General features: G+C 62.4%; 42 protein-coding genes, 1 pseudogene and 1 CRISPR repeat array. Of the genes and pseudogenes, 28 read left to right on the top strand and 15 right to left on the bottom strand.

What is annotated here, in order from left to right; genetic code table 11:
• Positions 1–101: 101 nt before the first annotated feature.
• The 3 genes from EKD05_RS18890 to EKD05_RS18880 all read left to right on the top strand — a co-directional run bounded on the left by EKD05_RS18890 (position 102) and on the right by EKD05_RS18880 (position 1,578).
• Complete coding sequence (locus EKD05_RS18890) at positions 102–611, top strand: sensor histidine kinase (protein ID WP_205703981.1); 510 nt, start codon at positions 102–104, stop codon at positions 609–611.
• Positions 608–1,243, top strand: a complete 636-nt coding sequence (locus tag EKD05_RS18885; protein ID WP_129675842.1) for a response regulator transcription factor — start codon at positions 608–610, stop codon at positions 1,241–1,243. Before EKD05_RS18890 ends, EKD05_RS18885 begins: the two co-directional genes overlap by 4 nt.
• 62 nt (positions 1,244–1,305) lie before the next feature.
• A complete protein-coding gene (locus tag EKD05_RS18880) occupies positions 1,306–1,578 on the top strand; it encodes an ATP-binding protein (protein WP_129675839.1) in 273 nt (90 codons plus the stop codon).
• A 247-nt stretch (positions 1,579–1,825) separates the two neighbouring features.
• Here the strand turns inward: EKD05_RS18880 and EKD05_RS18870 are convergent, their stop codons facing one another.
• Positions 1,826–2,452: a class I SAM-dependent methyltransferase gene (locus tag EKD05_RS18870; RefSeq protein WP_129675833.1), complete on the bottom strand. Its 627-nt coding sequence runs from the start codon at positions 2,450–2,452 to the stop codon at positions 1,826–1,828.
• A 234-nt stretch (positions 2,453–2,686) separates the two neighbouring features.
• Between EKD05_RS18870 and EKD05_RS27260 the strand changes: the two are divergent.
• The 3 genes and pseudogenes from EKD05_RS27260 to EKD05_RS18855 all read left to right on the top strand — a co-directional run bounded on the left by EKD05_RS27260 (position 2,687) and on the right by EKD05_RS18855 (position 5,235).
• Positions 2,687–3,801: pseudogene (locus EKD05_RS27260) on the top strand (IS3 family transposase).
• Positions 3,802–4,027: 226 nt separating this feature from the next.
• A complete protein-coding gene (locus EKD05_RS18860; protein ID WP_129675830.1) occupies positions 4,028–4,435 on the top strand; it encodes a hypothetical protein in 408 nt (135 codons plus the stop codon).
• Between the two features lie 71 nt (positions 4,436–4,506).
• Complete coding sequence (locus EKD05_RS18855) at positions 4,507–5,235, top strand: class I SAM-dependent methyltransferase (RefSeq protein WP_129675827.1); 729 nt, start codon at positions 4,507–4,509, stop codon at positions 5,233–5,235.
• Between the two features lie 26 nt (positions 5,236–5,261).
• Here the strand turns inward: EKD05_RS18855 and EKD05_RS18850 are convergent, their stop codons facing one another.
• Genes EKD05_RS18850 through EKD05_RS18840 form a run of 3 tightly spaced genes read right to left on the bottom strand, consistent with a single transcriptional unit; the run spans position 5,262 to position 6,771 of the window.
• Positions 5,262–6,062 (bottom strand): bifunctional 2-polyprenyl-6-hydroxyphenol methylase/3-demethylubiquinol 3-O-methyltransferase UbiG, encoded by an 801-nt coding sequence (locus EKD05_RS18850; protein WP_129675825.1) that lies wholly within the window; start codon positions 6,060–6,062, stop codon positions 5,262–5,264.
• Complete coding sequence (locus EKD05_RS27255; RefSeq protein WP_129675822.1) at positions 6,050–6,550, bottom strand: recombinase family protein; 501 nt, start codon at positions 6,548–6,550, stop codon at positions 6,050–6,052. Before EKD05_RS27255 ends, EKD05_RS18850 begins: the two co-directional genes overlap by 13 nt.
• The gene (locus EKD05_RS18840; RefSeq protein ID WP_129675819.1) at positions 6,547–6,771 is read right to left on the bottom strand and encodes a hypothetical protein; all 225 of its coding nucleotides are present in this window, start codon (positions 6,769–6,771) and stop codon (positions 6,547–6,549) included. Before EKD05_RS18840 ends, EKD05_RS27255 begins: the two co-directional genes overlap by 4 nt.
• A 428-nt stretch (positions 6,772–7,199) precedes the next feature.
• Here EKD05_RS18840 and EKD05_RS18835 point away from each other — a divergent pair, with 428 nt between their 5' ends.
• On the top strand, positions 7,200–7,847 hold the full coding sequence (locus EKD05_RS18835) for a response regulator transcription factor (RefSeq protein ID WP_205703977.1): 648 nt from the start codon (positions 7,200–7,202) through the stop codon (positions 7,845–7,847).
• 199 nt (positions 7,848–8,046) lie between these two features.
• Here the strand turns inward: EKD05_RS18835 and EKD05_RS26800 are convergent, their stop codons facing one another.
• From EKD05_RS26800 to EKD05_RS18820, 3 genes are all read right to left on the bottom strand, one after another.
• A complete protein-coding gene (locus EKD05_RS26800; protein WP_240695851.1) occupies positions 8,047–12,201 on the bottom strand; it encodes an IPT/TIG domain-containing protein in 4,155 nt (1,384 codons plus the stop codon).
• 69 nt (positions 12,202–12,270) lie between these two features.
• Complete coding sequence (locus EKD05_RS18825; RefSeq protein ID WP_129675813.1) at positions 12,271–12,606, bottom strand: hypothetical protein; 336 nt, start codon at positions 12,604–12,606, stop codon at positions 12,271–12,273.
• 185 nt (positions 12,607–12,791) lie between these two features.
• Positions 12,792–13,493: a DNA alkylation repair protein gene (locus EKD05_RS18820; protein ID WP_129675810.1), complete on the bottom strand. Its 702-nt coding sequence runs from the start codon at positions 13,491–13,493 to the stop codon at positions 12,792–12,794.
• A 58-nt stretch (positions 13,494–13,551) separates the two neighbouring features.
• Between EKD05_RS18820 and EKD05_RS25865 the strand changes: the two genes are divergently transcribed.
• Genes EKD05_RS25865 through EKD05_RS25855 form a run of 3 tightly spaced genes read left to right on the top strand, consistent with a single transcriptional unit; the run spans position 13,552 to position 14,108 of the window.
• Entirely contained in the window at positions 13,552–13,704 is a 153-nt protein-coding gene (locus EKD05_RS25865; protein ID WP_165360811.1) for a hypothetical protein, read from the top strand.
• 46 nt (positions 13,705–13,750) lie between these two features.
• Positions 13,751–13,903, top strand: coding sequence for a hypothetical protein (locus tag EKD05_RS25860; RefSeq protein ID WP_165360810.1), 153 nt, complete (start codon positions 13,751–13,753; stop codon positions 13,901–13,903).
• Positions 13,904–13,943: 40 nt separating this feature from the next.
• A complete protein-coding gene (locus tag EKD05_RS25855; protein ID WP_165360809.1) occupies positions 13,944–14,108 on the top strand; it encodes a hypothetical protein in 165 nt (54 codons plus the stop codon).
• Between the two features lie 119 nt (positions 14,109–14,227).
• On the opposite strand, the gene EKD05_RS18815 is transcribed toward EKD05_RS25855, so the two are convergent.
• The 3 genes from EKD05_RS18815 to EKD05_RS25850 form a co-directional block, all read right to left on the bottom strand.
• Complete coding sequence (locus tag EKD05_RS18815) at positions 14,228–15,538, bottom strand: NYN domain-containing protein (protein ID WP_165360808.1); 1,311 nt, start codon at positions 15,536–15,538, stop codon at positions 14,228–14,230.
• Positions 15,539–15,643: 105 nt separating this feature from the next.
• Positions 15,644–15,778, bottom strand: a complete 135-nt coding sequence (locus EKD05_RS27015; RefSeq protein WP_255427248.1) for a hypothetical protein — start codon at positions 15,776–15,778, stop codon at positions 15,644–15,646.
• Between the two features lie 89 nt (positions 15,779–15,867).
• Positions 15,868–16,401 (bottom strand): DinB family protein, encoded by a 534-nt coding sequence (locus EKD05_RS25850; protein ID WP_165360807.1) that lies wholly within the window; start codon positions 16,399–16,401, stop codon positions 15,868–15,870.
• A 1,006-nt stretch (positions 16,402–17,407) separates the two neighbouring features.
• On the opposite strand from EKD05_RS25850, the gene EKD05_RS18805 reads away from it, so the two are divergent.
• The 6 genes from EKD05_RS18805 to EKD05_RS18780 are packed head-to-tail and all read left to right on the top strand — an operon-like array spanning position 17,408 to position 25,972.
• A complete protein-coding gene (locus tag EKD05_RS18805) occupies positions 17,408–19,165 on the top strand; it encodes a hypothetical protein (RefSeq protein ID WP_129675801.1) in 1,758 nt (585 codons plus the stop codon).
• Positions 19,162–19,857 (top strand): hypothetical protein, encoded by a 696-nt coding sequence (locus EKD05_RS18800; RefSeq protein ID WP_205703976.1) that lies wholly within the window; start codon positions 19,162–19,164, stop codon positions 19,855–19,857. Before EKD05_RS18805 ends, EKD05_RS18800 begins: the two co-directional genes overlap by 4 nt.
• A complete protein-coding gene (locus EKD05_RS18795) occupies positions 19,854–21,554 on the top strand; it encodes a hypothetical protein (RefSeq protein WP_129675799.1) in 1,701 nt (566 codons plus the stop codon). The genes EKD05_RS18800 and EKD05_RS18795 overlap by 4 nt, the downstream gene beginning before the upstream one ends.
• A complete protein-coding gene (locus EKD05_RS18790; RefSeq protein ID WP_129675796.1) occupies positions 21,547–23,214 on the top strand; it encodes an RAMP superfamily CRISPR-associated protein in 1,668 nt (555 codons plus the stop codon). The genes EKD05_RS18795 and EKD05_RS18790 overlap by 8 nt, the downstream gene beginning before the upstream one ends.
• Positions 23,215–23,217: 3 nt before the next feature.
• Entirely contained in the window at positions 23,218–23,928 is a 711-nt protein-coding gene (gene csx19, locus EKD05_RS18785; RefSeq protein ID WP_129675794.1) for a CRISPR-associated protein Csx19, read from the top strand.
• Between the two features lie 16 nt (positions 23,929–23,944).
• Entirely contained in the window at positions 23,945–25,972 is a 2,028-nt protein-coding gene (locus tag EKD05_RS18780) for a TIGR03986 family CRISPR-associated RAMP protein (RefSeq protein ID WP_129675791.1), read from the top strand.
• Positions 25,973–26,045: 73 nt separating this feature from the next.
• On the opposite strand, the gene EKD05_RS18775 is transcribed toward EKD05_RS18780, so the two are convergent.
• Positions 26,046–28,196: an SAVED domain-containing protein gene (locus tag EKD05_RS18775; protein WP_129675788.1), complete on the bottom strand. Its 2,151-nt coding sequence runs from the start codon at positions 28,194–28,196 to the stop codon at positions 26,046–26,048.
• Between the two features lie 303 nt (positions 28,197–28,499).
• Between EKD05_RS18775 and cas6 the strand changes: the two genes are divergently transcribed.
• Complete coding sequence (gene cas6, locus EKD05_RS18770) at positions 28,500–29,507, top strand: CRISPR system precrRNA processing endoribonuclease RAMP protein Cas6 (RefSeq protein WP_240695850.1); 1,008 nt, start codon at positions 28,500–28,502, stop codon at positions 29,505–29,507.
• A gap of 126 nt (positions 29,508–29,633) precedes the next feature.
• Positions 29,634–35,880: direct repeats of the CRISPR family, unit length 37 nt; unit sequence GTGACGACCAACGCCCCGCAAAGCAGGGGGTCGAGAC.
• Between the two features lie 355 nt (positions 35,881–36,235).
• On the opposite strand, the gene EKD05_RS18765 is transcribed toward cas6, so the two are convergent.
• Together EKD05_RS18765 and EKD05_RS18760 are read right to left on the bottom strand one after the other, a co-directional pair.
• Positions 36,236–37,633: a hypothetical protein gene (locus tag EKD05_RS18765; protein WP_129675782.1), complete on the bottom strand. Its 1,398-nt coding sequence runs from the start codon at positions 37,631–37,633 to the stop codon at positions 36,236–36,238.
• Positions 37,634–37,653: 20 nt separating this feature from the next.
• Positions 37,654–38,820 (bottom strand): caspase family protein, encoded by a 1,167-nt coding sequence (locus EKD05_RS18760; protein WP_129675779.1) that lies wholly within the window; start codon positions 38,818–38,820, stop codon positions 37,654–37,656.
• 137 nt (positions 38,821–38,957) lie between these two features.
• Between EKD05_RS18760 and EKD05_RS18755 the strand changes: the two genes are divergently transcribed.
• The 7 genes from EKD05_RS18755 (at position 38,958) to EKD05_RS18730 (ending at position 47,254) form a co-directional block, all read left to right on the top strand.
• The gene (locus EKD05_RS18755; RefSeq protein WP_129675776.1) at positions 38,958–40,658 is read left to right on the top strand and encodes a CHAT domain-containing protein; all 1,701 of its coding nucleotides are present in this window, start codon (positions 38,958–38,960) and stop codon (positions 40,656–40,658) included.
• 64 nt (positions 40,659–40,722) lie between these two features.
• Entirely contained in the window at positions 40,723–41,076 is a 354-nt protein-coding gene (locus EKD05_RS18750; RefSeq protein ID WP_129675773.1) for a DUF433 domain-containing protein, read from the top strand.
• Positions 41,073–41,237, top strand: a complete 165-nt coding sequence (locus tag EKD05_RS25845; RefSeq protein ID WP_165360806.1) for a hypothetical protein — start codon at positions 41,073–41,075, stop codon at positions 41,235–41,237. The genes EKD05_RS18750 and EKD05_RS25845 overlap by 4 nt, the downstream gene beginning before the upstream one ends.
• A gap of 162 nt (positions 41,238–41,399) precedes the next feature.
• A complete protein-coding gene (locus tag EKD05_RS18745) occupies positions 41,400–42,488 on the top strand; it encodes a hypothetical protein (RefSeq protein WP_129675770.1) in 1,089 nt (362 codons plus the stop codon).
• A gap of 15 nt (positions 42,489–42,503) precedes the next feature.
• The gene (locus tag EKD05_RS18740; protein WP_205703975.1) at positions 42,504–43,430 is read left to right on the top strand and encodes a MoxR family ATPase; all 927 of its coding nucleotides are present in this window, start codon (positions 42,504–42,506) and stop codon (positions 43,428–43,430) included.
• A complete protein-coding gene (locus EKD05_RS18735; RefSeq protein WP_129675767.1) occupies positions 43,427–44,518 on the top strand; it encodes a VWA domain-containing protein in 1,092 nt (363 codons plus the stop codon). The genes EKD05_RS18740 and EKD05_RS18735 overlap by 4 nt, the downstream gene beginning before the upstream one ends.
• A gap of 3 nt (positions 44,519–44,521) precedes the next feature.
• Positions 44,522–47,254 (top strand): SUMF1/EgtB/PvdO family nonheme iron enzyme, encoded by a 2,733-nt coding sequence (locus EKD05_RS18730; RefSeq protein WP_129675764.1) that lies wholly within the window; start codon positions 44,522–44,524, stop codon positions 47,252–47,254.
• Positions 47,255–47,307: 53 nt separating this feature from the next.
• Here EKD05_RS18730 and EKD05_RS26795 read toward each other — a convergent pair whose 3' ends face one another.
• Complete coding sequence (locus EKD05_RS26795) at positions 47,308–47,427, bottom strand: DUF2442 domain-containing protein (RefSeq protein WP_165360805.1); 120 nt, start codon at positions 47,425–47,427, stop codon at positions 47,308–47,310.
• 794 nt (positions 47,428–48,221) lie between these two features.
• On the opposite strand from EKD05_RS26795, the gene EKD05_RS18725 reads away from it, so the two are divergent.
• Positions 48,222–49,871: an SAVED domain-containing protein gene (locus tag EKD05_RS18725; RefSeq protein WP_129675761.1), complete on the top strand. Its 1,650-nt coding sequence runs from the start codon at positions 48,222–48,224 to the stop codon at positions 49,869–49,871.
• Between the two features lie 359 nt (positions 49,872–50,230).
• On the opposite strand, the gene EKD05_RS18720 is transcribed toward EKD05_RS18725, so the two are convergent.
• Entirely contained in the window at positions 50,231–51,358 is a 1,128-nt protein-coding gene (locus EKD05_RS18720; protein WP_129675758.1) for an RNA-guided endonuclease TnpB family protein, read from the bottom strand.
• 119 nt (positions 51,359–51,477) lie between these two features.
• On the opposite strand from EKD05_RS18720, the gene EKD05_RS18715 reads away from it, so the two are divergent.
• The 3 genes from EKD05_RS18715 to EKD05_RS18705 all read left to right on the top strand — a co-directional run bounded on the left by EKD05_RS18715 (position 51,478) and on the right by EKD05_RS18705 (position 53,181).
• Positions 51,478–52,257, top strand: coding sequence for a hypothetical protein (locus tag EKD05_RS18715; RefSeq protein WP_129675755.1), 780 nt, complete (start codon positions 51,478–51,480; stop codon positions 52,255–52,257).
• A 214-nt stretch (positions 52,258–52,471) separates the two neighbouring features.
• Positions 52,472–52,741, top strand: a complete 270-nt coding sequence (locus EKD05_RS18710; RefSeq protein WP_129675752.1) for a hypothetical protein — start codon at positions 52,472–52,474, stop codon at positions 52,739–52,741.
• A complete protein-coding gene (locus EKD05_RS18705) occupies positions 52,741–53,181 on the top strand; it encodes a type II toxin-antitoxin system VapC family toxin (protein ID WP_129675749.1) in 441 nt (146 codons plus the stop codon). Before EKD05_RS18710 ends, EKD05_RS18705 begins: the two co-directional genes overlap by 1 nt.
• Positions 53,182–53,285: the final 104 nt, after the last annotated feature.

Here is a 53,285-nt window from a genome sequence, read left to right as displayed (position 1 = left end):
CGGATGGCGTGACGCTGGTGGCACGTATGCACCGCATTTGACCAAGACTCGTGTCCAAAGGTGCTTGACACATTCCGCTGCTGGCCGAGCGACCTGCGCAGGTGGCCGAGCTGCTGGCGGCGATCAAGGCGCGCAACCAGTCCCTCGTCGCTGAGATCCGCCGGCTGGTCTACGAGCTGCGCCCACCGGCCCTCGACGAGCTCGGTCTGCTTGGGGCTCTGCGCGCTGCGGCCAGCAACCCCGGGGCCGCGCCGGCGATTCGGATCAGCGCCACGCCCGAGCCGCTGCCGGCGTTACCCGCCGCCGTGGAGGTCGCCGCCTACCGCATCGCCCTGGAGGCGCTTACCAACGCCGTGCGCCACGCCCGGGCACGCCGGTGCGAGCTACGGCTGGAGCTGGCGGTTGATGGCATACCGGGGCTGCGGATCACGGTCGCGGACGACGGACGGGGGATCGATCCCGATGCCATAGCAGGCGTCGGGCTGCGCTCGATGCGCGAACGGGCCGAAGAGCTGGGCGGCAGCCTGATGGTGACCCCCGCCGCCGAGGGCGGCACACTGGTGCGGGCCTGGCTGCCGATCGCAGCCCCAACCGAGGAGGAGCGCCGATGATCCGCGTGCTGATCGCCGATGACCACACCCTCTTCCGCGAGGGCGTAAGTGCCATGCTCCAGGCCACTTCCGACACCGAGTTGGTGGGCGAGGCGGGGACAGGGGCCGACGCTCTCGCGCAGGCTCTGGCGCTGCGGCCCGACATCGTGCTGATGGACATTATGATGCCTGAGCTGAATGGCATCCTTGCCACCGAGCGGCTCGTGGCCGCGCAGCCCGGCGTCGGCGTGATCATGCTGACGATGCTTGAGGACGACGACTCGCTGTTCGCCGCGATGTGCGCCGGGGCGCGGGGCTATATCCTTAAGGGCGCCGACAAGGCCGAGATGTTACAGACCATCCGGGCGGTGGCGAATGGCGAGGCTCGCTTCGGCCCGGCCATCGCCGGCCGGCTGATGGGGCTGTTCCGCCAGCAGCGCGCCGCCCGCGAGCGCCCCTTCCCCAACCTCTCCGAGCGCGAGTTCGAGGTCCTGGAGCTGGTCGCCCGCGGCCTGAGCAACGGGCAGATCGCCGACCGGCTGCTGATCAGCGGCAAGACGGTCAGCAACCACATCTCGAACATCTTCCTCAAGCTCCACGTCAGCGACCGCGCCCAGGCGATCGTGCGCGCCCACCAGGCCGGGCTTACATAGAGCACGGGCTCGCCGGCGCGCTGCGGAGCCTGTCCCGGCTAGTCGAGCCGCAGCCGCTATCTGTGGAGCTGCCCAAGCCGCTGTCGGCGCTCCCCGCCGCAGTCGAGGTGGCACTCTCCCGCATCGCCGGCGAGTCCTTGCACAACGTGGCCCGCCACGCCCGTGCGAGCGCCTGCGCGCTCGCGCTAGAGGTCGGCGCGACGGTCGTGGAGCTGCGCGTGAGCGATGATGGAACAGGCCTGCCGGCCGAACACCGCGACGGCGTGGGGCTCGCCGCGATGCGCGGCAAGCCCGCCTCGCGCAGCAGGCAGGCGCCCCTCCGGCTCAGATGGTAGCAGCGCCCGTCAGGGATGGCGATGGGCTGGAGGTATTGCTCGGCCAACCAGCGTGCGAGCCGTTTGGTGCGGGCCTGCTGGCTGACGGCCTCGGGCCAGACGAGGGCGCAGAGGTCGTTTTCGCTGAGCAGGATGCTGTCGTTGAGCCGCTGGAGCATCAGCCGGGTGCGTTCGCCGAGCTTTTCCCATGCGGAACGGTGTCCCGTTGAAAACGAGCGACGTCTTGTCGTCATCGCAGTACCCCTTGTTATGCAACGCGCTGGAAGAGGTATGCACTGGCGGAATACGTATAGTCAATACCGCGCTGCGTGCGCTCAAGATCGTCTCGCGTGACGGGACTCCCGCGACGTGGCATGAAATAGCGTTCGAGGTGACTCGTCTCCAAGCGATAGGTGTCATCTTGCTCAGTGAAGACACCGCGCAGGGCGTAGGACGGATCAAGGGCCGCCATACTCGCATCACCGTGACTGTCATTCGCCACCAGCAGACCACCGATGCGCAGATAGCGCCGACAGTGCTGTGACACGAACCCGGCAAACTGCGAAATCAGCACATCCACCCCTTGATCAGGCTCTGGGAGCGGATCCATGTACGAGACTGCGTGGAAGCGCACCGTTGGATCGTGCGCGTACTCCTTACGGATGCGGAGAAAGGCGATGAGATCGGGATCCGCGAAAAAGCGCCGGGCTTGCTTATCCGTATCCACGTACACCGTGGTTGGAAAGAAAAACGAGGGGACAATGTGCACAAAGCTTCCCGGGTAGAGCGCCGTGGCACTCGCGGTGTGTGCAGCGAGCACGCGGAAGAGGCTGCTGCGATCGTGTCGTGGATCGCCATAGTATTTCTGATAGACGGCGAGCGATTTGGCATTCATTGGCTTCCTTTCGCTTCAGGACAGCAGAAATAGGCAGGACTTCGATCTGATGCGTAGCATAGTATACGGTCATCCACAGAACATCCGGACCGTACCGTGCTGTCCATCCACGGTCAGCCGTTTGCCGTCCTGGAATGATGCGTTGCTCTCGGTGGGCCGGGCACGGCGGGCGGGGTGACGGTGTATAATGGACCCAAGAATTTAGACACTCATTCGGCCAAGCTTCCGTACATGATGCATATGAAAAAGACTTACACTGCTGCGTTCAAGGCACAGCTTGTGCTGGAGCTCTTGAAAGAAACCAAATCGATCAACCAGCTGGCTGCCGAGCACGGAGTCGCCCCGACGGTGCTGCGCGAATGGAAACAAGCCGCCCTCACAGGTATGCCGGATCTGTTTGAACGTCGGGATTCGGTGACCGAACTCCGGGCCACCCATGCCCGTGAGTTGGAGCAACTCTACGCAGAGATTGGCCGCTTGACAACGCATGTCAATTTTTTGAAAAAAAAGCTGCCGGATTGACCCGTGCTGAACGTATTGCCCTGGTCGAGCACGCTGATGAGGCGCTCCCGCTGGGTACCCAGGCCGCTCTCCTGGGCCTCAGTCGCCGAAGTCTGTACTACCAGCCGGTGCCGCCATCGCCGGAGGAGGTGGCCGTCAAGCACCGCCTTGATGCGTTGTATACCGCCCATCCGTTCTATGGTTCGCGGAAGATGACCGTCATCCTGAACGAGGAAGGGGTGTTGATCAACCGGAAACGGGTGCAACGATAGATGCGCGAGATGGGGCTTGCGGGTATCACCCCTGGCCCCAATCTGAGCAAGCGGGCCGCCCAGCATCGCATCTACCCGTACCTGCTCCGTGGAGTAACCGCCACCGTCCCAAACGCGATCTGGGGCTCTGATATCACGTATATCCGTCTGCGGAGCGGCTGGCTCTCCCTGGTTGCGATCCTCGACTGGTACTCGCGCTACGTGATCAGTTGGGCCTTCGATGAGACCCTGGAACTGCCCTTCGTGCTCGATGCCGTGGATCGTGCGTTGACGGTGGCAGCGCCCACGATCTGGAACAGCGACCAGGGGAGCCATTTCACCAGTCCGCAGCTCACGAGCAAGCTGGAGGCCGCAGGAGCCAGGATGAGCATGGATGGACGCGGACGCGCCCACGACAACATCTTTACCGAACGACTCTGGCGATCGGTGAAATATGAGGAGGTGTATCTCCACGAGGATGGAAGTCCACGTGAGGCACGTATGAGGATCGCACAATACATGCACGTTTATTATCACGAACGCCCGCATCAATCGCTGGACTATCGTCGTCCTGTTGAAGTGTATCGGGGAGAATGAGCCCACCGAGGGTATGATCGGCGATTTTTTCGGCTGGGGGTTGGTCGGGGCCAGGTCGCCCCGGCCAGGGCGATCTGGCCCCGACCAACCCCCAGCCATTGGCCCTGGCACGCTGTCTAGACTCTGGTGTCAAGGCTTTCAGCAGATGAAGGAAGGCATCTGCACGGAAAACTGGCCCAAAACGTGTGCTTGACATTGGGTCCACCTTAGGGGATGCGAGCTGAGCTTGCGCTTTCCGACCGTGAAGCTCCTTGACTTTGACCCTTTGGCACTGGAGGCGACACCCCATCCGTTTGCGGTCTTGACGCTGATGGACCGGGATGCCCAAGAGACCCGTGGGCAACCGGCAGAACGACTCCAGCGCAAGGTGGCTCGCTATCGTGCGCTTGTGCGGCAAGGGTATGCGGCGCAAGATAGACGCATCCTTCTTCATCTTATGGATCATGTGCTGCGGCTCGACGCGGAGCTCGCAGCCCGCGCATTCGATCAGATGCGTCAGGTAGAAAGCGAAGCGTTCTTCGACTTCACAAGCATCGACGACCTGACCGCCTGGCTTCGGGCAGCAGGCTCCTGCCCCAGCGGAGTGACGAGGTCGCGCATCAAGCCATCGGGTTGCAGCCATATGATCGCCTGAGCACACGGTGAGACTTTTGACTGAGCCGACAATCGGCGGTGAGTGGTATGATCACCCCAGGAGGTTTCCCTATGCATGACAATGACCCGCCGCTCGCTCGCGCTACCTATGACCAGCTCGCCGACGCGTTCGCCCGCCACGCTGAGGATGGCCCGTACAATGCCCACTACGACCGCCCCGCGCTGCTCGGCCTGCTGCCGCCGGTCGCCGGATTGCACGTGCTCGACGCCGGCTGTGGGCCAGGTCTCTATGCCGCATGGCTCGTCGCCCAGGGCGCGACGGTCGTTGGCCTCGATGTCAGCCCCCGAATGGTGGCGCTCGCCCAGACCCGACTGGGCGGACGTGCGACGATCCTGGAGGCGGACCTGGCGCAGCCCCTCACGATGCTTGCCGACGCGTCATTCGACCTGGTGATCAGCGCCCTGGCGCTCGACTACGTACCCGACTGGGCGCACCTCTTCCATGAACTGACACGCGTGCTGCGGCCGGGCGGGATCCTGGCCTTCTCGGTCGTCCACCCCGCCGACGACTTCTACCGGCTGCACCCCGAAGGCTGCTACTTCAACATCGAGCCGGTCACGGTGACCTTCACTTTCCCCGAGGATGGGGTGAAGGTCGCGGTGCCCCACTACCGCCGACCGCTTCAGGCCATGCTCACGCCGCTTCTGGCCGCCGGCTTTGTCCTTGACCAGTTGCTCGAACCCCGACCGACGGAAGCCTTCGCCGCCCGTGACCCGGCGAAATACGCCGTCCTGCTGCGTCGCCCCGCGTTCATCTGCGTCCGCGCCCGCCGAGGATAATGCACGCAAAGGGGAAGGGGGCGTCTTTACGGGATCGGTTTGTTCCCGAGATAGAGCAGATGATCGGCGGCCCCGATGAGAGCCGGATCGCGCCCTAGGCGCTCGTTGAGCTCTACCCAGGCGTCCCAGGCCGCACCAGTCACGGCATTGACGTGCTCCTCGTGCCCGGCGACAATCCCCTCGACCCCGATGAGTGCCTGCGTCGTGAGTCCAGCCGCCTCCATCAGGGGCACCACCTCCGTCGGGTGGGCAACGTAAGCCTGCGGGAACAGCTCGCCCCGGTCGTGAACACCGGTCCGGAGCACGTGCTCGGTGTACGCGGGGTCCTGGATGATCCAGAGCGGATCTTTCGCGGCAGCGTCACGGAAGGGCGCAAAGCGCGACACAAAGGTCGCCGCCAGGAGCCCGCCAGGGCGAAGCCGGGTACACGCTTCTGCCACGGCCTGCGCCCGCTCGGCGTGGGTCAGCAAGTGATACAGCGGCCCGAACAGCAGGACGGCATCATAGTGGCCGGAGATCGTCGCTGGGAGGGCCAGCGCATCGGCCTGGATGACCGCCTCCAGCATCACTGCCGAGCGCTCGGCATAGTCACGCGCCTGAGCGAGCTGGGTGGCCGACAGATCCACCAGCGTCACCTGGTACCCCTGGGCTGCCAGCGCGACACTGTACCGACCCGGCCCACCGCCGAGATCAAGCACCCGCGCCGGCGTCGGCGGGAGCGCCGCGTTCAGGACACGCATCGTGACCGCAAACTCCGTGCGGTGCCGCTCCAGCCGCAGCCACTCACGCTCGCCATACGCATCATAGAACGACGCTACGCGTGACATCGCTCTCCTCCTGGAAATGCTCCCAACCCGTTTTCGCTGTCTATCCACCGCCGTCCCTGGCGGTCAGCCGGAGTTTGGCTGTCAACTTGGCTGTCAACGGCAAAAAAGGAGCCTAGTGCCGAATTGACACTAGGCTTCCTAGAATGGTGAGCCGGGTGGGGATCCATCATACCTTGGCCACGTTGACCGGTGGTTCCCGTGGGGCTGCCGCCACCTTGACCTGAATCGCCACCATCGATCTGGTTGTTGCTGTCTCTACTATACCGTTTCTGCGCCGCTACGACAAGGGGAAAAGCGAGCGAAGTGGGGGTTATTGCGACAACTTCGTGCCGTTGAACCCAGATCGTGCTGAATACCACCACGATCCAGCCGCGGAGCTCGGCATACGCACGACACGCACGCAGTTGCGCCTCAAGACTGTAGCCCTCGACTTGTTCCTCACTACTCACGCGGATGTAGATCGCGACCGATAACGGGACATGGTTCATGCGGCCCTCTGGCGTTCTGACTCATCGACGGTGGTGCCTTCACGAGCGATTCGGGCCAAGAGCGTAGCGAGCGCCGCAAGCAACGCGGCACGATCACCAGGTACTTCCGGTGAATGGAGGGTGATCTGACTGTTCGCGTGCAAGGGGAACGGGATGGGACACGCTGGCGGGCGATCATCATCAGATCCCCCCACCAGGTGCAACCGCAGACGCGATGACATCGGGAGATTCTCCTGGGCTAGCTGCTGGATGCGGAAGGGGTGGTCGTCCCGTTCCGTGCAACAACCAGATAAGGGCACGGGTAGAACCTGTCGCACCGCTCTGGCGCATGGGAACGCACGATGGCCGCGGTGATGGGTCAGTGTATGCGCGGATCCATCAGGAAAACATGGGCCACCACCGCGCCGTCCTTCGCGGTGATCACCCCATGGCACCAGAAGTGTACCCGATCATGGCCTTCTGGCAAACCTGGCGTTCCTGATCCGTCAGAGCTTGATCGCCTGCGCAACAGGATACTGCCATGCTAGCGTTGTTGCACACTTGTGTCAATGAGTCAAAAAGAGTCAAAGATGAGGCAATATGGGGGAGTGGAGGGGGGCAAACTTATCGTTCACTGCGCGCCTCCCGCTCGCTCCACAGGATGCGCGTGATGGTTGAGCCGCTGCGCGTGCTGATCGTGGACGACCACTCCGTCTTTCGGCGCGGGTTGCGCGCACTCCTGGCGACTGTGCCCGAGGTGACGGTGGTCGGCGAGGCAGCAAGTGGACCCATAGCGCTGCGCCTGGCGGCCGAGCATCAGCCCGCCCTGGTGCTGATGGATCTGCAGATGCCGGACGGTGATGGCCTGACGGCGATCCGGCAACTCGCCACCGCACAGCCGTCGGTCCACATCCTGGTGGTGACCATGTTTGCCGACGACGACTCCGTGTTCGCCGCGCTCCGTGCGGGCGCGCGAGGCTATTTGCTCAAGGACACCGACAACACGGAGATGATCCGGGCGATTCTGGCGGTCGGGCACGGCGAGGCGATTTTCAGCCCAACCATCGCGACGCGCATCTTGCACTTCTTCGCGCGCCAGCCGGCTGTCGCGGCGACGCTCTTTCCCGACCTGAGCGAGAGTGAGCGTAACGTGCTGCAGCTGATGGCGCGCGGCATGTCGAACGAGGCGATCGCCGCGCAGCTTGCCCTGAGCCCGCGCACGGTGCGCAACTACGTGAGCAACATCTTCAGCAAGCTGCACGTCGCCGACCGGGCCGAGGCGATCGTCAAAGCGCGCGATGCCGGATTGGGTCGATGAGCGAGCTTCGGCGAATGCCCGGCGCGAACGTTGGCCAGCGGATCGACGGGGTGGAGCGCACCCGCGGCAGTCTACGGAACCGCTGTCGCGGTGCTGCTCACCCGGCTCGCCGCGCCGTGGAATGCGCGGCGAGAGCCCCAAACCGCCCATTCCGATCACGATAGGTCGTGCGTGGCGGGTTTGCCAACAGTATGCTTTCCTACCGGCGGATTATCGGGAGCACAGTAGTGTATCCCCCACGCTCTTCGGCCCGCTGCGGTGCTGGACCTACCACGAATGGCAACGTGCGCGAAACGCCCCCTCCTGGGGTCGCCACGCTCACGGCCGCCGTCCGCGCGCTGACGAGGTCGTCGGCACGTATCGTCGCCTGCAACTGCGTCTCGCTCAGCCGCGTGGTCGGGCGATCCTGCCCATCCCAACGAACGACGCTCCCCTCAACAAAGCCTGTGCCATCGATGGTGATGGTTACTCCGCTCGCGCCTGCGGTCGCTGCCGCCGGGCTGAGTGTAGCCACCTGTGCGACTGTGCCGAGCAGCGTGCGCGCCCAGCTGGATGGCTTGTGCCAGAGCGCTGAATACGGCCAGTACTGCACGCCATCGTTCGGCGGAAAGACGTGCTCCAGGTCGAGCCCGATGATCCGATTCCAGCCACCGAGTACGCTGGCGTCGATCCGCAGTTCAGCCTGCCACGCGTTGCCGCTACTGCTCGCCCGGGCGTCCAATCCGCCTGGCCCGTTGTTGTCCAGGCCGCCGCTGCCGTTGCCGCGGAAGGTGTCGGGCGTACCATCCTCACCCACTGAAAAGCCATAGTCGTCCGCCTGCGGCTGGTCATTACTGGCGTTGCGGCTGTCAATCCGAACCACGGCAAGTGAAGGTGCGGCGCTCGAGCTGGCGCGGGTCAGGTTGGTAAAACAGATCCAGAGGTGGTTTTCGCTGCGCAACAGACGCACTGCCGCCTGGATGCCGTTGGCATCCGGGGCAAGCTGCACGCGAGCTGCGCCACTGTAGCCCGCGTCACTACAGCTTCCGTCCAGGGTTGGGGCTGCCCCAAGCGGAACAACCAGCGGCTCGACGGTGAGGCTCTGCGTCACACTCTGCTCGTTCCCGGCTGTATCGCGGGCAGTCAAGGTGATGGTGTGTAGTCCCGGCGCAAGGTCGGCAATGCTCAACTCCGCCCCGCTCCCAACCGCAACGTCGTTGATCGCCCAGCGCAGTGCGTCGCCGCTCAGGCTGCCATCTTCGGCGTCGCTCGCCGTGCCATGCAGCACGATCTGGCTGCCCGCCGCAACACTCTGGCCAGCCCAGGGCGCAAGGATCGTCGGCTGCGGCTTGCGGTTCGGTACCGTAAACGGCTCAGAGGTCGCGATGGTGGTATGGTAGCCATCGCTGGCGAGCACCCGAATGCGGCCACCAGTGGTGCTCCCCGGCCAACCGCTCAGGCTTGCCAGCGGCACGCTGATCGTGTTACCTGTATCGGTCTGCGGGAAGTCGGTCAATACGGCACGCCAGCTCTGGCCGTTGTCGGGGCTATACTGCACGGTGAAGAGCAGCCGGTCGCTGGCGTCCGGATCGCTTGCCCGCCAGATGAGCGTCAGCTGTTGGTCGAGCGTCTCGCCTCCGGCTGGTGCAACGATGCTGAGCGTCGGTGCGCCCGCGCCAACTGTCCGGCTCGTCAGGAGCGTTGTGCCGTCAAGCAGTTCGATCCGCGCGACCTGACCAGGCGGTGCGGGGAAGCTGATCTGGAAGGGAACTGGCCCACCTTCGTCGGCGGCGTCTTCAAGGATCACGGCCCGGTCGGCCAGGGTTGTGCCGTTTGCATCGAGCAGCCGGAGCTGGTGGCTACCGGCCTGGAGCGTGTGCCCCAATCTGCCAAGATCGGGGGCGGCCAGGCGCTGCCACTTGCGCAGCGTGCGCTGGCTGATCGCCGCGTTGGGCAGCACCCAGGCGTGGTTGAGGATAGAGTTCGTTGGCGAACGCAGATCGATCGCGCCAGCGATCAGAACTACTCCGCTGCCGGCTTGCAGATCGACCCGCGCTGCCGCTTCTGCTGCCTGCGTCGTGGCACCATTTGGTATCTCGTTGAGCAGCCCACGCCAGGAAAAATCACTGATCCAGCGCGACTTTGTCGGCGAGATGCTGTGCGAGTACGAGAGCAAATCGCCGACGCTGGTTGGCGCAATCGCGGTAAAGTTAGACCTCCAGCGGTCGTAGGTGAAGCCGTAGTGGCGCTCGACTCCGTCGTCAACGTCGATCTGGCATGGCGGATAGGGGAATGCGCCGGGATCATCAGGGCTACCGCAGTCCACGTGCCGCCGCCCGTAGTTGTGCGCCAGTTCGTGCGCCAGCGTCACAGCCCGATCAGCCTGCCAATCGCGCATGAAATAGCTATCGGACGGCACACGGAACCAGAGCACGCTTCCGCCCAGGAAGGCGGTGCCATTTGCGCCACCGGCATCGGCGTGCGCTACACCAGCATAGTGGGTACGGGCGCGCGCGTCGTCACAGCGGTCGGGGTCATCGGAGAAGATATCCCGGGCTTGGAGCGAAGCCAGCACCTTCCAGCTGTCGTCGGCCAATTCGTAGGGGCCATAGCGCCACGGCGGAAGGCCAAAGCGTGCTTCAAGTTCGGCGACGTCTTCATCCTGATGGTAAACCCACACATCCGGCGATGGTAGCAGCCGCCTGGCCATGTCAATTGCACGATTGTGCGCATCGGAGAAGAGTTGGACCCGTGGGTTTGCCCGCACCGGCACAAAGACGACGCAGATTGGCGCTTTGTTGATAAATGTGAAGGACGCCCTGGGAAGGGTATCGTTTGAGCCGTCCGGGTCATTCCAGAACGTATTTGGATTGATCCGCGGCAGCAGCGAGATGCTGCCGGCGTGCGTCCATTCAGGTGGCAAGCGAAAGATCCAGCTCTCATCGACATTGCCGCGTTGGACGCCGCGGTTGTTGCTGCTAAAGTCGCGCACACCGTTGACCGGGCGCAGCGGCGAACCCGGCAGGATGACACCGTTGCTGGTGGTGCCGACCAGCTCCGCATCGACGCCACGCGCGTCCGGGCCGCTCAGCTTATCGCCGTACACCCGCACATAGGTTGGCTTCTCGGCCACCAGTGGTACGTCGTTGGCCAGCCCCTGCACCCCCTGCGTGACCTCCATGCGCAGCAGCGCCAGATCCCAGCTGATCGCTGGCGCATCGGCCCGGATGCGGCTGAGCCCATTCGACGTTCTGAAGAAGATCCAGCCAGCGCCAGCCCCGATCTGACTTCCGCTGTCGTCGATGCTGTACGTGCCATTACAGTTCTGGCAGGCGATCGGCTGTGGCGAGCGAAACGGTCTGGTGTCGCCAGGCTCAACCGTCAGGAGCCGTTTCATCAGTCGCCCGGTCGATTTCCAACTACAACCATCCATCTGATCTGGTTGTGGGTCACACTGGTTTTCGATCCAGAAAAGAAAGGTGCCGTCGCTCGCGAACTTGCCCAGATCGTACGGCAAGCCTGCAACAGTTGGTGCCGTATACAGGTTCGAGACGGTGCAGTTCGTGCCACTGCTGTTACAGTGCAAGCTTTGCAGCGTCGAACCGTTAGCCCACAGCGGGCTCTCGCTGGTAAACTGGGCCGTATTACTGAGCGTTGCCGGGTTGAGGTATTTGCCCGTCGCTGCCGCCTTCGGCGTCTTCACGCAGGTTCCGCCGCCGATGCCTAAACAGAGTGTCAGCAATTCGTTGAGTGTGCCGTTGGCGAAATAGTACATATTCGAGCCCGCAATGATCAGGCTCGTTGCGTTCGGCCCAAGCGGCTCCGGCCCAATTCCAAGCGGCTCGAAGTTTGATCTGCGGGCGCTACGGATCACGGTGTCCGTGCCGTCGATCGTACGCTCCAGCCAGTAGATCGCGCTGCCCGATGAGGCGGGATTCGCATCGAGCACGATCTCACCGACCGGTTGGCGAGACGTCGCAACCACCCGCGCCACCAGCGGATCGCTAGCTGCACGGTACATGATCGCGCCCGCAAGATTGTCGTGGTAGTACAGGCCGGCATCGTCGGCGCTCATCATAAGCGGGCAGGTGCCGCTCGCCGCCAGCGTGGCCGCCCGCCCGCCGCCGATTGGCCAGCGCCGCAGGTAACCGCCCCCACCCCCCGTGCAATTTGTCCAGTACAAATACCCGCCGCCAACCGTCCAGATCGTGGCGTCCTCGATCTGGCCGGTCAGGGATGGCAGGTCGCGCAGAAAACCTGGCACGCTCGTCGACTGAGCCTGCGCAACCGGCGTCTGCTCCGCCGCTGTCAGCGGCAGCAGGGCCGCAAGGAGCAACGCTACGAACATCCAACTCAACCATCGGCGCTTGATCATGTCGTTATTTCTTTCAGAAAGGCCGTTTTGTCCCCAGCTACCGTTGGAGCACAGGGGGCAGCAGGTCGATCATGGGGCCATCTCCGTACCGCTCGCTCGGCGGCGCTGCAGCAGTTCGTAGCTGACGATGGTCGGCGGGTAGACGCAAAGGTCGGCGACGAGCTTGCCGGCGACGGTCCCGACCAGGGGCATCGGCGCGAGTGCCATGCCGGCCGCGAGCATCGCCGGCCGGATCAGGAAGCTATCGAGCAGCTCGGCCGGGCCGAACTCCAGCAGCAGGTCACGGATCATGCGGAGGACGGCGGGGGGGGGAGGAAGTTGGCGGCCCCGCACCTCGCGCATGACGATGGTGCCGTAGTAGGCGGCGTTCTCCGCCCAGGTGCCGGCGACGGCGGCGCGGAACATACGATCCTCCTTGTGTCTGCTCGTATGCTAGCAGAGCAAGGACAGAAGCGCAAGTGAGAGACACCCCCAATCACTCAAGAGGAGTTTGTCAACAAAGTTTTCTGACCGGCATCTGCTGAGGTGGCTTCCAACTCCCCAGATGATAGATGTTTTAGGTGCTGTTGTCGAGATTCAGTCTGATATATCTATCGCTCGCGCCGGGCCACGCGCTGGGCGATCTTTGTGCTGGTCAGCTCGCGCAGGGCATCGCTGCCGACCCAGCGGGCCGTGCGCGAGTCGGACGCCTGCAGGCGTTGGGCAACGGCGATAGCCGTCTCATTCAATTCGGCGCTGCGCTGCCCGATCTCACGGATGGCCCAGTTTACCGCCTTCTTCACGAAGTTGCGCTCGTCATGTGCCTCACGCTCGGCGCGGGCGAGGTAGCGCTGGAATAGTTCGGCGGGGGCAGCTTTGTCCTTGCCGGCCACCTGCACCATGAGCACAAAGCCGGCCCGCTTGATGAACTCCTCATCCCGCTCGCTCCAGACTAGGGCCTGGTCGCGGGCGAACGCCGTGCGCACCCAGAGATTGGTGCAGCACTGGTCGCAGAGATCCCACGAGTCGAGGTCGGCCACCCACTGCTCCATCAGCGCGAGCGTGACGCGCTTCGGCTCGGCGACGATGCTAGCCAGGATGCGCGCCTCGTGCATGCCGGAGTCCCAGAGCGCCTCGGCCAGAGCGTGGTTGCGCCCAGTCTCGCGGGCAATGACACGCAGGGTCTTCACCGGCACGCCGAGGACACGGGCACCGCGGATGCCGAAGCGGGCCATGCCGTCCGCATCCTCCGGGCTCGCCAGCGCCTCCAGGCGGGCGATGATCAGTGTGGCATCGGGTGAAGCAGGGGCCATGATTACTCCTGAATGTGGCCGACAAGCCAGATCGCTGCCAGTGTAGCATAGCCAGCGTATGTTGGACGTGATCGAGTATGATGGCCACTCCAAGCATGCGTCTCGCGTGTCGCCGAACGATAAGGAAGAGAGTGACGTGATGAGCGACTCGGCCACGGTCATCCTGATCAACCACGTCGGTATGGGTGAGGCCGAACCGGCATCGAAGTGATGGACGGTCGATCCCGAGAGCCGTACTATTGATCAACCGCGTCGGTATGGGTGAGGCCGAACCGGCCCTCCAGCAGAAGTTGCTAGCCACGTACCTGCGCCTGCTCAATGAGAACAACAGCTTGCCCACCGTGATCTGCGTCTACGCCGAAGGGGTCAAACTCGTTGTGACTGGTTCACCCGGCAAGATCCAGAACTGATGCCCGTCGTACGGTCATAGGCCTTGACCAGCAGGATGTGATGGTCACGTACGATGGCGGCCTGGTACCGAATGTCGCGCTGTGGCATTGGGATCTCTTCGGTCTGTCAGGGTTGCCATCCTATCGTAGCATACATGCTGCGGCGGTACACCGCTTGCGCATTGGACGCGCAGCGCCTGGGCAAGCGGTGCGCTGGACATGCTGAGCGTCGTGCCGCAGGGTTCGCTGGATCACGAGCGATCGGTTGCCTTGCTGAGGATAACAGGGGTTGATCCTTGCTCACGTCTGGGCGAACTCAGTGTGCGAGCCTGGGGCACGGCGTGGTTATGGGCGCAGTCGCACCTCCCAATGCCCATTGCTCCGCTGGCGCAGCTCGAAGCGTTTCGCATGGGCCTTCAGCACGCCTTTGAGTTGAGCATGCCCATGGGCACGTGCTGAAAAGGTTGGCGCAAGCTTGCGGATGGCAAGGCCAAACGCGCTGAGATCGAGCCAACCATCCTGCTTAGGGGCTTGCTGCCAGGCGCGTTCAAGGAGCACGCCAAGCTCAGATGGGGCGGTACGAGGCGAAGCGGCTTGCGAGGGAACGTGGTGAGGCGTGGCTGGGGCCATCGCTGCATTCGGGCTTGCGCGTGGCGCAGTCTGATCGGCTCGCTCAACGATCACTTTCAGGCTCGAGCGCGCCGCAGCCTGATCGGTCAACGCAACGATGAAGTGCTCCGCATAGTTTGAATCTGGCCGGATGGTAAACAGGTCCTTGCGGTTGTGAATCAGGGTGGCAAACCGGTCATATCCATACGTTTGGGGCTTCTGATGGGGGAACCGAAGTTCGATCTCGACAATCAAATTCGATAAACTCACCGTACCACATGCCTGATGCACTGCCCACCAACTTGTAAGGAGCATCGCCGTTGGATCAACTGGCTCAGGACGTGGTGCGCTCGGAGCCGGTTTGGCCGCTGGCGTGGTTGCCGCACGAAGTTGGGGATCGGATTGGGGTAGAGCAATCAGCTGCACGGGTGGCTGCACCGGTGAGACTGCTGGCGCAGGCACCGTGGCATCGCGACGATCAAGCGTAATAAAGATGCTACACGCCTGCGTGAGCGCCGGAGGGGTTTGTCTCCCCCCGATCCCGACCACGATGCGACCTGCGGCACGCAGGCGTTTCACCAACGGGGTATAGTCACTATCGCTGGCGAGCAGGCAGAAACAGCCAATTGCTCCCTCGTGGAGCAGATCCATCGCCTCGACGACGAGGGCAATGTCCGTTGCATTCTTCCCGATCGCGGTGCGTTCGTGAGGGACTGCTTCGATCTGATGCTTGGTCAGCAGGGCTTGCCAGCGCTGCTGGCGCATAACGGTTGGGTTCGCATACAGCCGGCGGATCGCGACGGTACCATGCCGTGCGGCCTCAATCAGGGCGGGGGCAACGAGCTCAGGCGAACAGTTTTCGCCGTCAATGAGTAGGGCGGCCGTGACCGCTCCTTCGGGGCTACGCCTGGGATGCTCAGGCAGACGCACGAGGGTGCGGGGCAAGACAATCTGGGTGGTGGCGAGGGTTGCAGGATCGTCAGCAACCGGCGATGAGGCGGATAATCCTGGCCGACGAAGGATGTGGTGCGATGTAATGAACTTCATAGATACGCCTTCGTAACCATATACACTCTCAAAAGCACATGCACATGTGAGCCAGATCAGGCTTGATGAGAGGACGGTTCCTATCCCCATCCTATCACGATAAGTTTACCAGACCATCGGCACCAATGCATAGCATGCGTAGGCCAGTGAAAGAGCACCATGGTCACGCCACGTGGAGGCAAGCGGTGCCCCGCGATCCTGGCTGCTCCCCCGCAACAGCGCCTCAAGCTCCTTGCTCATGGCGCTTGTCGCTATGGGTGCATAGGCGCAGCAGATGGCATCGCCAATCCTTCACACGTCCGTCGGCGCGATCACCCGAACGTAGACGATCATACTTCGGTAGGCACGATCGCCCGAAAGTAGACGATCATGTCCAGGTCACCGGGGGAGTGACCGAGTGCGGTGAGCAGCGCGGCTGCTTCGCTGCGGTGCTGGGTGCTGTGGTTGGCCAGGTGTACCAGGATCTGCCAACGGGGGGTGGCAAAGGTCGTGCCGCTGGTGGTCTGGTAGTGAAGGGGCGCCGCCAGGGTGTGCTCATCAAGGTTGGCGAGCACCTCGCGCAAGGCCACGTCTTCGGCTGCCCAGCGGGCCTGGATCGCCGCCAGGTTCACTAGGTTGGACGGGTCGAGCAGCGCGGTTGGCGTCGCTTCGCTCAGGCGACTCCGCCAGACCCAGGTCGCGCTCACCATGTGAACCAGAACCTGACGGAGGCTGCCAAGCCCCTGGAGTGGGGTCGCGTCAAGGGCTGCCGGGGCAAGATGCGCAGCGGTCGCGAAGACGCGGCCCGAGGCCCACGCATCGTAGGCAAAGAGGGTGTGGAGGTAGACCAAACGCACCGGCGCGGGGTGCTCAACTTGGGACATACGGATATCCTTGCCATGGTCACCTGAGAAGCCAGCGCACCAGCAAGCGCACGGGGAGGCCATCGGATTTCTCCCCAACGAGTTGCGAGAGCAGACGTGCGAGGCGATACACCCCAAGGTGTCCGAGGCCTCGACACAATACCTTGCACATACGGCGGTTGTTTTGACGCAAAGGCGCAACGGTTTGAGCGGAGGTGGACTCTTCCTTGCCTTGCTCATAGGATAGCACAACGAGCGTCTGGCCGCGAGCACTGATGCGCAAGGGCGGGCTGAGCGTGTCTGTGCGCTTCGCCGCGCTTGCCCAGATCCCAGCGCAGCACTGCATCGCTCCCCGTGAATCACCGTATTGCGTGGGGCTGCGCACCCCTGGCTGCACGGGTTCGACCACTTCATCGCACTGAGGAGACGACCACTGCATAATATGACGCCCGTGATCCTGATCAACCGCGCCGGGATGGGTGAGACCATTTCAGCTTGCCGATGTTGGCTTGCCGATGGCCGCACATGGCGTTCCAATGCGCCCTGGCAGTCCTGCCGATGCGGCTTGCTCAATGCCACAATTGGGATCACGGCAACATCAACGCCTCCAGCGCACGCAGGGACACTGCCATAGCGATGCGCTGAGCAGCGGATCACCGTGATTGCGATGAACGGGCAATGAGTTCCAGGAAGAAGACCGTGGATACGCAACATACGCTCCTCTTTGTGTATGCTCGTATGCGAGCAGCGCAAGGGCCGAAGCGCAAAGGGCTACGGCTACGTCAACGTGATCGCCCATCGTGTATGCTTCTGAAGAAATCATCAAACGCTTCAGGAGGACACGCTATCAATACATTGTCATCTTGATGCACCTTCTCTGTGTGGATAAGCATGTTATACTATCCCTATCTTCGTCGCTACGCTTGAGCATCTTCGCGTCACTCCTTTCTTGGGCGGTATGTCGTGGCTCCCTGGCGCTTGTTGGGGTGGCTCCCCATGCGTTTGGGGGCAGGTAGGAAGGATCGGTATGCAGGCGGTTCTGACGATCCTTGATACAACCGGTATTCAGGATTATATTTTTGGGAGTAATCGCTTACGGGAAAATGTCGTTGCGTCGCATCTGGTGGAATTGGCGACCCATGACTGGGTTGCGGAGGTCTTGCCCCACCCGCATAACCTGGATGCGCTGCATGCGGTTCGTGCGGGGTGGCACCTCGAAGATGAGGCGTCGCGCCAGGCCGAGTTGATCTATCGCGGGGGCGGCAATGTGGTGCTGCTCTTTCGTTCGCTTGAGGTGGCTCAAGCGACGGTTGGCCGGCTGAGTTTGTTGCTGCTTGCGCGTGCGCCGGGGCTCCATCTGGTTGCGGCTCACGAGGAGTTTCTGTTTCGCGATGAGGCCACGGCAACGCTATCAGCGGACGCGTCGTTGCCGCAACGCGTGCAGGCGATTGGGGGCGACGAGGGAGTCTATGCGCGTCTGATGCAGCAACTGGCGCGTGCCAAGCAGCGCCAGCGCAGTTCGCTGGGTTTGCTTGCGCAGAGTGTGGTGCAGACGTGTCGCTCAACGGGCTTGCCTGCCGTTGCGAGCGATCCTGAAGAACCAACCCGTCCGGTCAGTGCCGCTGTTGCGGCGAAGGTCAATCGGGTGCGCCGTGATGAGGCTGACGATCGGCTGCGCACGTTGCTGCGTGAGGCGGCCGGTGATGATCCTGCTGTCTTGCAGGAGATTGAGGCGACCTATGCGTTGAGCCGTGATGTTGATGATCTTGGCCGCTCGCACGGCGATCTCAGCTATCTTGCGGTTGTCCACGCGGATGCGAATGGGATGGGCCTGCGCTTCAAGGCGCTTATGGATCAGTATGCCCAGCCGCACCAGAACCGCACATGCCTCAATCAGTTGCGTGCGCTGTCACAGTCGCTGAATGACGCCGGGGCGCGGGCCCTCCGGACGACGGTGCGGTTGATGCTGGAGGCGTTCCGGCAACCGCATTTCAAGGCGTTTTGCGAGGGGTTGACCACGACTCGGCAAGACGGCCAACGTACGTTTTATCTGCCGTTTCGTCCGCTGGTCTTTGGCGGCGATGATGTTACCTTTGTGTGCGATGGACGCCTCGGGTTGACGCTGGCGGCGACGTATCTGACGCAGTTTGCCCACGAGGCGCGGCACCTGGCTGATGGCAAGCCGGCCTTTGCCTGTGCGGGGGTCGCCATCGTCAAGACCCACTATCCCTTCGCGCGGGCGTATGAGCTCTGTGATGCGTTGTGCAAGCGTGCCAAACACCTGGTGCGCGAGACCTCTGCTTCAGGTGAGGGGACGGCGCTCGATTGGTATCTTGCGACGACGGGCATCATGGCGGATCTGGACGATCTGCGTGCGCGGTATTATCGGGTGCCGCAAGGTCACCTCGAGCTTCGTCCGGTGCGGTTGGACGGCACGGGCTGGCGTACCTGGGCGAATGTTGACCAGACGCTGCAGACGCTGCTCTACGATGAGCAGTGGCGCGACCGGCGGAATAAGGTGGTCGCGCTCCGTGAGGCGCTGCGCAAGGGGGCGCAGGCGACCGAGCGCTTCCGGGTGATGTATGGCCTTGGCCCGCTGCCGCCGCTCGAGGCGGTACCCCAGGATGGCTATCGGATGACCGGGTGGATTACAGACGATGGGGAGGCAACGGATCCTGCCTCGCCCCAGCCTGGGCACTGTGCCTATTTTGATGCGGTCGAGGCGCTCGATTGTTATCTCCCGCTGACGTTGCGCTCGTTGTCACCGACGGAGGCTGCTTCATGACGGTCTATTATCTGAGCATCGCGCTGGCGAGCGAGGCGACGTTTGGCCGGGGCGATGGGGTGCCCGGTCTGGTTGATCGTGAGATCGATCACGATGAGGCCGGCTGTCCGTTGCTTGGCGGGCGGGCGTTGAAAGGGTTGCTGCTTGAAGAGGCGGTCAACCTGCGGTTTGCGCTGGGTGAGGAGCGCTGGCAGCCGTGGACTGCCGCCTCGACCTGGTTGTTTGGGGTCAGTGGGGCGACGACGACAGGCACCGCCCAGGTGCATATTGGCCCCGCACTGCTGCCCCCTGCGTTGCGGGCAGCGCTGCACGCGCAGGTTCGCGCGGGCGAGATGCGTCGTGAGGATGTGCTTGATGCGCTGACGAGCCTGCGACGCCAGACGGCGGTCAATGCGGCGACGGGCGCACCTGAGCAGGGTTCGTTGCGCACGATGCGCGTGCTGCTGCGGGATACGCCGTTGATTGCGCGCCTCGACTGTGCGACGCCGCCCGATGCCGATGCGCTGGCCCTGCTGGCGGCCTGTGTGCTGGCGGTGCGGCGTGGCGGTACCGGGCGCAATCGCGGGCGCGGGCGGTTGCAGATGTTGCTGCACGCAGACCTTCCTGCGGCTTATACTGATGCGACGTTTACCAAAACGCAGGTGGCGCATTTTGCCCACAAGCTTGGGGTCGCACTGGAGGGGTACTCATGAACGCGCTGATCTACCATCTCTACCTGGAGCAGCCAGTGCTGGTGACCAGTCTGGTGGGCGATCCGAATAGCATGGTGACCTACGCCTATCTTCCTGGCAGTACGCTGCGGGGTCTGTTTGTGCAGCGCTATCTGCAACGTCAGCGGCAAGCCAGTGGTGCGGGTGATGCGACCTTTCAGCGCCTCTTTCTGAGTGGGGCGGTGCGCTATCTGCACGCCTATCCGATGACGCGCGCTGGTGTGCGGACACTCCCGACACCCCGTGCGCTGCAGCAGGCCAAAGATGAGACGGGGCCGCGCTTTGTCGTCACGCTTGCGAGCGCCCGGCCCACGGAAGCGACAGCCCCCGCAAAGCCTGGCGCGTCTGTGGCCCGCCGCGAAGGGCGCTGGATACCCGTGAAACGGCCATTCTGTGCCCTGGCAGCGGATGAACTCCTGCTGCTGGAACCCGAACGTACGCTGGCGATCCACGTGCAACGCGACCGGGTCAAAGGACGCGCCTGGATCGAGCGCAAGGAAATGGACGCGACCGAGACCCCCGCTGGCACCGTCTTTCGCTACGAAGCCCTGGAGGCGGGCCAGTGGTTCGCGGGGGTGGTGGTGTGCGATGCGGCGGCTGATGCACAGGCGATCGCGCAGTTGCTCGCCTCGTCCGACACGGCCTGGCTCGGGCGCTCGCGCAGTGCAACCTATGGCAAGGTGCGCCTTCAGGTGGAAGGCGTGAAGAACGACTGGTCCGAAACGCCCGCGCTGCCGCAGCCACCTGCGCGGCAGCAGACCCTGACCCTGCTGAGCGATACGCTGCTGCGTGATGCCGAGGGCAATCTGGTCGAGCTCCTTGATGATGCGACGCTTGCGGCCTATCTTGGTGCCGAGGTCCGCCTTGATCCCGCGCGTACGGTGCTGCACACCACGATGGTTGGCGGCTTTAATCGTACCTGGCAGTTGCCGGTGAACCAGGAGCGAGCGCTGGCCGCTGGCAGTGTGATTGGCTTTACCCTCGAGGCCGGGACGCTCGATCGGGCCGCCCTGGAATGGGCGGGGATTGGCGAGCGGCGCAGCGAGGGGTATGGGCGGCTTGTGTTTAACTGGTTGGATGCGCCGACCTATCAGGCCGTGGAAGTTGAGGGCAAGCGCAGCCCGGCGCAATCTGCCGCGCCTGAGACCGGGCAGGGCGCCACGCTCAACCTGCCCCCGACTGACCAGGCCCTGGCCGCAACGATGACCCGCCGCCTCTTTGAGCGCGAGGTTGACCAGGCCATCATTGCCTTTGTGCAGCGCCATGTCTGGCCGAGCATTGACGCCGAGACGGATGCACCCGGGCTGCTGCCCAGCAATAGCCAGTTGGCCCGCCTACGGGTGCTGGTGCGTCGGGCCCAGGCGACCGGTGATACCGCCATGGTCGCCCGTGAATTTGCGGGCTTCCGTCCCTTCGCCCGCACTGGCTATGAACGTGCGCACCTGGCGCACCGCACCGAGACGCTGGCCGCGTGGATTGAGCGTCTGTTGCAGGAGCCAGCACGAGTCTGGCCGGAGTTGGGTGCGGTGAAGCAGATCGCGGTTGCCGCCGTCTCGGTCGAACCGACCGAGGCCCAGGCGCGTGCCGCGACGCTGCGGCTCCTGGCGGCCGTGCTGGTCGCCCCAGTCCAGCGTCGCAAGACGCTGCGCACCACGCCTACGGAGGTGACACATGGCTGACGCATTCAGGTCACGAGCGATTGCGGCCCGCCTGGTTGTTGAGGGCGATCTGGTTTTGGTGACGCCAGCCCACCTCGGCAACGGCGACGCCGAGAGCATCACGGCCATGCCGTTGCTGCTTGACCCGGTTGATCAGCAGCCCCTGTTGACCGGCACGTCGCTTGCCGGGGCGTTGCGTGGCTACCTTGCCAGCTATGAGCGTGGTTATGGGCTTGCTGAACGCGATCCCACAACCCTGGCCGTGCAGCTCTTTGGCAGTCTCAAAGGCGATGATCAGGGCGAACAGAGCCCGTTGATCGTTGATGATGCCTACGGGTCGCTGCCATCCACTCGGCTCTTCGAGGTGCGGGACGGGGTGAAGATTGACGGTGCGACGCGCACGGCGGATGAGAAAAAGAAGTATGACCTCGAACTCTTGCCGGCTGGGACGTGCTTTCCGCTGCGCCTGGAATTACTCTTGCCGGCAGCCGAAGAACCAGCGCGTCGGTTGCGGCAGGCGCTCGCGCTGGCCTTGCAAGGCTTGATGGCTGATGCCCCACACGACGCCGGGGCGATCGCCCTCGGTGCCCGTCGTTCACGTGGCTTCGGACGGTGTCGGGTGGCGCAGTGGCGTTACACGTTCTACGACCTGCACGATCCATCGGGCCTGGTGGCCTGGGTCACGGCGAACGCCTACGACCTGCGCGATCCACCGGGCCAGGTGGCCTCGGGAACCGCCAGCCATGCACCTTGGGGCGTGCCGCCAACTGCCCGTTGGCACGGCGGTGCCAATGCGATCTTTGGCCCCGAGGCCGCGCTGCCATCGGCCCCGCTGCCCGACGCACGCCGCCGTTTCCAGATCCACGCGACCTTCGATCTCGCCAGCCCGATCCTGATTCGCACGACTGATCCCTTGGCCCTGACAGGCGAGCAGCCCGATGCCGAGCAGCCCGATGTGGCGCACCTGCGCTCGTATCGTCCTGATGATCCGCGCCCGCAGCACGAGGCTCCGGTCATCCCTGGCACCAGCCTGGCCGGGGTGCTGCGCGCCCGCGCCACGCGCATCGTCCATACCCTGCACTGGCCGCCGTCTGCGCAGGCAAACGCCTTGCTCGACGCTATGTTTGGCAACGACATGCACCGCGAGCGCCCCAAAGGGGTCACCGAGCCACCCCAACCCACGGCGAGTCGCCTGATCGTCGAAGAGACGCCGATCACCAAGGGGGCGTTCCTGGTGCAAAACCGGGTTGCCATTGACCGCTTCACCGGTGGCGCCTATGATACGGCGCTCTTTGCCGAGGCACCCCACGTTGGTGGGGATATCGCCCTGCGGTTGACGCTCCGCCTGGATGCGTTGCAGGGGAGTGCGGCCAGGCAACAGGCCCAGCACCAGGCGCAGCACGCCCAGATCGGGCTGCTGCTCTTGTTGCTCAAAGACCTCTGGACCAGCGACCTTCCGCTGGGAGGCACCAGCAGCATCGGGCGCGGGCGGCTCGCTGGACGCGCTGCGACGCTCACTGCCGACGATGGGCGCATCTGGGAACTCACCGCGATCGGGGCCGAGCCTGCGGCACGACTAACCGGGCTGAAGCTCGAACAGGTTGCAGGCCATGGCAAAAAGAAGGCACACGAGGGTCTCGAAACCTATGTCAACGCGTTGCGCACCTATCTGGAGGCATAAAAAATGACCCAGGTCGCACCAACCCAACCAGCCTACCACCGCCCGCTCGGTCAAATCCGCCGTCTGCCCACCACCTACCCGGTGGTGCCAGCGCATAACCTGACCCCATGGCTCGTTCAACAGGCGATCACGCACAACCTACGCTGGCTGCTGGCCCACGATGATGATGGCGTCATCTGGGGTGAAGTACGGCAACCCACCCCTGCTGCGGCACCAGGCTTGTTGAAGAGACTCTTTGCGCCCAGGCAAGCGCCCGCACCCCAGTTGCATCTCGCATGCCCGGCACGCGCCCAGGCCGCGTTGCGGCTTGACCCGACCAGCCTGCAGCAGTGTCGGCTCTTCAGCGAACATGGCGAACTCTTCCTCTGGCGTGGCCCGGGCAAGCCAGGCACCACCATTACCAGTCAATGCGGTTTGCAGGCCCGCCTCTGGCTTGATGCCCCGGTGACGGACGCGACCGACGCGACCGACGCGCAGACGTGGTGCCTCGACGAAAGGCACTGGCTCTGGGGGTGGGGCAGCGACACCCATGATGGCTTCATCACCCTCGTCGAAGGCACGCAGGGCATCGTGCATGCCCCGCCGCTGACGCGGGCACCAACCGAAACAGCGCGCGCCAAGCTGTGGGTACGGCACTATCTTGGGCAAGACAACGACACCGGCATGTACCAGATCAGCGCCAGTCGGCTGGCAGCAGTGGTCGAGGCCGACTAGGAAGAAGGAAACCCCGATGACAAAATCCCCATGGCCGCCACAGGCAGCGGAGATCGCACCCCCGCGCACCGCCATTGCACCCTACAACTTCGTGCCCCTGCCGGCAAAGATTGTGCCTGCCGAAGCCCCCGAGCGGCACGATGTCTATCACACTGAGCGCCATACGGGCACGATCACGTGTACGCTGACCACGGAGTCGCCGCTCTATGTGCGGTGTGGTTTTACCCCCGACGCCTATGCTGAACTGGCAAAAAAAGGCTTTGAGCAGTTGTCGCCGGAAGAACGGCAGCAGCGTGCGGCCTTTTTCAACCTCGGGCAGGCCGAGCAGCCGGTGATTCCTGGCAGTAGCCTGCGGGGGATGTTGCGGAGCCTGGTCGAAATCGCGGGCTATGGCAAGATGGAACGGGTGACGGATAAGCCTCGCTACTTCTTTCGTGCGGTCGCCGCACCAGGTGATGATCCGCTTGGCTCAAAGTACGATGCGATCATGGGCAAGCTTGGCAAGAAGGTACGGGCAGGCTATGTCGAACGAGACGGCTCGCAGTGGTACATCCGTCCCGTGCAACCACTCAACGGCAGATCGTTCATCAAAATCAAAGAATATCATTTACAGACGGGCGAGGCCCTTATTCCGAACCTGCCTGGCTTCAAACGGTTTGATGATCCTGGCTTCCAACCGCAATATATTCCGTGTAGCTTTACGATCAAACCAGGCGAAAATGGGATCATGATCGTTCAGCTTGGTTCGCGAGGGAGCATGCGTGGCGGACAGGATGGGGTGCTAGTCTCAGGCGGCAATATGCTTGAAACAGCCGACGACGCGGGCAGAACATCAGCCTCGCCCCGCAAAGCTCATGTGATTGTGCCGGTGGCGACGACCAACAAGCGCCTCGAGATCGACCCACAGGCCATTGCTGACTATCGCACGGGTCTCACCACCTTTCAAAAAGATCCACCGTTCGATCCGGAATGGGGCGCACTGATCGTCGAACGGCCCATCTTTTATTGTGAGCCACCTGGAGGGAGTCGGGTCATCTATTTTGGTCACAATCCCAACTTTCGCCTCCCGTACCGCCCGCCGGGTTTTGACCGTGCGGCGACTCCACGTGATTTTGTGCCAGCCGCGCTGCGACGTGCCGAGGATTGCGATCTGGCCGAGGCGATCTTTGGGTTTGTGCGTGAAACCAAGCGCCAGGATGAGGTGCAGGTGCGCGCCGGACGGATCTTTGTGCGTGATGCCCTGCTGGAACCCGGCCAGCACGATGTGTTTGCCGAGGCCGCTATGCCCCATGTGCTGGCGAGTCCCAAGCCGACCACCTTCCAGCATTATCTGGTGCAACCCGATGCCCGCAAGCAGGCGTTGCGCCATTATGCCAGTGCGCCGGGCGAAGAGACCGTCGTGCGAGGGCATAAGCTCTATTGGCACAAGGGCCAGCAACCTGCCTGGCAGATGTCTGCGGCGGAAGACGAGGCAACGTCAGATACCCAGAAAACCCTCATCCGCCCGGTCAAGCCAGGAACCCGCTTTACCTTCACGATCCATATCGAGAATCTGACGGATGTCGAACTCGGGGCCGTGCTCTGGGTTTTGCACCTCGCGCACGAAAAGGGCTTTCACGGCAAGCAGTACCGGCTCAAGCTGGGCATGGGCAAACCGCTGGGGCTAGGGGCGATCAGCCTGGCCTCTGTGCTGCAACTACATGAACCCACCGATCGCTATCAGCACCTCTTTGCGCATGAAGCAACGGGGCTGGCGTGGGAGACGGGTGTCAAAGCTGAGCGCGTGATCACCAGGCTTCAGGAGCGGTGCCTCACGGCCTTTAATGACTATGTGCTCAGCCAGAGCGGTGAGCAACGTCCAGCCAGTGGCCTGCTCAAAGATACGTTGCGCATGCAGTGCTTGCTCGCCCTGCTCGCCTGGCCTGGCCCACAGGACGTCGCGCGCCAGACGCGCTATATGGAAATCGAGCGCACAGAGACGCCCCGTCTTGGCGATGACGAGAACGAATACAAAGAACGACGGGTGCTGCCCCGTCCGTGCTAAATGCTTCCAAGGAGAAGGTGTGGTACGTCGTGGTTCCGGGCGGGCTTGCCCGCCCGGAACCACGACGTACGACTCACCCCGTCAGCAGACATGCCTTGCGATAGCCTACGCCTCGCTCGAGTTCGTAGCATTGCACCGGCTCGCGGGCATTCAGGTGCCAACCAATCAGCGCGGCCAGGCCAGCCGGCATCGCCCCGAAAAGATGGGTCGTGCCATTGACCGGGCGGTACTGGTGGATCGCGGCGCGTACCTGGCAGGCGATTGCGTGGGCCGCGTCGCTGTCGAGTTGGGTGCCCGGCGGGAGCTTGAGGCTGACACGGCAGGCAAGGGGCAGCGGCGCTTGTTTCAGGTAGGCGCTCACATCGTTGGTGACATCGGCATTGACCGAAACCTCGATGGTGAGATCGCGCCCTGCGGGATCACCGGCCTGCGTGGTGATGAGCGCCGGGCCATGCTGGGTGGTGTAGGTCTGGGTTGGCCACCACTCATCATGCTGATTGATCCAGAGCTTGATCTTCGTCGGCTCGCGGAAGATGTAGCCAAACGCGACCATTGCCGAAAGCCGGGCCTGCGGATAGCATTTGATGGCCCGGATCCCTGCCTCGCCCAGACACTCACGGAGATCGTTGAGGGCGGGCAGCAATTGATCGCGCCACGCTGCTTCGGAAGGAAACGGCTGAAAAGCGGCTTGCCAGTTGAGTTGCAAGGGTGCGTGCCGACCAGTGCCGCTTGCGGGAAAGGTAAACAGACTGAGCTCAATGGTCTCTTGGTGCGCAAACCGCTCTGGGTAGGCCTGCATCGCCGCCTTGAGGATCTTCTGCGGCAGCGTAGGGCCGGTCTCCGATGGATATGGCTGCATAAACTGGCAATAATCATGCAGACGTAGCCCGGTCTTTCTGACGGCGGCCTGATTGATGCCATCAAGCACGACGCCAATGGGAAAGACGGCATCGTGCGTGTGGCGTTCACGCAGCCGCGCACCTTCGTCAGCAAGCGCCTCATCGTCCAGGCGGGCCTGATCCAGATGCAGCAACGCAGCGACGCTGGCCGCCAGGTGTGCTCGGTGCGCGGTCGCGTTGAGGATCGTGCCCTGTTCGTCGGGCCAGACCATCACACCACGGAGGGCCAGGTGATGCCTGAGCGTCTGGAGGTGCGGACTCTGCGGGGCCTCGCTGCTCAGATAGACCTGGACGGGGACGGCGAGCGGTGTTGGCGGCGGGGTCGCTTGGGGTGAAGGGGCCTCATGCATCGTCAGATAAAACTTGATCAGATCGCGCCCCGCGATATCCCCAACGGTCACCTCACCATACTGATTGTCACGACCAAAGTTCAGGGAGGCCTCGGCAGTGGCGAGCGTTTTGCCTGCTAACAACTGGATAACTTCGGCCAGGTCAGGCGAAATGCCCAGGTACGAGGGGGGCTCGGGGTGGGCCTTCCGGCTGATCTCAGCCAGGAGCAACCGGGTCAGGTGCGCCAACTGATCATGCGTGTCTGGCGGAGTGAGGTCACGCGCTTGCTGTTCGAGGGCGTGGGCAGCCTGGGCGAGTCGTTCGCTTGAGCGAGCTTCAGCATGGGGCGACCCGAGCTCATCACCACGCAACGCAAGCGGTGGCTGCTGCCAGAGCAGCGCGGGAGCGTCGCTCCAGACATGGCGAAGCTCATCAAGCTTGATCGCCAGAGCCTGACCCGTATCGTGCGCCTGGATCACCATACCGATCACATACCCACGGGCTGCATCAATGACCGGAGCACCCACAAGGCTTGAGGTGAATGGTGCCTGGTCAAGCTGGACACGCCACACGCGCACCCGGTCGTGATCATGCAGCGCCTCCAGCGTCGCCTCATCGTGCAACCGGGCCGCAAGCTTGCTGCGCAGACACGTTGATGGATTGAGCACGGCATAGCCAGGAATCTCAACCGCAAGCCCGTGCGCAGCCACCAACGGATCTGGGGCCAGCGGCAAGATCGCCTGCGTGGCTGGAAGCTTCAGGCGCAGAACGGCAAGATCGCGCACACTGCGTGAAGACAGCGCGATCACCTCGGGGTGCTGATCGCCAATCCGCAACGCATCTGGGCCACCCAGCGTAGCTACGATCTGAGCCGAGGTGAGCAGATAGAGGCCGTCAGCATCAGCATAGCACCCAAATGCAGTGCCAAAATGGTGCGAGCCATAGGTATGACTAGCAAGACGATAGACCGCATCAAACGCATGTGTTCTGGTCATGGCAGACCTCCGCAGATACCCAGCACCGGGGAGCGCTTCGCCTGTTAGTGCGTGCCGTCAGCGCATCAGCACGTCTATATACGCCCAGACCGTCGGTGTCAGCGCCTCGGCGATGATGGGCCAAGCCGGACTGCGCCCGCTTGCTCAGGCCACGCAGATAGCCGTTGCTTCCCAGCAACCGAGCCGTTGACGGCCGAAGATAGAAGCGCTCTCATAGACATACGATAGCGCCTGCGCAAACGAACGTCAAGTGTGTATAATATCAAAAACATTTGCGAAGCGGCAGAACGGATGGAGCCAAGAGTGATCCTCCCGCAACTTGAGATGGTGCGTCTACGGTTGACCATGCGCCTGCTGGGGGATGCGCGCCTCCCTGCCTTCAAAGGCAGCCTCTTGCGTGGCGGATTTGGCTACGCCTTTCAGCGGGCGACGTGTCCGGCGGCCTGTTGGGGCAACGCGCACGCGTGCGAGGCCCCGATCATTTGCCCGTACCGATGGGTCTTTGCGACCCCGCACCCACCAGAAGTGGCGGAACTCCACGACTTGCAGGATGTGCCGCGCCCGTTTGTCGTACGGCTAGGAACCGATGAACGAACCACCTATCGAGCCGGGGAAGCCCTGGAATTTCAGGTTACCCTGCTGGGGCGCGGGATTGACTATCTCCCCTTTTTTCTCTTCGGGTTTGCCCATCTGGGTGAGCGCGGGCTTGGTGCGGCCCGGACCCCGGCGCGTCTCGAACGGGTCGAAGCGTTGGAACCGTGGCGTCCAACCGGCCCGGTCATCTATCAAGACGGGCGTCTGATCACACCATCAACCATGCCGTCCATCGACGGGCCAGCGATCAGCGCACGGGCCAGTGAACTACCAGACACGCTGCAATTGACCATCGCGAGTCCCTTGCGCATCAAGAGTCGCGGGCACCTGATGGAACGCATCGACCTCCCCGCTATCATACGTGCCACCGCGTGGCGGCTCGACACGCTCGCCCTCTTTCATGGCGGGGGCGCGTGGGGCGTGAACCATCACGAACTCGCCGAGGCTGCCCGGGTGATCAAGCTTGAGCGCGAACACGTTCGTTGGGAAGATCGTGAGCGTCAATCGGATGGGCGACACGGGCGGCAGCGCATGCACCTGGGGGGCTTGGTAGGCAGCGTCATCTTGCACGACGTACCACGTGACCTCCGCACCCTGCTGGTCGCAGCGAGCATCATCCAGATAGGCAAAGCCTGCGTCTTTGGCAACGGGGTCATCGACATCAGCGCAATCAGCGACTTGCCCTTGCACAACCACCAACCACCAGCTAAAATGTAGTCAAGCGCAGGGTAAACCACAGAATCAACCCATTTGGCACATTGACAACAGAAAGGTAAGCTGTTGGTCAACCCCGGTAAAATCCACTCCAACGCCATAAACGCCAGATGGCCGGGATGCGACCCAGTGACGACCAACGCCCCGCAAAGCAGGGGGTCGAGACATAGACTGGAGCAGTTCCGAGGCCTCCATTGGTAGGTGACGACCAACGCCCCGCAAAGCAGGGGGTCGAGACTGGGCGCCGACGATTGCTGGACGACCGAGACCTCGAGTGACGACCAACGCCCCGCAAAGCAGGGGGTCGAGACGAGGTCGGCGAGCTGACGTACAGGGGGATGTCCACGTGACGACCAACGCCCCGCAAAGCAGGGGGTCGAGACTTCGGGGTCATAGAACATGTCCGTGCGGCCCCAGTGTGACGACCAACGCCCCGCAAAGCAGGGGGTCGAGACCCGTGGGCTGTTGTCCCGCAGGCGCGGCGGCGTGCGGGGGTGACGACCAACGCCCCGCAAAGCAGGGGGTCGAGACACGAGCGGTTTGCGGTTCATGAGGTAACTCCTTAGTGACGACCAACGCCCCGCAAAGCAGGGGGTCGAGACGGATGAACCGATATGAGGTTCTCTGGGGTGCAGGTCAAGGTGACGACCAACGCCCCGCAAAGCAGGGGGTCGAGACGAAGTCTCTCACCGCTGGATGCGGATGTTGATTACAGTGACGACCAACGCCCCGCAAAGCAGGGGGTCGAGACTTGTGGAAGGTCGATTTCGATGTAGCTCAGCACGCGGGTGACGACCAACGCCCCGCAAAGCAGGGGGTCGAGACTTTGAACCATTCCAAACCTCCTGATACGCCTTGCTCAGGTGACGACCAACGCCCCGCAAAGCAGGGGGTCGAGACACATGCAGCGACTCCCAGCGCACATGTGGGACGTGCTGGTGACGACCAACGCCCCGCAAAGCAGGGGGTCGAGACAAGGTGGACTGGGTGCTGGCGCTTGCACAGATGATGTGACGACCAACGCCCCGCAAAGCAGGGGGTCGAGACGCGCTGCGCTACGGCTTTGTTGATGGCACGCCCTGGGTGACGACCAACGCCCCGCAAAGCAGGGGGTCGAGACCTAGCGCGGGCCATGCGCCAGGGGAACCGCGAGGCGTGACGACCAACGCCCCGCAAAGCAGGGGGTCGAGACTCAACCTGCGAGGGCACCTCCAGCCGATTCAGCACGCGTGACGACCAACGCCCCGCAAAGCAGGGGGTCGAGACACGGAAAGCATAGCGATACTGAGTGGAGCCATCTTTTGTGACGACCAACGCCCCGCAAAGCAGGGGGTCGAGACTAGAGCACCGGCTGGTTTCCGCTGACAACAAGGCGTGACGACCAACGCCCCGCAAAGCAGGGGGTCGAGACCAGGCGAAAGCCAGGCGGAATCCGGATATGATGGTGTGACGACCAACGCCCCGCAAAGCAGGGGGTCGAGACCCGTTCCACCGCAGGTCGCCGGTGAAGCCGTCGATCAGTGACGACCAACGCCCCGCAAAGCAGGGGGTCGAGACAGCAGCTCTGCCTGGCTCCACTGCGTGTTCACAATGGTGTGACGACCAACGCCCCGCAAAGCAGGGGGTCGAGACAAGGTAATCCGTGGCTATTCTCTTTCGTGGGTTGCTTGTGACGACCAACGCCCCGCAAAGCAGGGGGTCGAGACCACGTCAGCGGGATGGGGAGGGCGATATTACGGTGTGTGACGACCAACGCCCCGCAAAGCAGGGGGTCGAGACGGGGACGTGGAGGACGCTGGCGAGCAGGGTCGCCAGGTGACGACCAACGCCCCGCAAAGCAGGGGGTCGAGACGTCTATGTAACCCTCCACCCACCACGTCGTTGGGGGTGACGACCAACGCCCCGCAAAGCAGGGGGTCGAGACACGTCTTCGTGACGGGCTGCTCGGTGGTGCTGAACGGTGACGACCAACGCCCCGCAAAGCAGGGGGTCGAGACACCTTGGCGTGGTCCGTCGACGTCGGCCAGCACGGTTGTGACGACCAACGCCCCGCAAAGCAGGGGGTCGAGACCAACAGGCGGCTCGGGCGTGCTCGTCACAGCGGGCGGGTGACGACCAACGCCCCGCAAAGCAGGGGGTCGAGACATAACGGCACATCATGATGCCATCACCAGTGACTGGTGACGACCAACGCCCCGCAAAGCAGGGGGTCGAGACGACCCTCTGTCTGGTAGGTAAATCCACTTTGCCATTCCGTGACGACCAACGCCCCGCAAAGCAGGGGGTCGAGACTGGCCGTCGGCGAGGCCGTCGGCGAGGCCGTCGGCGGTGACGACCAACGCCCCGCAAAGCAGGGGGTCGAGACATGAACGAGAGGTTGGTTGTGGTGAAGTTGGTGATGGTGACGACCAACGCCCCGCAAAGCAGGGGGTCGAGACTCGAGCGGCTGCCCGTTCTCATTGGTGGGGATCCGTGACGACCAACGCCCCGCAAAGCAGGGGGTCGAGACCCGTCGGTTCGGGCGTTGCCGTCGGTGGTGGGGGAGGGTGACGACCAACGCCCCGCAAAGCAGGGGGTCGAGACACGACTACCTGGCCGCAGGCCACAGCATTGACGAGCGTGACGACCAACGCCCCGCAAAGCAGGGGGTCGAGACCAAGAGGCCTTGACGCACCACGGGGAACTCTCGTGTGTGACGACCAACGCCCCGCAAAGCAGGGGGTCGAGACTCAAGACGGGTCATCGAGATGACGAACTGGACGAGGGTGACGACCAACGCCCCGCAAAGCAGGGGGTCGAGACCCTGGGCCGCGTACCTTGACCAACGCGCCGCCGATCTTGTGACGACCAACGCCCCGCAAAGCAGGGGGTCGAGACTGTTTTTATACATCATGGCGGCGTGCCTAGCTGCTCCAGTGACGACCAACGCCCCGCAAAGCAGGGGGTCGAGACCTTCTTGACGGGGCAAACACGCTTCCAAGCGTCAAGGTGACGACCAACGCCCCGCAAAGCAGGGGGTCGAGACACGATCTCCGCCGTCGGTGGGACGGCGGTGGTCTCGTGACGACCAACGCCCCGCAAAGCAGGGGGTCGAGACCAACCAACTGATCATGACGTAGAACAAGGGTCCTAGGTGACGACCAACGCCCCGCAAAGCAGGGGGTCGAGACCTTGACCTGCTTCTGCGTCTCCAAGGCAGTGTCCTTGTGACGACCAACGCCCCGCAAAGCAGGGGGTCGAGACTCGGTTCCCGTCCAACAGAACTCCCCGGTTCCGCTGGAGTGACGACCAACGCCCCGCAAAGCAGGGGGTCGAGACACCGTCTTGACCTGTTTCGTCTCGCTCACAGTTGCAGTGACGACCAACGCCCCGCAAAGCAGGGGGTCGAGACAGACCACGGCCTTCCAGCCGTAGTAGACTGCAAAAGTGACGACCAACGCCCCGCAAAGCAGGGGGTCGAGACACCGATTCATGTGGGTTCTACCTTTCGATACTGGGGGAGTGACGACCAACGCCCCGCAAAGCAGGGGGTCGAGACAGAACGAACAGGGCCATGAAAAACGCGAACATGCGAGTGACGACCAACGCCCCGCAAAGCAGGGGGTCGAGACACCCGGCGCTCGAGGTAGCGATGATATGTGTTGACGGTGACGACCAACGCCCCGCAAAGCAGGGGGTCGAGACAATTTATCTCCTCCGGACAGTTTGCGTCCATCTCAGTGACGACCAACGCCCCGCAAAGCAGGGGGTCGAGACTCTTCTGGAGAATAGCGCCGTCCTTCTTGATGATGTGTGACGACCAACGCCCCGCAAAGCAGGGGGTCGAGACAGGAAGTAGACCGCCCCCTGCCGCCACGGCTCCCCCGTGACGACCAACGCCCCGCAAAGCAGGGGGTCGAGACTAGTGTATGAGGCCCAACGGGCGAAGTTGCCGCTCGTGACGACCAACGCCCCGCAAAGCAGGGGGTCGAGACACCAAGAAAGGCGCTCCTGCGGATGCAGGTGCGCCTTGTGACGACCAACGCCCCGCAAAGCAGGGGGTCGAGACACGAGCGGCGGCGGCGGGCGGGATAGAATCGACTGCGTGACGACCAACGCCCCGCAAAGCAGGGGGTCGAGACTTGCGACGGATGTACGCTTGCGCGTTGCCGTCGGTGTGACGACCAACGCCCCGCAAAGCAGGGGGTCGAGACTTGAAGGTGTCGGTGTCGGCGGCGGTGTCGGCGTCGGTGACGACCAACGCCCCGCAAAGCAGGGGGTCGAGACACGGCAGAATCACGCCCTGGGTGTTGGTGGTCTTAGGTGACGACCAACGCCCCGCAAAGCAGGGGGTCGAGACGCAGGGCGCGGCCGTTGTTCACGAGGTCGAGGCCCACGTGACGACCAACGCCCCGCAAAGCAGGGGGTCGAGACCAGTGGTGGGCCAAGGATGGCACGGTCGGCGGTGTAGTGACGACCAACGCCCCGCAAAGCAGGGGGTCGAGACCCTGGAGCGAGGTTGCGTTAACGGGGGTGAGCGGCGAGTGACGACCAACGCCCCGCAAAGCAGGGGGTCGAGACCACCACCCCGACCTTGCTGACGACGCTCAGCGGGAGCGTGACGACCAACGCCCCGCAAAGCAGGGGGTCGAGACAAAACGCGGGCGGGTCATGGGCATCCAGGTAATTTTGTGACGACCAACGCCCCGCAAAGCAGGGGGTCGAGACCCTGGACGGGCATCACGCCGCCGCAAGCAGGATGGTCGTGACGACCAACGCCCCGCAAAGCAGGGGGTCGAGACACGCAGCCATTCGACCAGACGGGCACGCTGATCATGTGACGACCAACGCCCCGCAAAGCAGGGGGTCGAGACTAACTTTCGATAGCTCGCCGAGATTCCGGATAGGGTGACGACCAACGCCCCGCAAAGCAGGGGGTCGAGACGGGGAGACTTTCTGGAACAGCTTCAAATAGTCCTGGGTGACGACCAACGCCCCGCAAAGCAGGGGGTCGAGACACCGACGGCAGCTGGGAATGCGGGCGACCATTTAACTGTGACGACCAACGCCCCGCAAAGCAGGGGGTCGAGACTCGGCGTCCTGGAAGATGGGAAGAGGCTCTCCTCCTGTGACGACCAACGCCCCGCAAAGCAGGGGGTCGAGACAACATGATAAAGAAACAAAGACGGTATAGGCGAGTGACGACCAACGCCCCGCAAAGCAGGGGGTCGAGACGCAGTACCCCCTGGTGGAGGTGACTGCGGGGGCGGTTGTGACGACCAACGCCCCGCAAAGCAGGGGGTCGAGACTTATCCCATCCTTCGCGAGAAACGCGTACGTTCCGGTGACGACCAACGCCCCGCAAAGCAGGGGGTCGAGACTCAACGCTCTGCCCTCCACCAGGAGACTGACGCGTGTGACGACCAACGCCCCGCAAAGCAGGGGGTCGAGACAATCATGCCACTTCCCACAGTCTTCGCAGAACATCGTGACGACCAACGCCCCGCAAAGCAGGGGGTCGAGACCAAACGCCTCCCTCTGCGAGTTCGGCCAGCGCTACGAGTGACGACCAACGCCCCGCAAAGCAGGGGGTCGAGACCATAAGAATGAATAGGACTACTTTCTTGTATAGGTGGTGACGACCAACGCCCCGCAAAGCAGGGGGTCGAGACGTGAGAAGATTGTCGCGATACTCACAGCCAGCGAAGGTGACGACCAACGCCCCGCAAAGCAGGGGGTCGAGACAAAGTGGTTGATACCATAGCCCATGTGGTTCATCTGGTGACGACCAACGCCCCGCAAAGCAGGGGGTCGAGACTCGACGGGGCGGTGCCGCTCTGGGCGTGCTAGCTAGTGACGACCAACGCCCCGCAAAGCAGGGGGTCGAGACACGGGTGGTAATAATCTCACCGGACGGTGAGGCGAGTGACGACCAACGCCCCGCAAAGCAGGGGGTCGAGACTTTTCCAATTCACCACCAACCCGTCGGCGACGCTTAGTGACGACCAACGCCCCGCAAAGCAGGGGGTCGAGACAATGGTAATCTACCGTACGCATCAGCAGATATACGTGACGACCAACGCCCCGCAAAGCAGGGGGTCGAGACCTCAGTCCCCTCAGGTTCTGCTCCCGGGGGAGGTTGGTGACGACCAACGCCCCGCAAAGCAGGGGGTCGAGACAAGGAGAATGGTTACTCCACTCGCCCCAGAAGCCGAGTGACGACCAACGCCCCGCAAAGCAGGGGGTCGAGACATGGTCTGTAGATTGGTGTCGTTGCTGACAGCGAAGGTGACGACCAACGCCCCGCAAAGCAGGGGGTCGAGACCGCCGTCGGCCAGGATGGGCAGCAGCGCGAAGAGCGTGACGCCCAACGCCCCGCAACGCCGGCGGGCGCGACGGGCGGTAGGGGCACCCCTTGCGGGTGCCCCTACCGTGCGGGCACCCGCAAGGGGTGCCCCTACCGTGCGTGCGGGGGTTCCGGTGATGGCGGTCGTTGTTTCGTGCGCGATGAAGGTGCCCCTACGTGCGTGCGGGGGTTCCTCTGGCGGTGACGCCCAACGCCCCGCACGCAGGGGGGCATTGGGTGGCAAAGGCCTGTGGGCGTAGCAGCAATCCCGTGGGACATTCGTCTAATGGATCAGCTAGGCTGCTGCGCCCCTACATCTATGATTACGCCAGATGCGCCCGCAGGTGGGGGGTGGAGCAATCCAGGGGCGCATAGTGTCACCAGCGAAGTTGCCTCGCCAGCAATGCTACTTCCCGCCCAACCCCGTAATCGCCGAGCGGCTTGCTTCGATGCCAAAGCCCCAGGCGAGCAGGGTGGCGTAGTCGGTCCAGAGGTTGGCCCCAAAGGTGGCGTTGTTGCCGTAGAGTTGCCCGAGCCCTACCAGCGCAAGGAGGACGAGCAGAAAGCCTGAGCTGAGCCAGAGTTCCCCTATGCGGCGTCCGCTTGCGTGCTGAACCTGGGCTTCTGAGGTGGTGACCGGGACAACCGAGGGCATCGTTGGCATGGTGAAGATACCAGGTTGTACGCCTCGTCCGCCGCCAAGGACAAAGGGTGCCTCCGTGGCGTCGGGTTCGGGTGCTGGTGGAATAACCTCGGTCGCCAGGTTTGCGAGCTCGGTTTGCAGCAAGCTGCGATTGGCGGCATCGCTCGGGTCAAGATTGAAGAGACGGGTTTCTAGGGCGCGGAGACGTTGCTGGAGCGAGGGATCATGGCGGCTCTGGGTCAGCAAGCTGTCGATCTGTTCAAACATGGCTTGATAGTCAGCGACAGCTTCCTGCTGCTCCTTCAGCCGGCCTGCCACCGCGTCAGGTTCCTGGGTGCCCAGCGGGGCGTCGCGGGTGGCGTCCTTGAGATGCTGCTGCACGGTGCGGATGTAGGCGGTGTCGGTTGGCATGCTTGCGCTGGCGATGCGCTGCTCCAGCTCGGCGATAAAGGTCGCCTGTGCTTGCCAGTTGGTGCGGTCGCGTCGCCAGCGTTGCCAGATCGCTTCGGCTTTGCTGATGAAGTTCCGTGCCTGCTCGATGTCGGCCCCTTGCAAGGCGGCTTCGACATCAATTAATTGACGCTCGATCTGCTGGCGAAAGCTCGGGAGGAGTTCGGGATCGTTGCGGAGTTGGCTGCGCAGCCGCCCGGCACGAATGAGGATGTCGTCGTACGGGCGCACTTGCTGACGATAATAGGTAAGCACGCCGCCGCCGGCAATGCCGAGCAGCAGCACCGCGAGCGCCCAGCCCCAGGGGTGTTTGACCTGCACCGTTACGGGGAGACTCAGGACATCGTTGGCAGAGGTGAGCAGTAGTTCGCCCTGATATGCACCGCTGGCAATGCGCTCCAGATCAAAGGTTGTTGTGACGGTCAGCACCTGGCCAGCCGCCACCTGGGTGGCCGAGGTCTGGATGGTGATCTGTGGTGCAGGAATGGCCTGGCCCTGGTCGCTGATCAGATCCGTGGCAAGCCCTTGTAGCCCGGTGATCGGCGTGGTGGCACGGATCACGGTCGTGCGCGTCAGGCGTTCGCCCGTCACGCCAGCCGCACTGATGCGCGTTGGTGTCGCCGTCAGACCACCCTGGGCCTGCGCTGATGAAGCCAGGAGCAGCCAGCACACCCCTAGACCAAGCAAGAGCAGCAGCCATGTTTGGCGCATCACGATCTCCTTGTCGAACCTCACGAGCGCCGATCGACGACGATTATATCGCCAATGCCCTCAATGCGAGCATTAGGTTCCTGAAGCGGCATGCCCTGTTCCACATTCCAGCGGCGCAGTCCATCAATAACATGATTCTTCAGGTCGTCCACCGTTACAAAGCCTTTGTGGTCGCGATCCGCCGCGCCTTCCAGGCCATCAAGCAGGTAGTAACTGAAGACCCCATGCTTGACAGCGTGCCATTCCCGGGCGATCTGCTGCGAGGTGCTGGCGGCTAGGACGGCAAAACCTTCGGCCAGTTCAAAGCTATGGCGCAGAAAGTCCGGGTCGGTCATGCTGCGTCCGATCTCAATGCCGACATGGCATGCATCCAGCAGCAGCAGGCAGCGGTTTGCCTTGCTAGCGCGCAGCATCGCCTCGACCTCAGCAAGGGCCAGGGCTGAGTGGGGCGAACGAGCCCGCGTATTTTGCAACGCCAGCCAGCGTTGCCCGTCGCGCAGCAGCCCGTGACAGGCAAAAAAGACCAGGATGAAGTCATCGTGCGCGGCGCTTTCGCAGATGCTTCGTAATTCTGCTTCCACGTTCTCACGGCTGGGGAAGCGATGACTCTTGGGGTCAAGCTCATCGTGCAGAGCGACAACCGTATAACCGCCGCCAGCCAGCTGCGTTGCGAGGGCACGCACATCATTGACGCAATAGCGCAGCGGGGCATAGCTTGGCTCATTGTACACGTTGATCCCCACCAGCAAGGCCCAACGCTGCCGTACCGGGCCAGGCGGCGGGCGCGGTGCCGACGGCTGCGGCGCGGGATTGCCGCGGGGGGCGGGTGACGACGCCGTGGGATCGCTCGGTTCCACTGGCGCTGGCGCAGGAAGAGGGAGATCGATAGTGAGCTTCACTTCGATGCGGAGCCAGGTGACCAACGTCTGCATCGGGATCGAGTCACTCTCAAATGCATAGATCGCCTGTACCAACTCTTCGAGGCCCCCCTGATACTGCACGCACCGTTGCACAATATTGGCGACATCAGCCCTGAGCGCGGGATGACGCGTAATGTTGTGACGAATACCATCACGCAACTGACGCACAATCAGCTCGCGGGTGCCCTGATCCGCAATGGCATCGCATGCACAGAGCAGGTTCATCAAGTGATTGCGTTGCGGGTTCGTGAGGGCTGGTGGGGGCATAACGAAGGTTCCTCGTTCAATTGACAGCAAACAGCAGCAGAATTATAGCATGGACGATCCCCATACATGGGCCAAACCGATCTGATATGTTATACTTTCGGCATATCCTCATTCGTAGGTGAGTTCTGAAGCAAACGATGCCTGAGCCTTCCGATCAACTGACGCTGCGCTTTACGCCAACGCTGGATGGGGCGCGGATTGGGTGGGAGAGCGTTGCTGGGGGGACGCGCCGCAGTCGCTTTGTTGCGCCGTATGCCAGCGACGTGTTGCCCACCGTGCTCAAAGCGCTTGATGCCGCGCAACGCCCCGGTTATCCGGGCGTGGGGCCGGATGTGAGCGCTGAAGAGGTGCAGCACCTGGTTCGCGCTGGGCTTTGGGAGGCCGACCGAGTGGTGCCCGAGGTGCATCGGCGCGTTGGGCAACGCTTGTATGCGGCGTTGATTGAGGATCGTGACGGGGAACTTGCCCTGCGCCTGGCCCGTGAGTCGGCGCGGAGCCAGGGGAAATCGCTGACGTATGTGCTGCGCTTTCCGCCCGAGGCGGTGGACCTGGCGGCGTTGCCGTGGGAGGCGCTCTGGGATCAGCGTCAGGCGTTGCTGCTGTCACGTGGGGGCCGTCAGCTTGATGCGCTCGAGCGCTATCTCGATCTGGATGAGGCCCTTTCCCCACCATTGCCAGCGGGCCACACGCTGCATATCCTGGCGCTTGCGCCGCACGCCGGCATTCCCCCAGAGGTGCGCGATGCCGAACGTGCCGCGCGCCTCCAGAGCTGGACGGCCCTGCAGGATCAGGGGTTGCTGACGTGGGACGAACTCTCGCCCGTGACGGCGCGGAGTCTCGATGATCGCATGCGCCGGGGGCCAACCCCCGATATCATCCACTACTACGGCCACGGCAGCTATGACAACGGTCAGGGCTCCCTGGTCTTCGATAGCGAGGCGCGGGGGAGCAGGTATGAACTGGTGAGTGCTGGTCGTTTGGCGGCCCTGCTGGGTGGCATGCGGCTCATGATGCTCTTTGCCTGTCAATCGGCGATGGTCACCGACGGCCTGTCCACGGGGCTCTTTACGGGCGTGGCCCCGGCGTTGAGTGCCGTTGCCGAAGCGGTGGTCGCGATGCAATTGACGGTGCGTGTCACGGCGGCCACCCGCTTTAGCGAGGTCTTCTATGGTGAGCTCGCCCGCGGTCAGGCAGTTCAGGCCGCCGTCGCCGAGGCGCGGCGTTCACTCTATGTGCTCGAAAGCGACGGCGCAAGTTGGTATGTGCCGGCGCTCTACCTGCGCACCCGCGAGCAACGACCGCTCTATCTGGTGCAACCAAGCGTGGAAGAACGACGGCCTCTCCGTGGCGGCGCACTTCAACCAGAGCGCACCCCTCCAGACCACCAGGGACATCCCAACGGCGGCGCGTCATCACCCGCGGCCACCCCAGAGGGACAACCAGCAGCGCTCACGGGCGACGCGTCATCGCCTGCGGCCACCCCAGAGGAACAACCAGCAGCGCCCGCTGGAGGCGCGTCATCACCCGCGGCCACTCCACAAGGAGATGCCATGCGTCAACTGACGATCCAAGAGCGAGGCCAGCTCGTTGAGCTTTTGCTGGCCTGCCCTGCAATGCAAGACAGCCACCAGCGAGGGAGTGCGCTCGACTTTCTTGAGGCCCACGTACGCAGCGCCATCCCCCGCCACGCCCAGAGCCGGGCCGATGTCTTGAGCATCGTCACCACCTGCAACAACTACCGTGGTGCGCTGGACGCGTTGCTTGACGGGGTGCGCTTTTTTGATGCAGGTACGGTGGCGATGCAAGCGGTTGAAGATTTTTGGAAGCAGAAACAATGATGATAAAACTCAATAATTCGCGGTTTATTGAGCTGATGAAAATACGTGTGTGAGGGATATCCTTATGGATGCAACGCTTGTGATTGAATCGATCCCAATGACCGATTATCTCGAAATCATCGCCCCCGATGTTGTACGCGTGAAAGGCCATCGCATTGGTCTGGAGCATATCATTGAGCGCTATCACCTTGGGCTTAGCCCAGAACAGATGGCACTCGATTTTCCAGGCGTTGACCTCGTGGCTATTTACAACATTATTGCCTATTATTTGCACCATCAGGATACAGTGGACGCGTATATGGCCCGGGTCGATGCCCGCACTGAAACGGCGTACCAGGCCTGGCTGAGTCAACCACCCTCGCCACCGACGTTACGCATCCGCGCCATCAAGTCTCAGCGTGAACGAGCAAGTTCATGAAACTGCGTTTTCTCATTGCTGCGGCGGGTGGGCTGCATTGGGGGATTTTTATCGTGCGAAAGCACGTGCCCATCGGCGTATTGGTGGAGGAACTCGCCCTGTACTGGGAGGCTAGCGAAGCTGAAGAGTGGGTTGATCGCATTGAGTGGTTGACCGTGTGATACTATACCAGGATTAAAGGCAATACCTGGCAAAGAAGGCGGTTGTTTTGACGCAAAGGCGCAAAGGCGCAAAGGTTTTCGCGGAGGTGAGCCCACCCTTCGCGCCTTCGCGCCTTCGCGTGAATTTCTTTGGGCGGTTGATGATTTTTGGCAGCAGAAACAATGACCATACAACTAACGAATCCACAGTTTATTGAACTGGCTAACCTGTTGCTTGCGTGCGATGCGATCAAAGATCGGGGCATCCGCGGTGATGTGCTGGCCTTTCTGCCCGACAATGTGCGTGGGGCCATTGCTCGGCGGGATCAGGATCGTGCGGATGTGCTGAGCATTGCCCGTACCTGCGCCAACTACCCTGGCGCACTGGATGCGTTGCTTGAGGGGGTGCGCTGTTTTGATGAGGGCAGTGCCCCGCTGCTGGCGCTTGAGGCGTTCTGGCACGGTCTTGCAGGTGCGGCCCCCAACGCATCAGGGCAGCATCTGCCGGCGAAGCCGCACCAGGTTGAAGCGTCGCTCTGTCGGATCGATTTTACCCAGGCGATCGAGACGTTCGAGGTGGCGCTGCGAGATATGGGCACGACCGGTGGCGCCGCGCTCTTTCTGCTGCAAAATAGCTATGCTATGGGATCCCGATGGCTGATGCAGCGCATTGATGGCAGGCTAAAAGAGGTGATCTATCCCATTCATACCGTGTCGATCGGGTTTGAAGTGGGCATGCGCCATGATGAGCAGGGTCTCTTGCAGCGCCTGGGTGAGTGGTTTGCGGTGCATGATCATGGTGATGATCACGATCACTATATGACGAGCTTGATTGAGACCATATGCTTGTCAATTCGTAGTAAAAAAGTGATCCTGCTTGAACTTTCAGGATGGCATCGTGCCGAGGAACGGCTCTTAGCCTGGTTTGTCGAACACTTCTGGTCGCGGATGGTTGATGCACTCGCACGGTTCATTGCCGAACACGATTTGCGTCGCGTCTATGTGCTGGCGGTGCTTGTGACCAATACGCAGATCCCGGCTGAGACCTTGAGGCCGCATCTGTGTCCCGCTGGGCGGTTTGTCAGTAAGCAGATCACCTGCTTGCCGCTTGAACCCTGGTCGGTCGATGATATTCGGGTCTGGTTAGAGTCGTTTTCGCACCTATCAAGCGGACAGGTGATTGATCAAGAGGCCGATCGCATTTATGCTAGCAGCATCAACGGTACACCCCGGTTGGTGGCCGATCTGCTGCGTGATACGTATGCCCGATAGCAAGAGGAGAAGGTGATGAAGCCGCGTTCCGCGTATGTCTTTGCTGGTGATATGGCGCACGAGCCAGCCGAGCGCCATCCCGATGCCCCTACCCAACTAGAGCCGTATCTGGCTTCGCCGGAATTGGTACGCGCGGTCAATCTGGCGATCCATCTGGGCCGCCCACTGCTGCTTGAGGGTGAAGCCGGCTGTGGCAAAACGCGCCTGGCGCACGCGGTGGCCGCTGAGTTGGGCTTGCCACTCTATCGCTGGGATGTGCGTTCGACCAGCAAGGCCCAGGATGGGCTCTATACCTATGATGCGATCCGTCGTTTGCATGATGCGCAGGTTCACCATCTTCTGGCGGGGCAGATGCGTGAAACGGGGCAGAGCGATCCGGGCAATCCGCAGCAGTATGTGCGGATGGGGCCCATCGGCAAGGCGTTTGAACTGCGCGATCGCCCCGCAGTCGTGTTGATTGATGAGATTGACAAAGCCGATATTGATTTCCCCAATGACTTGCTCACGGTGCTCGACGAGCCGTGGGCGTTTACGATTCAAGAGACCGGGCAGCCGATTCAGGCCGTTCCTGCGTATCGCCCGATCATCGTGATCACCAGTAACAAGGAGAAGGGCAATTTGCCGGCCCCGTTTTTGCGCCGGTGCATCTACCATTTCATTACCTTCCCGGAAGCGCAGTTGAAGACGATTGTTGCGACCCACTTTGCCCGGCGCGGCATGGTGGTGCCGCCAACCACCGATCTGGCGATCTCGCGCTTTCTTGCGTTGCGCAATGGCGAGCGGTTGCATAAGAAGCCGGGCACGAGCGAGTTGCTCGATTGGCTCGAGGCGCTGGCGAACTTCAAGCCGGCGAGCCAACTCACGGCGGACGGGCCGCTGCCGTATCCAGAAGTGTTGCTGAAGCTGCGTGCCGATTGGCATGCGATTGTTGACCAGCGATGAGTGCCTTCCAGACCACCGATTTTGTGATTGCCCTGTTCTTGGCGCTGCGGCAGCAGGGCCTGGTACTGGGGGTGGGCGAATTGCTGGCGGTGCTTGACATCACCGACGTTTCCTGGCAGCCTGAGGCGCACGAGCAAGCGCGGCTGCACATCCGGCTCGTCTGGTGCCATTCTCCCGCTGAAGAGCAGATCTTCGATGATGTATGGGCGGCGACGCTGGCGCGCACGAGGCAGGGCGCACCGCAGCGCGTCGATGAGCACAAACCGCCCCCGGCACCGGACGATCGTGCCCCCGCTGATCTTGCTGAGCAGCCCAGGCCGGAAGCTCTGCCGCCTGAGCCGCTGCCGCCAACCGCCGGTGGTGCCGCCGCACGGTTAGAACCACTGCCCTTCTATGTGCCCTTTGCCCCGGCCCCGATTGATGACCATCTGGAACTGGGCAGTTACTGGCCCATCTCGCGCCGACAGATGGCCTACGCCTGGCGGTACCTGCGTCGTCCGCTCGCCGATGGGCCGTGCGACGTGCTTGATCTCACGGCAACGATTGACGCAACAACGCGCAGTGGCCTCTTTCTGGGGCCGGTCTATCGTCGACGAGAGCGCAATCACGCTCATCTGGTGCTGCTGATTGACCAGAACGGCTCAATGATGCCCTTTCACCGCTTTACCCGCGATCTGGCGACCACGGCGCAGGACGAAAGCAGCCTTGAGCAGGTGGAGGTCTACTATTTTCACAATGTTCCCGCCGAACACGTTGCAACCGATCCATACCTGACCACCTCCATCGAACTGGCAGGCCTCCTGGAGCGTTGCACGCCCGAGACGAGCATCCTCATTGCGAGCGACGCCGGGGCGGCGCGCGGCTACCGCGACCCGGAGCGCATTCGGGCGACGCGCACCTTTGTACGCCAGGTCGAACAGCACACCCTGCTGCTGGCCTGGCTCAACCCGATGCCCCACGAACGCTGGGCGCACTCGTCGGCCCAGGTGATCGCCGGACTGTTGCGCGGCCACATGTTTCAGATGGATGCCGATGGTCTGAGCAACGCGATTGATGTTCTTCGTGGGCAACCGTTGCGGTATCACTAAACTATGGATACAGCGACTGCACCAACCGAAGATGATGCGCGGCAGATGGTGGAGCGGTTTGTCCGTCGTTTCGACGAGTCATACCGTCTGCTGGCCTGCCATGCGGCGCTGCCGCTGATCCTGACGCCCGAACTGGTGCACAATCTGCGCAATACCTTCTTGCGCGGGCAGGTGCCCTGGGTCGCTGAGGTGGATCTGCTGCTCTCGGAGCTGTGCCGGCCTGTTGGCTACGAACAATACGCGATGGATGCGGCGGTACGGGCGTACCTGATCAACGACCTGCAAGCCCGCGTTGGCGAGCGTCGCCTGCAAGACGTGGCGCGCCTGCTGATCCGCTATATTCATCACCTCAGCCGTGCACGCTCCATCTTCAGCGACCCCGAACTCCAGGCGCAGCAACTGGCCGCCATGGTCTGCCTGGACGACCAGCGCGAAGAGGCTGTGCATACCCTGGTCGAGGCGCTTCAAAAGAACCTGGAGGCCATCGCCGACAGCCCCACCGCCACCGGCACCCGCGCCGAACTCACCCGCCTGACCCGCCTCGCGCAGACCCTCGCCCCGCAGATGGGAGCGTATCCCGAACTTGTTACCTATGCCGACCTGATCCGGCGCATGCTCGCCGATCCCGCCCGCACGCTCACCGAAGAGCCAAGCCAGGTTCAGACGCCGGTCACGCTCCTGGGGCAAACGATGCCCGCCCCGGGGGTCTTGCTGCCCCCAGAGTCGCGTGATTCTCCAGATGACCACGTCACGCCAACCAGACCGGGGTTGGCGTTGCCGCCATTGTATGGCCGCGCAACCGAACTCGCCCTGCTGCAACAGTTCTGCCTGGAGCCGGTCAACCACTACGTGGTGCTCTACGGGGCGCCGCAGAGTGGCAAAACAAGCCTCTTGCGGCACCTGGAAGCCGCCTTGCAGCAATTTGCCCAAGTTGATGTGTGTCGCCTTGATGTTCAGGCGATCCACGGGGCCACCGCTGAGCAAGTGTTTGCCTATCTCGCCACCCAGATCAGTCAGTCGCTCCCGGCTGGCGTGGAAGCCGCAGGCGTTGAGGAGGGCACGACCTTCCTGAGCTTCCTGATCGAAGCGCTCGATCGCGACGACATCAACCGCTTCGTGCTGATGCTTGATGAATGGGGCGCGTTGCCCGTCGCAACCCGCGAGAAGCTGGCCCATACCGTGCGTTCCATCTTCGCGATGCGGAACGAAGTCCCCGTGCTCGCCAAGCTCCAGGTGATCGTGAGCGGCGGCATCGAGCTGTATGACCTTGGGCGCAGTGAGGCATCGCCGCCATTCAACATCTGCGAAGAGGTCTACCTGGGTGATCTGAGCGAAAGCGAAGCGGTCGCTCTGATGTGGGAAGATCTCGGCAGTCTGGAGCTGCCGGAAAAGCTCGTGGACGACCTGGCATATGCGACCTACGACCGCGTCGGCGGGCACCCCTACCTGACCCGGCGCATCGCCGAACTCGTTGTGCAGGCAACGCCGCCCGGCGAGCCCCTGGCGGCGAACGCGCTGGCAACCGCGCTTGGCGAAATCGAGCGCGACGACCCGCTGCTGGGCCGCATTATCGACGACCTGCGCGCATATCAACTGGAAGACGCAGCCCGCCGCCTGCTCAGGAGCATGGCAACAGCGTCTTCTGATCCTTCACAGCCCGGGAGCGCGGGCGGCCCGCCCGCTTCGGGAGCAAAAGCCGGCGGGCCGCCCGCGCTCCCAGGAGAGTCGGAAAACGTCGTTGACCGACCGTTGAGTGCCCCACCGCCCTTTACCCGCCTCGATGACGACATGGCCCGCCTGGAACTGATCGGCCTCGCCAGACCAGCGGGCGAGACCTGGGCACCACGGAACGCCTGGCTGGCCAAAGTGTTTGGGCAATTGCTGGATGTAGCTTCGCCAACGGTCGTCGCGCCACTAGATGCGGGAGCAACGACGGCGACGCCGTTGCCCGCATGGGTGCCGCAACTCATCCACATCCCGGCGGGATCCTTTTTGATGGGCAGCAGTGACGCTGACAGCATGGCCCTCCACAACGAAAAACCGCAACACACGCTGACCCTGCCCGACTATTGGATTGGCGCAATGCCTGTGACCAATGCTCAGTTCCAACCCTTTGTCCAGGGTGATGGGTACACGAATCGAACCTACTGGACGATGGCTGGATGGGCATGGCGCACGGAGAAGAAGATTAGTCAACCTGCGTATTGGAACGACTTACGCTGGAACGGTGCGCAGCATCCCGTTGTTGGTGTAAACTGGTTCGAGGCAGTTGCCTACTGCCGCTGGCTCAGTGCGCAGACCGGACACGAGTTTCGCCTGCCGAGCGAGGCTGAATGGGAAAAAGCCGCCCGTGGCCCCGACGGGCGCATCTGGCCCTGGGGCAATACCTGGGAGCGCGGGCGGTGCAACAGCAAGGAGGCCGGGCTCAACCAGACAACCCCGGTAGATCAGTATCCGACTGGTGCCAGCCCGTACGGGGTGCTGGACATGGTCGGCAACGTCTGGGAATGGTGCGCGACCCAGTATGGCAAATGGTATCCCTATCAATGGAAGGATGAGTGGCAAGCAGCGTATCTGGGAACTGACTGGAGTCGTGTACTACGTGGCGGATCGTGGAACCACGAACAAAAGTTCGTCCGGGTTTCGTACCGCGAATTCTACTTCCCGGGCAGCCGCTACAACAGTAACGGGTTGCGGGTCGCCAGTCATTCTCCGCTGCCCGGTTCTGAATCCTGATTGCTGATTGCTGTGTTTGGGCGGCCCATAGGAATGGCAGAGCCAGGTGGGTGCTATCCTTCTTCGTTCACCGGCTCGGCGATCATGCGCTCTGCGTCCTGAAGCAACGGCGTAAGCGCCAGATCTTCATCCACCTCCGGCCAGTGGATGCCATAGCCGGATGGTGATACCATTATGCACCTCCCTGATGCATAGCTTTGCTTCTGAGCAACAAACCTCATGGAATGGTCGGATCGCAACGCCTCCGCGGTCATTCCGAACGAAGCCGCAGGCGCAGTGAGGAATCTGCACTGATCGTCATGAAAGACCCCTCACTTTGTTCGGGGTGACATGGGCGGCGTTCGGGGTGACATGGGCGGCGTTCGGGGTGACATGGGCAGGCCTGTGCAACACACTGATTAGTTTGTGCATTAAGTTTTCTGGTAGCGCCGCCGACCACGAATGCTGATAACGAATAACCGAATATGGGCTGCTCCATGCGCTCTTCGTTCATTCGTGGCCCCAATTCGTGGACGGCTGAGGACGCCGGAAAACTTAATGCACAAACTACTGATTGCTCACGGCATCACTGGCCGGCGGGCCATTTGGTACTCAGCATGCCAACGTAGTTCTTTCAACTGTACCCGTTCAGGCGCATCGATGCAAGCGAGAAGGCTGGAATATTCCAAATGAGACCCGTTTTTTGACGCAAAGGCGCAAAGGCGCGAAGCTTTGATCCAGCCGGCGTAGGCCGGTTTCGCATACGGCAGCCGAGGCGTTGACGCCGATGGTGTTATGGTCTTTCAGAAATGAATCCGCTCCAGCCCACGAAGGTGGGCTTCGCATTCCCTAGCCGAGGGCTTTAGCCCGACGGCATCGGGTTCATAGCGGATCATGGACTGAAAACCCATGATGCCGACGGGCCACAGATTTTCGTTGGCCGGTGCCTGCAAGCAAGCGGGACGGCCTTTCACCCAAAGGAGAAGGCATGCGTCAACTGACCATCCAAGAGCGAGGCCAGCTCGTTGAGCTTTTGCTGGCCTGCCCTGCAATGCAAGACAGCCACCAGCGCGGGGGTGTGCTCGCCTTTCTTGAGGCTCGCGTGCGCAATGCCATCCCTCGCCACGCGCAGAGCCGCGCCGATGTGCTGAGTATCGTGACGATCTGCAACAACTATCCGGGTGCGCTGAACGAACTGCTTGTCGGCGTGCGCTTTTTTGATGCAGGTACGGTCGCGATGCAGGCGGTTGAGGAATTTTGGCACGCTCTCGTGTCGGACGATCGAGGCTCCTTACCGAACACGAATCTTTCCCCTCGTCCTTCATATGACCCTGGTTTTATCGAACTGCTCCGTCAAAAGCTCGTGACCGAGCATCAACTTCACGATGTCTCGCGTGATGCGCGTCATGCGGCGTTCGCATTGATTGGCTTTCGCGAAACCCCTTTGACGATCGATCTGGTGGCGTTTGTGGTTGCCGATGGACTCACGCATGAAGAGATCGTTGCCTTGCGAACTAGCTTTTTTGAGACCACCCGACGTTTGCCACACAACTACCGCTTACGTCCCGGCTTACGCAATCCAAACGGGTTGCTCTGTTTTGTTTTTGTGCATGGCTGCCCCGAGCAGATGGGTAGCTTCATTCAGAAGCAGAGTCAGATCTCGCACGCCTCCCCCGACGGCGGGGTCATGGTCGCCTGGTCACTGGATATGCAAGCCCAACATGTACGTGTGCATAACAATCCGGTTTCGTTGGTTCCACCCGTCATTATTCTGGTCAAAACCGTCTTTCCAGGACGCGACTGGTTACTCGGATGTCTGCGCGAGTATCACGCCCAGGTTTCTGCCGCTGAACAACCAGCAAGAACTGTTGAGACTAGTGCCGCACCGCACCAAGGCAGGGTTGCCGTATGTCTGGCTGCGCATCCGAAACTACGCGGTGGCGTTGATGCACGCCCTGACGAGATCCTGATCGATTGGGTCGAGGCGTTTGGGTCAGGCGATCCGACGCCGCTGACATGGGAGCAGCAGCTTTTGCCAGATCTCGAGCGGTATGTGCGGATGTTTCGGCGCGAGCAGAAGAGCGTGATTGACCTGCGGGCGTTTGCGCGGAATGCGGCAGGGCTTGCGTTTGGGGCTGTTTTTTGCCAGCGTGCCGGCTTCCAGATCCACTACACCGATAATCGCGATCAGGTGTGGCGCACCGATGCTGCCGTGTCCGTCCCAGCACCACTGACCCTCACCGAGACGCTGGTGGACAACGATGGCAACGATCTCGTCGTTGAACTCGCCGTCACCCAGGGTGCGGCACGGGTAACCGAGGCGGTTGATGAGTGGTTGGTGACGCACGCGGGCCAGGTCGCCGCAGGAACGCACCGGCGGATCGGCAAACGCCTGCTGCTTGCGCTCCATCGCGAGCCGTATGAGCTTACGCCAGAAGAAGGGGCTGCGATGGCCCAGCAGGTATGTGCCTTGCTGAGCACGCAGAGCCGTCCTGGCGCAACCATCCACCTCTTTGGTGCGCTCCCACTCGGGGTGTCCATCCTCATTGGCTGGGGGCTCAAGGCGGGCAACCCGATCCAATGGTATGAACTGAATGGTGAAGGGCAGTACCAGGCGGCGTGTGTGTTGCGCCCGTGAGGCACGGCAGATCAATCCATCCCTGAAGGCACTGATGCGAAACGAGTAGCGTGGTTGTTGGACAAGCTTTGATCAGGATTCACACAAAAAAGGGCCAGCGCCGTCCGGCACTGGCCCTGTGTGATGCACTGAAACGCGTTGATTCCCTGCTACGCCGGCGCCTCCAGCGCGAGCAAGCTCACCGCGGCGTTGAGCGCCGGCGATGCAGCGTAGGAGCAACCAAGTGCGCTCACAGACAAATGAAAAGCCGCATAGATATTGCGCTGAGTTTCTTTGCCCTCCCGTCGTTTGAGCGACGTGAATTGGTAATCAAACCGGCAGCGCCGTGCTCGTCCTGATCTACCGCGAGAGCCAGTAAGCTACCCACCGCTAAAGCTGGTGGGCTTTGCCCTGGCGCTACCAACCCGAGGGCTGGCATCCGAGCAGCACGGCACGCTTACAGGTGCCCGGCGAGCAATATTACCCGCCGCGATTGTATCCGCTGGCCCAGCGAAGCCGCAGGATATGCAGAGAAAGGAAGCCTGGGTCTTGCGGTTGGCCTTGTCGATGCAGCCGCAAGCAGGACATGTTCGCGAGGTATTCCGAGGATCAACAAAGGAGACAGGCACGCCCGCAAGCGCGGCCTTGTAGACGAGAAAGGCACGAAGTTGAACAAAAGCCCAACTATGGAGCGTGGCACGCTGCGACCGTCGAACCCTGACCCGCGAGCGAATATGCGTGAGATCCTCAAGCGCAATCGCCCGCTTCGTGCGTTCGGCCTTTCCCACGATCCGTTTGCTCAGGTTGTGATTTATCCAGGTTGCGAACCGTCGTTCCTGTCCCGCCAGCTTCTTCAAACGACGACGGCTCCCTTTTGTCCCAAGGCGCTGCAATTTTTGGCGCAACCGGCGATGGCGATAGCGTACGTTCTTGATCGCCTTGCCCGAGTGCGTTTCGCCGTCGCTATCCACGGCAATGTTGGTCACGCCCAGGTCAATTCCCAACACGCCTTCGACATCAATCGGTTCGCGGGTTTCGACCTCGCGCCCAGCAAGCAAGCGCCACTCCCCATTCACCAACGCCAGATCCGTTTCGCCCCGGCGTGTCGTAAGCAGTTGACGTTGCCGCTCGCCACACACGAACGGAATGGCTTGTCTTCCGTCCAACGTCCACATCGACACTTCCGATTTCGGCAGCGCAAACGAAAGGATGCGGTCATCGTAGGCAATTGCGCCGTGCGGAGTAAACGACCGCATCACCTTCTTGTCGAGCTTGTACGCGTCCGAAACTTTCGCAATACAGCGCACCGCCATCTGTGCAGTAAGGTCGAACGTCTCACGCACGGACTGATACACCAGGGCGTGAACGGCAAACTGCCGAAAGGTCTTGGTCTCCCATGCGGTTCGGCTGATGGCGTTACACGCCTCATTCGCTCGTTCGAGCGTACGGAGCAAAGCGTCGGCCTGCTCTGGCGTAGGTTGCAACTTCAGTTGTATCGTAAGTCTCATAATATGAGAAGTGTATCACAACACGAACATATGTGCAACTTCGAACTAAAGCCGCTCAAGCGGGGCGCTCATCCCAGCGCGAAAGCTGCTGGGTTTCCGTGCCTAAAGGCAAGCTATCTATGAAACAGCGCATCTTCTACCTCTTCAGCATCTGGCTGGGGCTTGGGATGCTGCTGTTTGCCGTCCCGACGCGGCTCCCAGCCCAAGGCGGCGGGATCGTCGTTGATGGTGCCGACACCGTGCGCACCAACGAACTCCCCAGTGCCGCCGCTTTGGCCACGCCCTTGAGCGCGGCGCGCTTTGTCGTGAACGTGAACTATGCTGACGATGTGCGCCATGCTCCGTTGGGGTACAATAACGCCTTCAATGAACCGCTGGCCGAGACGCGCTTTGGGGTCAATGTGAACTACGCCAATGCGCTGCGCCAAGTCGGCTTGCGCTACAATCAGGCCCTCGATGAACCGTTGCAAGCGGCGGCCTTTGTCACCAATGTCAACGCTGCCAATACGATCCAGCACCACGCCTTGGCCTTCCCGGTGGCGGCGATCAAGGACACGGTGCCGCCACAGATTAGTAGCCCGCAAGCGGTCGCTGGTGAGCAACAGATCGATTTCCGCTGGCAAACCGATAGCTATGCGCGTGGTGAAGTGCGCTACGGCTTCAGTGCCAACAACCTGACGTTGAGCCTGAGCGATCCCGCATACCGCTTCGAACACCAATTCAGCCTTGACCTGAACACGCTGCCCAGCCTCGCGCAGAGCAATGGCTTCAATGGCGAAATCTTCTACCAACTCGTCGCCACCGACCAAAGTGGCAACGTGCAAACCAGTGTGGTCAGCAGCCTCAGCGTCACCGCGAACAACACCGTCTACCTGCCCATCGTGGTGCGCACGCGCTAACGCAAGGCAGGGGCTGATGTGCGAAACACATCAACCCCTGCTCCCTGTCCCCTTGGCTCAGCACCCCGTGCCGCACCCATATCCATTCGTCCAGGACTTAAACGCTGACCGCTTGAGCCTCAGTCGCACGAGTTTGATCTTTTGCCAAAGCCGTGTAGAATCAAGCTATGCTGAGGCAAACGCGGATGATTGATGACGTAGAGAGGAGGGTGGCATGATCGAGACTCTTGCATATGAGCAGGCCCTTGAACTTGTTCGCCGGCTTGATCGTCCAACCCGGGCGCGCTTCGTGGCGCAGGTTGTACAGGAACTGGCAGTCGAGCCAGGTGACGCAGGCCAACGGGTCACGGATCCACGGGCAACGCTCGCAGAAATACGAGCTCACTTTGCCCAGCAAGGGCCGGTGAACCCATCCGCCGGTGAGCAACTTGATCGTGATCGCCAACACCGGGCAGACCTCCTTGAAGGCAGGATTCGTGAGTAATGTATACCGTCGATGCCAACATCTTTGCTCGTGATACGGATTCACATGATCCGCTCTATCCTGTTTGTCACGCCTTCCTTGAGGCCTGTGATCACCGTCAGATCCCGATCATCGTGCCGAATCTGATCCTCGCTGAGGTTGCTGCAACCGTGAGCCGGATGCGGCGTGATCCCATCCGTGCCCGGCTGTCGGCTGCATCAATAGCGGCATTCGAGCATATCCAACTCGTGTCACTTGATGACCGACTGGCGGAGGAAGCGGTTGAACTTGCTGCGGATCGTGCGCTGCGTGGTGCGGATGCGGTCTATGTGGCGGTGGCCCGCCGTTATCGGTGTGCACTGGTCACGCTTGACCGTGAACAGCGCGAACGTGCCGCGCTCGTGGTGCGAACCCTGACGCCCACGGAGGTGCTGGCCGAACTGGATCCTGATGCGGCCTAAACGCACGACGGTGCGCAATCCCGCAGTGCACGGGCGCGTGAGGTGGTCATGCTCCGGTCATACGTGGGGATCGGCTGGATGGCTGGGATGAGGCCGAATTCAGC

It is taken from the genome of Candidatus Chloroploca sp. Khr17 (assembly GCF_004138165.1).
Lineage (GTDB): Bacteria > Chloroflexota > Chloroflexia > Chloroflexales > Chloroflexaceae > Chloroploca.
The sequence above is the reverse complement of the archived record's forward strand: the minus strand, read 5'-3'. Positions and strand labels throughout refer to the sequence as shown.

Bases quoted from the DNA above. Each gene is read 5' to 3' on its own strand.
- EKD05_RS18885 (WP_129675842.1), top strand. From the start codon at position 608: ATGATCCGCGTGCTGATCGCCGATGACCACACCCTCTTCCGCGAGGGC.
- EKD05_RS18870 (WP_129675833.1), bottom strand. From the start codon at position 2,452: ATGAATGCCAAATCGCTCGCCGTCTATCAGAAATACTATGGCGATCCA.
- EKD05_RS18855 (WP_129675827.1), top strand. From the start codon at position 4,507: ATGCATGACAATGACCCGCCGCTCGCTCGCGCTACCTATGACCAGCTC.
- EKD05_RS18850 (WP_129675825.1), bottom strand. From the start codon at position 6,062: ATGTCACGCGTAGCGTCGTTCTATGATGCGTATGGCGAGCGTGAGTGG.
- EKD05_RS27255 (WP_129675822.1), bottom strand. From the start codon at position 6,550: ATGAACCATGTCCCGTTATCGGTCGCGATCTACATCCGCGTGAGTAGT.
- EKD05_RS18840 (WP_129675819.1), bottom strand. From the start codon at position 6,771: ATGTCATCGCGTCTGCGGTTGCACCTGGTGGGGGGATCTGATGATGAT.
- EKD05_RS18835 (WP_205703977.1), top strand. From the start codon at position 7,200: ATGGTTGAGCCGCTGCGCGTGCTGATCGTGGACGACCACTCCGTCTTT.
- EKD05_RS26800 (WP_240695851.1), bottom strand. From the start codon at position 12,201: ATGATCAAGCGCCGATGGTTGAGTTGGATGTTCGTAGCGTTGCTCCTT.
- EKD05_RS18825 (WP_129675813.1), bottom strand. From the start codon at position 12,606: ATGTTCCGCGCCGCCGTCGCCGGCACCTGGGCGGAGAACGCCGCCTAC.
- EKD05_RS18820 (WP_129675810.1), bottom strand. From the start codon at position 13,493: ATGGCCCCTGCTTCACCCGATGCCACACTGATCATCGCCCGCCTGGAG.
- EKD05_RS25865 (WP_165360811.1), top strand. From the start codon at position 13,552: ATGTTGGACGTGATCGAGTATGATGGCCACTCCAAGCATGCGTCTCGC.
- EKD05_RS25860 (WP_165360810.1), top strand. From the start codon at position 13,751: ATGGGTGAGGCCGAACCGGCCCTCCAGCAGAAGTTGCTAGCCACGTAC.
- EKD05_RS25855 (WP_165360809.1), top strand. From the start codon at position 13,944: ATGGTCACGTACGATGGCGGCCTGGTACCGAATGTCGCGCTGTGGCAT.
- EKD05_RS18815 (WP_165360808.1), bottom strand. From the start codon at position 15,538: ATGAAGTTCATTACATCGCACCACATCCTTCGTCGGCCAGGATTATCC.
- EKD05_RS27015 (WP_255427248.1), bottom strand. From the start codon at position 15,778: ATGAGCAAGGAGCTTGAGGCGCTGTTGCGGGGGAGCAGCCAGGATCGC.
- EKD05_RS25850 (WP_165360807.1), bottom strand. From the start codon at position 16,401: ATGTCCCAAGTTGAGCACCCCGCGCCGGTGCGTTTGGTCTACCTCCAC.
- EKD05_RS18805 (WP_129675801.1), top strand. From the start codon at position 17,408: ATGCAGGCGGTTCTGACGATCCTTGATACAACCGGTATTCAGGATTAT.
- EKD05_RS18800 (WP_205703976.1), top strand. From the start codon at position 19,162: ATGACGGTCTATTATCTGAGCATCGCGCTGGCGAGCGAGGCGACGTTT.
- EKD05_RS18795 (WP_129675799.1), top strand. From the start codon at position 19,854: ATGAACGCGCTGATCTACCATCTCTACCTGGAGCAGCCAGTGCTGGTG.
- EKD05_RS18790 (WP_129675796.1), top strand. From the start codon at position 21,547: ATGGCTGACGCATTCAGGTCACGAGCGATTGCGGCCCGCCTGGTTGTT.
- csx19 (WP_129675794.1), top strand. From the start codon at position 23,218: ATGACCCAGGTCGCACCAACCCAACCAGCCTACCACCGCCCGCTCGGT.
- EKD05_RS18780 (WP_129675791.1), top strand. From the start codon at position 23,945: ATGACAAAATCCCCATGGCCGCCACAGGCAGCGGAGATCGCACCCCCG.
- EKD05_RS18775 (WP_129675788.1), bottom strand. From the start codon at position 28,196: ATGACCAGAACACATGCGTTTGATGCGGTCTATCGTCTTGCTAGTCAT.
- EKD05_RS18765 (WP_129675782.1), bottom strand. From the start codon at position 37,633: ATGCGCCAAACATGGCTGCTGCTCTTGCTTGGTCTAGGGGTGTGCTGG.
- EKD05_RS18760 (WP_129675779.1), bottom strand. From the start codon at position 38,820: ATGCCCCCACCAGCCCTCACGAACCCGCAACGCAATCACTTGATGAAC.
- EKD05_RS18755 (WP_129675776.1), top strand. From the start codon at position 38,958: ATGCCTGAGCCTTCCGATCAACTGACGCTGCGCTTTACGCCAACGCTG.
- EKD05_RS18750 (WP_129675773.1), top strand. From the start codon at position 40,723: ATGGATGCAACGCTTGTGATTGAATCGATCCCAATGACCGATTATCTC.
- EKD05_RS25845 (WP_165360806.1), top strand. From the start codon at position 41,073: ATGAAACTGCGTTTTCTCATTGCTGCGGCGGGTGGGCTGCATTGGGGG.
- EKD05_RS18745 (WP_129675770.1), top strand. From the start codon at position 41,400: ATGACCATACAACTAACGAATCCACAGTTTATTGAACTGGCTAACCTG.
- EKD05_RS18740 (WP_205703975.1), top strand. From the start codon at position 42,504: ATGAAGCCGCGTTCCGCGTATGTCTTTGCTGGTGATATGGCGCACGAG.
- EKD05_RS18735 (WP_129675767.1), top strand. From the start codon at position 43,427: ATGAGTGCCTTCCAGACCACCGATTTTGTGATTGCCCTGTTCTTGGCG.
- EKD05_RS18730 (WP_129675764.1), top strand. From the start codon at position 44,522: ATGGATACAGCGACTGCACCAACCGAAGATGATGCGCGGCAGATGGTG.
- EKD05_RS26795 (WP_165360805.1), bottom strand. From the start codon at position 47,427: ATGGTATCACCATCCGGCTATGGCATCCACTGGCCGGAGGTGGATGAA.
- EKD05_RS18725 (WP_129675761.1), top strand. From the start codon at position 48,222: ATGCGTCAACTGACCATCCAAGAGCGAGGCCAGCTCGTTGAGCTTTTG.
- EKD05_RS18720 (WP_129675758.1), bottom strand. From the start codon at position 51,358: ATGAGACTTACGATACAACTGAAGTTGCAACCTACGCCAGAGCAGGCC.
- EKD05_RS18715 (WP_129675755.1), top strand. From the start codon at position 51,478: ATGAAACAGCGCATCTTCTACCTCTTCAGCATCTGGCTGGGGCTTGGG.
- EKD05_RS18710 (WP_129675752.1), top strand. From the start codon at position 52,472: ATGATCGAGACTCTTGCATATGAGCAGGCCCTTGAACTTGTTCGCCGG.
- EKD05_RS18705 (WP_129675749.1), top strand. From the start codon at position 52,741: ATGTATACCGTCGATGCCAACATCTTTGCTCGTGATACGGATTCACAT.